Source organism: Nocardia amikacinitolerans NBRC 108937 (genome assembly GCF_001612615.1).
Taxonomy (GTDB): Bacteria; Actinomycetota; Actinomycetes; order Mycobacteriales; family Mycobacteriaceae; genus Nocardia; species Nocardia amikacinitolerans.
In genome coordinates, this window is sequence record NZ_BDAU01000033.1 from 1 (window position 1) to 57,671 (window position 57,671).

49 protein-coding genes and 3 pseudogenes (1 of these 52 running past the window's edge) are annotated in these 57,671 nt (G+C 64.8%); 32 read left to right on the forward strand and 20 right to left on the reverse strand.

Going from position 1 to position 57,671, the window contains the following annotated elements:
- Positions 1 to 312, reverse strand: a pseudogene (locus NAM01S_RS35255) (hypothetical protein); the annotation flags it as partial.
- A gap of 413 nt (positions 313 to 725) precedes the next feature.
- On the opposite strand from NAM01S_RS35255, the gene NAM01S_RS24020 reads away from it, so the two are divergent.
- Positions 726 to 1,220 carry a hypothetical protein gene (locus NAM01S_RS24020; protein ID WP_067788913.1) on the forward strand — a complete coding sequence of 165 codons (495 nt, stop codon included), beginning with the start codon at positions 726 to 728 and terminating at the stop codon, positions 1,218 to 1,220.
- Between the two features lie 124 nt (positions 1,221 to 1,344).
- Here the strand turns inward: NAM01S_RS24020 and NAM01S_RS24025 are convergent, their stop codons facing one another.
- A complete protein-coding gene (locus NAM01S_RS24025) occupies positions 1,345 to 1,677 on the reverse strand; it encodes a helix-turn-helix domain-containing protein (RefSeq protein WP_084483235.1) in 333 nt (110 codons plus the stop codon).
- Between NAM01S_RS24025 and NAM01S_RS24030 the strand changes: the two genes are divergently transcribed.
- From NAM01S_RS24030 to NAM01S_RS24045, 3 genes are all read left to right on the forward strand, one after another.
- Positions 1,676 to 3,016: a recombinase family protein gene (locus NAM01S_RS24030; RefSeq protein ID WP_084483236.1), complete on the forward strand. Its 1,341-nt coding sequence runs from the start codon at positions 1,676 to 1,678 to the stop codon at positions 3,014 to 3,016. The genes NAM01S_RS24025 and NAM01S_RS24030 overlap by 2 nt on opposite strands.
- Positions 3,013 to 3,411: a hypothetical protein gene (locus NAM01S_RS24035; RefSeq protein ID WP_067788921.1), complete on the forward strand. Its 399-nt coding sequence runs from the start codon at positions 3,013 to 3,015 to the stop codon at positions 3,409 to 3,411. Before NAM01S_RS24030 ends, NAM01S_RS24035 begins: the two co-directional genes overlap by 4 nt.
- A gap of 1,578 nt (positions 3,412 to 4,989) precedes the next feature.
- Complete coding sequence (locus tag NAM01S_RS24045; protein ID WP_067788927.1) at positions 4,990 to 5,325, forward strand: histone-like nucleoid-structuring protein Lsr2; 336 nt, start codon at positions 4,990 to 4,992, stop codon at positions 5,323 to 5,325.
- 797 nt (positions 5,326 to 6,122) lie between these two features.
- On the opposite strand, the gene NAM01S_RS24050 is transcribed toward NAM01S_RS24045, so the two are convergent.
- Positions 6,123 to 7,067, reverse strand: a complete 945-nt coding sequence (locus NAM01S_RS24050) for a helix-turn-helix domain-containing protein (protein WP_067788930.1) — start codon at positions 7,065 to 7,067, stop codon at positions 6,123 to 6,125.
- A 198-nt stretch (positions 7,068 to 7,265) separates the two neighbouring features.
- Here NAM01S_RS24050 and NAM01S_RS24055 point away from each other — a divergent pair, with 198 nt between their 5' ends.
- Both NAM01S_RS24055 and NAM01S_RS24060 read left to right on the forward strand, forming a co-directional pair.
- Complete coding sequence (locus NAM01S_RS24055) at positions 7,266 to 8,729, forward strand: benzaldehyde dehydrogenase (protein ID WP_067789250.1); 1,464 nt, start codon at positions 7,266 to 7,268, stop codon at positions 8,727 to 8,729.
- Positions 8,730 to 9,371: 642 nt separating this feature from the next.
- Positions 9,372 to 9,830 (forward strand): PaaI family thioesterase, encoded by a 459-nt coding sequence (locus tag NAM01S_RS24060; protein WP_253799281.1) that lies wholly within the window; start codon positions 9,372 to 9,374, stop codon positions 9,828 to 9,830.
- A 66-nt stretch (positions 9,831 to 9,896) separates the two neighbouring features.
- Here NAM01S_RS24060 and NAM01S_RS35260 read toward each other — a convergent pair whose 3' ends face one another.
- On the reverse strand, positions 9,897 to 10,076 hold the full coding sequence (locus NAM01S_RS35260) for an aldo/keto reductase (protein ID WP_157107878.1): 180 nt from the start codon (positions 10,074 to 10,076) through the stop codon (positions 9,897 to 9,899).
- Positions 10,077 to 10,457: 381 nt separating this feature from the next.
- Between NAM01S_RS35260 and NAM01S_RS24065 the strand changes: the two genes are divergently transcribed.
- Genes NAM01S_RS24065 through NAM01S_RS24075 form a run of 3 tightly spaced genes read left to right on the forward strand, consistent with a single transcriptional unit; the run spans position 10,458 to position 12,883 of the window.
- Positions 10,458 to 11,390: an oxidoreductase gene (locus tag NAM01S_RS24065; protein WP_067788932.1), complete on the forward strand. Its 933-nt coding sequence runs from the start codon at positions 10,458 to 10,460 to the stop codon at positions 11,388 to 11,390.
- 31 nt (positions 11,391 to 11,421) lie between these two features.
- A complete protein-coding gene (locus NAM01S_RS24070) occupies positions 11,422 to 12,000 on the forward strand; it encodes a PaaI family thioesterase (RefSeq protein ID WP_084483238.1) in 579 nt (192 codons plus the stop codon).
- Between the two features lie 34 nt (positions 12,001 to 12,034).
- Positions 12,035 to 12,883, forward strand: coding sequence for a DUF2236 domain-containing protein (locus NAM01S_RS24075; RefSeq protein WP_067788935.1), 849 nt, complete (start codon positions 12,035 to 12,037; stop codon positions 12,881 to 12,883).
- Here the strand turns inward: NAM01S_RS24075 and NAM01S_RS35265 are convergent.
- The gene (locus tag NAM01S_RS35265) at positions 12,880 to 13,530 is read right to left on the reverse strand and encodes a PadR family transcriptional regulator (RefSeq protein WP_067788938.1); all 651 of its coding nucleotides are present in this window, start codon (positions 13,528 to 13,530) and stop codon (positions 12,880 to 12,882) included. The genes NAM01S_RS24075 and NAM01S_RS35265 overlap by 4 nt on opposite strands.
- Positions 13,531 to 13,669: 139 nt before the next feature.
- On the opposite strand from NAM01S_RS35265, the gene NAM01S_RS24085 reads away from it, so the two are divergent.
- From NAM01S_RS24085 to NAM01S_RS35270, 5 genes and pseudogenes are all read left to right on the forward strand, one after another.
- Positions 13,670 to 15,145 carry a cytochrome P450 gene (locus tag NAM01S_RS24085; protein WP_067788940.1) on the forward strand — a complete coding sequence of 492 codons (1,476 nt, stop codon included), beginning with the start codon at positions 13,670 to 13,672 and terminating at the stop codon, positions 15,143 to 15,145.
- Positions 15,146 to 15,198: 53 nt separating this feature from the next.
- Positions 15,199 to 16,452, forward strand: a complete 1,254-nt coding sequence (locus NAM01S_RS24090; protein ID WP_084483240.1) for a PucR family transcriptional regulator — start codon at positions 15,199 to 15,201, stop codon at positions 16,450 to 16,452.
- Positions 16,453 to 16,481: 29 nt separating this feature from the next.
- Complete coding sequence (locus NAM01S_RS24095; protein ID WP_067788943.1) at positions 16,482 to 18,323, forward strand: acyl-CoA dehydrogenase; 1,842 nt, start codon at positions 16,482 to 16,484, stop codon at positions 18,321 to 18,323.
- A gap of 12 nt (positions 18,324 to 18,335) precedes the next feature.
- Entirely contained in the window at positions 18,336 to 20,033 is a 1,698-nt protein-coding gene (locus NAM01S_RS24100) for a 4Fe-4S binding protein (RefSeq protein ID WP_067788946.1), read from the forward strand.
- Positions 20,034 to 20,044: 11 nt separating this feature from the next.
- Positions 20,045 to 20,219, forward strand: a pseudogene (locus NAM01S_RS35270) (IS256 family transposase); the annotation flags it as partial.
- Positions 20,220 to 20,381: 162 nt separating this feature from the next.
- Here NAM01S_RS35270 and NAM01S_RS24105 read toward each other — a convergent pair.
- From NAM01S_RS24105 to NAM01S_RS24110, 3 genes are all read right to left on the reverse strand, one after another.
- On the reverse strand, positions 20,382 to 21,260 hold the full coding sequence (locus NAM01S_RS24105) for an SDR family oxidoreductase (protein ID WP_067788949.1): 879 nt from the start codon (positions 21,258 to 21,260) through the stop codon (positions 20,382 to 20,384).
- 236 nt (positions 21,261 to 21,496) lie between these two features.
- A complete protein-coding gene (locus NAM01S_RS37395) occupies positions 21,497 to 21,655 on the reverse strand; it encodes a wax ester/triacylglycerol synthase domain-containing protein (protein WP_157107880.1) in 159 nt (52 codons plus the stop codon).
- Positions 21,652 to 22,371, reverse strand: coding sequence for a PadR family transcriptional regulator (locus NAM01S_RS24110; protein WP_169810892.1), 720 nt, complete (start codon positions 22,369 to 22,371; stop codon positions 21,652 to 21,654). Before NAM01S_RS24110 ends, NAM01S_RS37395 begins: the two co-directional genes overlap by 4 nt.
- 64 nt (positions 22,372 to 22,435) lie before the next feature.
- Here NAM01S_RS24110 and NAM01S_RS24115 point away from each other — a divergent pair, with 64 nt between their 5' ends.
- The 15 genes from NAM01S_RS24115 to NAM01S_RS24185 all read left to right on the forward strand — a co-directional run bounded on the left by NAM01S_RS24115 (position 22,436) and on the right by NAM01S_RS24185 (position 36,379).
- Entirely contained in the window at positions 22,436 to 24,028 is a 1,593-nt protein-coding gene (locus NAM01S_RS24115) for a class I adenylate-forming enzyme family protein (protein ID WP_169810893.1), read from the forward strand.
- Positions 24,029 to 24,044: 16 nt separating this feature from the next.
- A complete protein-coding gene (locus tag NAM01S_RS24120) occupies positions 24,045 to 24,359 on the forward strand; it encodes a hypothetical protein (protein ID WP_067788955.1) in 315 nt (104 codons plus the stop codon).
- 43 nt (positions 24,360 to 24,402) lie between these two features.
- Positions 24,403 to 25,848, forward strand: a complete 1,446-nt coding sequence (locus tag NAM01S_RS24125; protein WP_067788957.1) for an aldehyde dehydrogenase family protein — start codon at positions 24,403 to 24,405, stop codon at positions 25,846 to 25,848.
- Between the two features lie 58 nt (positions 25,849 to 25,906).
- Entirely contained in the window at positions 25,907 to 26,776 is an 870-nt protein-coding gene (locus tag NAM01S_RS24130; RefSeq protein WP_067788960.1) for a hypothetical protein, read from the forward strand.
- Positions 26,773 to 27,765, forward strand: coding sequence for a CoA transferase subunit A (locus tag NAM01S_RS24135; protein WP_067788962.1), 993 nt, complete (start codon positions 26,773 to 26,775; stop codon positions 27,763 to 27,765). The genes NAM01S_RS24130 and NAM01S_RS24135 overlap by 4 nt, the downstream gene beginning before the upstream one ends.
- Positions 27,758 to 28,168, forward strand: a complete 411-nt coding sequence (locus NAM01S_RS24140) for a Zn-ribbon domain-containing OB-fold protein (RefSeq protein ID WP_169810894.1) — start codon at positions 27,758 to 27,760, stop codon at positions 28,166 to 28,168. The genes NAM01S_RS24135 and NAM01S_RS24140 overlap by 8 nt, the downstream gene beginning before the upstream one ends.
- Positions 28,165 to 29,289: a thiolase family protein gene (locus NAM01S_RS24145; protein ID WP_067788967.1), complete on the forward strand. Its 1,125-nt coding sequence runs from the start codon at positions 28,165 to 28,167 to the stop codon at positions 29,287 to 29,289. The genes NAM01S_RS24140 and NAM01S_RS24145 overlap by 4 nt, the downstream gene beginning before the upstream one ends.
- 29 nt (positions 29,290 to 29,318) lie before the next feature.
- Positions 29,319 to 30,506, forward strand: coding sequence for a thiolase family protein (locus NAM01S_RS24150; RefSeq protein ID WP_067788970.1), 1,188 nt, complete (start codon positions 29,319 to 29,321; stop codon positions 30,504 to 30,506).
- On the forward strand, positions 30,503 to 32,293 hold the full coding sequence (locus tag NAM01S_RS24155; RefSeq protein ID WP_067788973.1) for an AMP-binding protein: 1,791 nt from the start codon (positions 30,503 to 30,505) through the stop codon (positions 32,291 to 32,293). The genes NAM01S_RS24150 and NAM01S_RS24155 overlap by 4 nt, the downstream gene beginning before the upstream one ends.
- Before the next feature lie 55 nt (positions 32,294 to 32,348).
- Positions 32,349 to 32,783 carry an FAS1-like dehydratase domain-containing protein gene (locus NAM01S_RS24160; protein WP_067788976.1) on the forward strand — a complete coding sequence of 145 codons (435 nt, stop codon included), beginning with the start codon at positions 32,349 to 32,351 and terminating at the stop codon, positions 32,781 to 32,783.
- 38 nt (positions 32,784 to 32,821) lie between these two features.
- Entirely contained in the window at positions 32,822 to 33,193 is a 372-nt protein-coding gene (locus tag NAM01S_RS24165; protein ID WP_174554853.1) for a MaoC/PaaZ C-terminal domain-containing protein, read from the forward strand.
- A 13-nt stretch (positions 33,194 to 33,206) separates the two neighbouring features.
- The gene (locus tag NAM01S_RS24170; protein WP_067788981.1) at positions 33,207 to 34,037 is read left to right on the forward strand and encodes an SDR family NAD(P)-dependent oxidoreductase; all 831 of its coding nucleotides are present in this window, start codon (positions 33,207 to 33,209) and stop codon (positions 34,035 to 34,037) included.
- Between the two features lie 11 nt (positions 34,038 to 34,048).
- Entirely contained in the window at positions 34,049 to 34,912 is an 864-nt protein-coding gene (locus NAM01S_RS24175; RefSeq protein WP_067788985.1) for an amidohydrolase family protein, read from the forward strand.
- Between the two features lie 103 nt (positions 34,913 to 35,015).
- A complete protein-coding gene (locus NAM01S_RS24180; protein WP_157107882.1) occupies positions 35,016 to 35,774 on the forward strand; it encodes a hypothetical protein in 759 nt (252 codons plus the stop codon).
- Entirely contained in the window at positions 35,702 to 36,379 is a 678-nt protein-coding gene (locus tag NAM01S_RS24185; protein WP_084483242.1) for a cytochrome c oxidase subunit 3, read from the forward strand. The genes NAM01S_RS24180 and NAM01S_RS24185 overlap by 73 nt, the downstream gene beginning before the upstream one ends.
- An 80-nt stretch (positions 36,380 to 36,459) precedes the next feature.
- Here NAM01S_RS24185 and NAM01S_RS24190 read toward each other — a convergent pair whose 3' ends face one another.
- The 5 genes from NAM01S_RS24190 to NAM01S_RS34305 all read right to left on the reverse strand — a co-directional run bounded on the left by NAM01S_RS24190 (position 36,460) and on the right by NAM01S_RS34305 (position 42,322).
- Positions 36,460 to 37,848: an XdhC family protein gene (locus tag NAM01S_RS24190; protein WP_507762064.1), complete on the reverse strand. Its 1,389-nt coding sequence runs from the start codon at positions 37,846 to 37,848 to the stop codon at positions 36,460 to 36,462.
- Positions 37,781 to 39,973, reverse strand: a complete 2,193-nt coding sequence (locus NAM01S_RS24195) for a xanthine dehydrogenase family protein molybdopterin-binding subunit (RefSeq protein WP_067788997.1) — start codon at positions 39,971 to 39,973, stop codon at positions 37,781 to 37,783. Before NAM01S_RS24195 ends, NAM01S_RS24190 begins: the two co-directional genes overlap by 68 nt.
- Positions 39,970 to 40,950 (reverse strand): FAD binding domain-containing protein, encoded by a 981-nt coding sequence (locus NAM01S_RS24200; RefSeq protein WP_067789000.1) that lies wholly within the window; start codon positions 40,948 to 40,950, stop codon positions 39,970 to 39,972. The genes NAM01S_RS24195 and NAM01S_RS24200 overlap by 4 nt, the downstream gene beginning before the upstream one ends.
- Before the next feature lie 4 nt (positions 40,951 to 40,954).
- Entirely contained in the window at positions 40,955 to 41,410 is a 456-nt protein-coding gene (locus NAM01S_RS24205; protein WP_307188701.1) for a (2Fe-2S)-binding protein, read from the reverse strand.
- A 336-nt stretch (positions 41,411 to 41,746) separates the two neighbouring features.
- The gene (locus NAM01S_RS34305) at positions 41,747 to 42,322 is read right to left on the reverse strand and encodes a TetR/AcrR family transcriptional regulator (protein ID WP_169810895.1); all 576 of its coding nucleotides are present in this window, start codon (positions 42,320 to 42,322) and stop codon (positions 41,747 to 41,749) included.
- Positions 42,323 to 43,717: 1,395 nt separating this feature from the next.
- Here NAM01S_RS34305 and NAM01S_RS24220 point away from each other — a divergent pair.
- The 3 genes from NAM01S_RS24220 (at position 43,718) to NAM01S_RS24230 (ending at position 45,709) form a co-directional block, all read left to right on the forward strand.
- Positions 43,718 to 44,026: a hypothetical protein gene (locus NAM01S_RS24220; RefSeq protein ID WP_067789007.1), complete on the forward strand. Its 309-nt coding sequence runs from the start codon at positions 43,718 to 43,720 to the stop codon at positions 44,024 to 44,026.
- Positions 44,027 to 44,468: 442 nt separating this feature from the next.
- Complete coding sequence (locus tag NAM01S_RS24225) at positions 44,469 to 44,855, forward strand: hypothetical protein (RefSeq protein ID WP_067789010.1); 387 nt, start codon at positions 44,469 to 44,471, stop codon at positions 44,853 to 44,855.
- A 524-nt stretch (positions 44,856 to 45,379) separates the two neighbouring features.
- On the forward strand, positions 45,380 to 45,709 hold the full coding sequence (locus tag NAM01S_RS24230; RefSeq protein WP_067789013.1) for a hypothetical protein: 330 nt from the start codon (positions 45,380 to 45,382) through the stop codon (positions 45,707 to 45,709).
- Between the two features lie 1,201 nt (positions 45,710 to 46,910).
- Here NAM01S_RS24230 and NAM01S_RS24235 read toward each other — a convergent pair.
- The 7 genes and pseudogenes from NAM01S_RS24235 to NAM01S_RS24265 form a co-directional block, all read right to left on the reverse strand.
- Positions 46,911 to 48,143, reverse strand: a complete 1,233-nt coding sequence (locus tag NAM01S_RS24235) for a bifunctional glycosyltransferase family 2/GtrA family protein (protein WP_067789015.1) — start codon at positions 48,141 to 48,143, stop codon at positions 46,911 to 46,913.
- Between the two features lie 1,003 nt (positions 48,144 to 49,146).
- Positions 49,147 to 50,142, reverse strand: a complete 996-nt coding sequence (locus tag NAM01S_RS24240; RefSeq protein ID WP_067789018.1) for an SMP-30/gluconolactonase/LRE family protein — start codon at positions 50,140 to 50,142, stop codon at positions 49,147 to 49,149.
- 410 nt (positions 50,143 to 50,552) lie between these two features.
- Positions 50,553 to 52,394, reverse strand: a complete 1,842-nt coding sequence (locus NAM01S_RS24245; protein WP_067789266.1) for an ArnT family glycosyltransferase — start codon at positions 52,392 to 52,394, stop codon at positions 50,553 to 50,555.
- A gap of 197 nt (positions 52,395 to 52,591) precedes the next feature.
- Positions 52,592 to 53,220, reverse strand: a pseudogene (locus NAM01S_RS24250) (glycosyltransferase); the annotation flags it as partial.
- Between the two features lie 89 nt (positions 53,221 to 53,309).
- Complete coding sequence (locus NAM01S_RS24255; RefSeq protein WP_084483247.1) at positions 53,310 to 55,259, reverse strand: ArnT family glycosyltransferase; 1,950 nt, start codon at positions 55,257 to 55,259, stop codon at positions 53,310 to 53,312.
- Positions 55,260 to 55,625: 366 nt separating this feature from the next.
- Complete coding sequence (locus NAM01S_RS24260; protein WP_067789021.1) at positions 55,626 to 56,591, reverse strand: amidohydrolase family protein; 966 nt, start codon at positions 56,589 to 56,591, stop codon at positions 55,626 to 55,628.
- An 8-nt stretch (positions 56,592 to 56,599) separates the two neighbouring features.
- Positions 56,600 to 57,671 carry the 3' portion of a CocE/NonD family hydrolase gene (locus NAM01S_RS24265; RefSeq protein WP_067789024.1) on the reverse strand. The gene runs 683 nt beyond the window's last position, so 1,072 of the gene's 1,755 nt are visible here — the last part of the coding sequence; its start codon lies off the right edge, out of view — the gene reads right to left on this strand; it ends in the stop codon at positions 56,600 to 56,602.

Below are 57,671 nucleotides of genomic sequence, written 5' to 3' on the forward strand. Positions count from 1 at the left end.
ATTCACACCTCGTCCATCTCGTGTGTTGGCGCGAATAGTTGCCTGCTTCCGATACCTTTCGATTAGTGCCTCTATCTCAGCCGGGTTCGGCTCATCGATACGTCTTTCGCCCCAGTGCTTTTCGAGATATCGCCAGTATGTTCCGTAGTTGCGTAGGGTGCTGTCGTTGGCCCTTCCCGAAACGATGTGGATGTAGATCTGGAATGTCGGCACCGGAGCTGCGGCATGTGGGCTGGTTTGCAGGTCTTCGACGGTCAACCCGAGACGCGCCAGCAGGTGTAGCGCGGTGCTGATGTCCTCCTCGGTGGTCACGGCCTGTGCTCCCAGATTTGGTGTCCGTAGCCCCACAGCGCCTCGACGACCGCTGATGGTGGATACACAGCGATAACGTCTTGTGTGGGCGCTGCCGTAAGCAGGACTCGTTCGCCGGCGGTAAGCGCACAGCCGCGTCGGATCGCGGCGGGCAGGTAAAGGAAGCCGTTGGCATGGATCGAGAACGGTCCCGATCGCGATCGTCGAATTACCGGAATTTGTATCTCGATAGTGATCGAGAGGCAGTCACTGGGAGTCCACGGCATCACGCGGAATAGTGATTTGTTGGCGAGACGGCCGCGTTTGTCCAGAGTTGTTGTGGTGTAGAAGAAATCGCTTATCGGAGGCCGCGGCAGTGCTTCAGGGAATTGAAATGGGATGGTGTCGAGCGTCTTAGCTCTTCTTGTCCGGTGATGGAGCAGGCCGTCGAACTCGACGAGCGGCTCTGGATGACGGGGACCGCGCTGGTCGTCGTTGCCAGCAAGTTGGTCAGCCGCTGTCTGTCCCGGCTGCTTCGTGGTCGGGGGTGTCTCGGTGTTGTGTTCGGTGCTGGACCTGTTCGAATGGGCTGGTGGCGGCCGATGGTCGCGTGGGGCTGCATGCGGTTCGGGCCGTGGGACTGGAGGCACGGGACGTTCACTTTCTGTCCGTCGTGCCTGTCTGTCCCGGGTCCATCAAACCTGAACTTCAGCGTTAGCGCCACCCATTCCGAGACGCGGGCCGCCGAGCCGTGCGGACAGTGCGTCATCGAATTCTTCGTTGATCCGGAGATGAAGGCTGCGCGCGATCAGTCCGGCTCAGACCGGATCCCGCTTTTGGGTCTGGCCGCATTGTCTTGGCCGCGGTCGGATGGTCGGCTCGGCGCCGAGCAGCCCACCCTCGCAATGGCATCCGCGCAGTACGGCTAGCCACTCGCCGGTTCCGCGGTGAACCCGCCTGGCTCCGGTGGATGGAATCCGGCCTCATCAACCGAGTGGTGGCAGACTTTCACCACGGGCGCGCTGCCCGATGATCTCAGCTTCGCGCGGCACGCTACTCGCTCGGCCGACGAAGGATGAGATACGCCCGGTGGGGATAGATCGGCTCGTCGGCGGCTGCCTCCAGTCGAGCAAGGGTTGCCAGATCAGGGTAGAGCTCGCCGCGCACGATCCGGCCGACCGCGTTCGGCGCGATCCCGGCCGCCAGCGACAGGGCTCGATGGGAAAGGCCCCGCCTAGCGCACAGGTCGTCGAGCGTGCGGGCCAGAGCGAGGCTGTAGTGCACGGGCAACGGAGCATCCGGCTGAGGCACGGCGTCGTGTGGCCACTCACCCTTGGTGTAGGTCTGCGGAGCCTTGTCGCCGCGCACGCTGCCCTTCCGCCGCATGTCGCCATTCTCGTCAGCCCACATGATTCCGGGTCCTCCTCGAATCCGTTCAAGCGCCACCACTGTGATACATATATGTACTGCGGAAGATCTTGTGTCAGCCAGCAGATCAGGAAGGCCTATGACCTTTCAGTTTGGACCGCCCATCGATCTCACCGACCTGCCGAACTTCAGAAGGATGGATGTGCGTCCCCGTTGCTCGGTGTTCGTCGGGCGCGTATCGACCAAGGACAATCAGAATCCGTCCTCCTCGCTGCCGCGGCAGGTGGTCCCCGCCTCCGCGCGACTGGAGGCGGGGGAGGAGTTCGCCGGGTATTACTGGGATGTCGAGTCCGGGATGCTTCCGCCGGAGTTACGCAGCCTCGAACCGCAGGAGATGTATGAGGCGCTCGGTGTGCCGCTTCCTCGCGACGGCGGACTCCAGGATCTGGTGGACCGTGCTGAGCAGCTGGGCGTCACCCATGTGCTGGCCGAGCGCTCGGACCGTGTGGCACGCGCGATGCTGACCAGTCTCACCGTCGAGCACGAGCTCGGGAAGGTCGGGGTGGAGGTGGTGTACGCCAATGAACCAGTCGGTGGCACCGAATCGGGGCGGCTGCGCACCCGCCGCTACAGCCAGGTCGATGCGGAGATCTACCGGACCGTGCTGATGGAAATGTCGATGGGCGGGCAGATCCAGCATGCCATCAACGGCTGGAACCACGGACGCCCGCCCTACCCCTACACCACTGTGATCGATGAGACCGCGCCCACGCCTGCGGGGGGACGGTTCGGCGCGACGCGGCCGAAGCGCAAACTCGTTCCCCATCCCGACTCGTGCCGATTCGACGCAGCCCGCGAGCTGTGCCGCCTGCGACGCGAGGAGCACCTGAAGTCGGCGGAGATCATCACCGTTCTGGCCGCCGACCCGGACCGGTACCCGATCGAAGGCCGATGGACGCACAACCTGGTAGAGGGCCTGGCCGCGAACCCGAAACTCACCGGCCACCAGGTGTACAACCGGCGGGCAAGCCGCACCGGCCGTCCCGGGTTTTCCCGGCAGAATCCGGTTTCGGAGTGGGTGTGGTCGCCGGAAATCGTGCACGAGCCGGTGGTCAGCCTGCAGGAGTGGAAACAGGCCCAAGAAGTCACCGCGGCGCTGCGCGCGGGACGGCAGGAGGGCGGCTCGCTGTTGCGTATCCGCGTCGTGGCTCGTCAGCGGGGGCTTACCGTCACCGAGGTCAGCAGCAGTGATACGCATACGCTGTACCGGATCGGGGGACGGAAGGTGGTCTTGCCCTCCCCGATTCCGGACATGGTCGCCCAAGAGGTAATCGCCGACATGAAGAATGCGACATGAGCGAACGCATCGAGTGCCGGGCCTACCGGCGCGACGGGGCCTGGGTGGCGCGCGTTCCCGAGCACGGGGTCTACGGGTACGGGCGGACGTTGAAGGCGGTGGGGGACAGCATCTCCGACGGGCTCGCCCACATCGGCGTGACCGCACAGGTCACCGTCATCGCGGTGACACCGGAGCTGGAGAATCTGCGGGCCGTCCAGGACACCTACACGACGGCCCTGCGGGCGGCGGTGACCGCCCTGGCACTGCGCTCGACCACACTGGGGGACATCGCCCAGGCGACAGGAGCGCCGACCACACGAGTCAAAGCGCTCCTTGCCGATCGGTCGGCACCTCCCGCAAACCTCGACTCGCCGCTCCCTACAGGACACACCGCGGAAAGTCCGACACGCTGAGCGGCGTCGGTCAAGGGCGGCGAACCGTCGCCTCGCGTGGCCGACGTCCAATGAGTCGTGTGTGGCTGCGCTCGAAAGCGCGCCGTGACCGTAGATCGCGGCTGTACGCTCAACCGGCCGGATCGGGTGCTCGGCGGGTGACCTTCACGCCGACCTCCAGTGGTGTCTGGTCGAGATGGAGGCGGGGCCATGTGAGCCGCACTGTGGTGATCTGGGCATTGGATGCGTTGTTGACGAGCAGAACGTGCGCTCGGCGTGCCTGTCGCTCGATGGCCTCCTGTATCAGCCGCGGTGACTTGCCACCCGGATCGTGCGCGCGTACACCGCTTCTGCGGTGCCGGAATCCGTCGCGGCCTGCTCGAGCCAGGTCCATCCCCGTGACTCAACGATTGGCCTGATCCGCTCGAGCCGTGCAGCCGAATCGGCATGGTGATCGAGCACCGCACTCGGCACAGAAGCCGATCCACCGCACTACCGCACGCGCGCCTGCACCGGAATCCCGGGATCGGCGAATTCCCCCCATCATGTCACCGAGCGTACGCAGCTCGGCTGAGCGCGACCAATCATCGACCAACGGCGCGGCCAGCGGCGCGGCGCCGAACACGAGCACCGCGTACGCAATGTCGTTCGGTGATTGTGCGGTCGGCGCCGTAGTTCGCACAGATCAGACTCGCTGTGGGGCCTTGAGATCCAGGTCTCGTTGTGCGACATCACTTGTCGGTGACGACCGCCAGAATCCCGCATGCACCAATACCGACCGCGGCGGATCGCCCCTCAGGAAGCATACGAGCGAGGGATTGCGCCCCGATTCGCCGTCTCGACGAACAACCCCGAGGACTACACCCGGATCACCGAACTAACGAAGCTGGCGGGCATCCCGGACGGAGAGCAAATAGGCGGCGGCGGGACGGATGGAGTTGCGACACGAGTTGGTGTGCTGCATGGACATGTCGGTCACCAGATATTGACTCCAGCAGTCGCCGGCCGACGGGCAGCTGTGGTGCAGCGGGCCATGTAGTTGGAAGGGCGGCCTCGCTGGTCTGACGCCGCAGCGAAAGCGCAGTTGGATACTGCGAGTCGATTGCAGGCTACAAGTGACGAACACGGACGCCTCATCGTCGGTCGTGTTGGGGCGGGATGGGGCGTCGACGGCGGGCTGGGCGGCGACGACGCGTGGGGCGAGAGGGGCCGGTGGTGTTCGACGCAGGCCTCTTGTTAAGCTTCGTGGGGCGACTGGTCGCCTCCAATGCGGCGGCGATGTCGTTGGCGGTGAGGAACCACGATCTGCCTGTTTTGTGTCCGGGGAGTCGCCCTGCCCTGAGTTGCTGCTCGTACCAGCGGCGCGACTTGCGCAGTGCGCGGGCGCCCACCGATACCGAGTAGGTCGGTTCATGCGGTGGACGCACAGATCCCACCCGCTGCGGTCGGATCGGCTCCTGGTCGTCGTCGACGGCGCTAAAGCGGGGTTGCTGGCGATGGCCGTTATTCGGGAGTGGGTTTGGGCCTGCTGATCGGGTTCTGGTCATCGGCCGTTATGGGGCGGTCGGTGCTTCATCGAGTTGGGAGCGGGGTGTCGGCGTGGCGCGCAAGGTTGTGGTGACGGTTGTCGATGATTTCGACGGTCGTTCGCAGGCGGCGGAGACGGTGTTGTTTGCGGTGGATGGTGTCGGTTACGAGATCGACCTGTCGCGGGAGAACGCGGCTAGGTTGCGGGATGTGTTCGCGCTTTGGGTGGTTCGTGGCCGCCGTGTCGGTAGAGCGGGTCGGCGCAGCAAGAACATCGAGTCGGTTGGGAAGGCCGCGCCGCAGCCTGGTGTGGTCCGCGAGTGGGCGCGGGCCAACGGGTACAGCGTGCCCACGCGCGGCAGGGTACCGGCGAACGTCGTCGCCGCTTACGAGAAGGCCGCGTCCTGACACGAACGGTGATGGGGAGTACGGGACCCGTCCTCCACAGGTCGAGGCGGAGGACGGGCCGCTTCCCCGTGGACCCGAAAATGCCGCCACAGCTCCGGGCCGACCCGACACTAACCGGCAGGTGCGCACGGGTAGTCCGTTTCGACACGAGTCGCATCACGCTCCGATGTTGGTCCGGATCAGCGGGGGCTGTGTTTCGGTTACCGGTCGGGTGCCAGCGGGTGGGTTCTGCGGTGAGCGCGGCCAAGGCTCGTGCGACCTCCTCGATTCCGGCTCGGGTGTAGAGGATGGTGCTGCCCTCGCCGTTGGCGTCGGTGTGTCCTGCGTAGGCGCGGGCGACGGCGTGGCCGAAGTTGCGTTCGACCCAGGTCAAGGTGGTGTGGCGTAGCCAGTGGGTGGTGATGCCTTGGATCGCGACCTCGGGGACGTGGCGTGCGATGCGTTGCCAGAGTTGGTCGTAGCGGCCGCGGGAGATCGGTCGGCCGCGACGGTTGCGCAGCAGCGGTGCCGCCGGGGCTGCGCCCCGGCTGTCGGCATAGATCTCGGCAGACCGCACGGCGCATCAGCAAACGGCGTCTGCGCTCTGCCCGCCGGCCGGGCTCGTGCCGATCTACGTTGACCGACACGAGCCAAGCGGAGCGAGGCGTCGTACAGGGGATCAGACCTGTGTCGACGCGGACTTTCCAAATTCGCTGACCTCGAGACTGCCGCACGGCCAATCGCCGATGAAGTGCGAATTGCCTACGCTGGGTGTGCGATTCAGTGCACCTTCCACTTGATGGAACCGCGCCGTGACGCTATGGCTGCGCTGGACCAGGGCGTGTCCGCAACTCCGACGGCGCAACACCAAAGGCGGCACGAAACGCGCGACTGAAGTGGGGCGCATCGAAGAAGCACCATCGCGCGGCGATCGCGGCGATGCTGACGTGGCGTGAACCAGGAGCCAACAGATCCCGCCGAGCACCACAGAGGCGTTCGTTTCTGATGAATTCGGAGACGGTCTCGCCAGCGGCGGCGAATGCACGTTGCAGGGTACGGGGGGAGACGTGATGTGCGGCTGCGACGGTGTCCGCGGTGACGCTCGGGTCCGAAATATGCACGCGGATAAAGTGTTCCGCCTGTCGGCGCAGAATGTCGGTGGGGGAGGCGCGATCGTCGGTGAGGGATGCCCACACGATCGACGTCACCAGGTTGACTGCGGCGGAGCCGAGGAAATGGGTCGGTGGGGGAGCTGTGAGCTCGTCCGCGGTGTAGTCGGCGACCAGATCGGTGAGCACCGGGCCCGGTCCTGTGATCGCGGTGTGTGCATGGCGCATGGCGGCATCGATATCGTGAGGCGCAAGCTGCAGTGCCGATCGAGGGAAGGCGAGCACCGTGCCGCGCCAACCTCGTTGGAATGTGAGCCGATACGGTTGGCTCAGGTCGTAGAGCGCGAGCTGCCCGGCGGCGAGGGCCACCTCGCGTCCGTGCTGTTCGACGACACCGTGGCCACGCGTCAGCAGACACACCTTCAAGGACTCCGTCGGCTGCTCACGGGCGGCCGCGGGTGATCTGAGCAGCACCTGCGCGGTGCCCATGACGTCGTAGGCGTCGACCTCCCCGAAATGTGCCGTCCGCAGTGTGCCCTGCACCGACTGGTCTCTGAACGACTGCGCGCGCAAACCGTTGAACTCCGCGGCGAGCGCTTGGTGCCACGGTTCGCTAGGGGACAGTCCATTGTTCGGCAACACGAGCAACCTCACGGCGTCATCCGGTCGTTCGTATTGTGCAAGCCTCCCGAGATCGACCGGGGAATTTCCGGCGAAAAGGACTGAACGGATATGTCGTCGGACGACAAGTGACCTGTCGGCTGTCGGCAAGGCGGCCTGTCACCACGCGCCCACCATGACACCACCGGCGTGGAACCCCACGTGCGACCGGGATGTGAAGGAGTGATGGTGATGGCCGGATTACTGGGCGGAGACCACTGGCACAACAAGATCTACAGCAACGGTTGGATCGATTCCGCTGGCGGCGTTTTGAAGGTGACCGAACCCGCGACCGGCGAAGTCCTGGCCGGAGTTGGGCTGGCGAACGCGTCCGATATCGACCGGGCGGCCGAACGCGCGGCGGCGGCGCAGCCTGGGTGGGCGGCCGTGGTCGGGCCGGAGCGCGCGGCCGTATTCCGCAAAGCGGCAATGCTGCTCGATGAGAACCGCGACGAGATCGTGCGATGGTTGGTCCGGGAAACCGGATCCACGCAGTTGAAAGCCGGATTCGAGGTCGAGCTTTCGCTGGCCGAACTCTGGGAAGCGGCGGCGCTGCCCACCCAGCCGTCCGGGCAGGTGTTGCCCAGCGCCTCGGAGGGGCGGCACAGCATCGCCTACCGGGTCCCGCTCGGTGTGGTCGGAGTGATCACGCCGTGGAACTTCCCGCTCTACTTGGCCCTGCGGGCGGTGGCGCCGGCACTGGCGCTCGGAAATGCCGTGGTGCTCAAGCCCGATGAGCAGACCGCGGTCGTCGGTGGCGTCGCTCTGGCAGAGTTGTTCGAGCGTGCCGGGCTGCCCGACGGCGTACTGCAGGTCATGGCCGGTGATGCCGAGCCAGGTCAAGCACTGTGCGAGAACCCGCGCGTCGCCATGGTGTCGTTCACGGGTTCCTCGGAGGTCGGCCGGATGGTCGGAGCGTCGGCGGGACGCACCCTGAAGCGGCTGTCGCTGGAGCTGGGCGGCAACAATGCCCTGATCATCTTGGACGACGCCGATCTCGACGTGGCGAGTTCGGCCGGGGCGTGGGGGGCCTTCGCGCACCAGGGACAGATCTGCATGGCCGCGGGACGGCACATCGTGCTCGAATCGGTCGCCGACGAGTACATCGACCGAATCGCCAAGCGGGCAGCGGCTTTGACCGTGGGCGACCCGAACAAGTCCGACGTCGCACTGGGCCCGCTGATCAACGAGCGCCAGGCGGCGAACGCCGAACGGATCGTGACCCAAACCATCGCCGCGGGCGCGGCGCTGCGCGCGGGCGGGACCCGCGACGGACTGTTCTTCCAGCCCACCGTGCTGGCCGGCGTCACCGCGGCGATGCCCGCATTCCGGGAGGAGATTTTCGGCCCGGTCGCGCCGGTGATCGTCGTAGGCGACGAGGACGAGGCGATCGCAGCGGCCAACGACACCGAATACGGTCTGGTCGCTGCCGTCCAAACCGGATCGCCCGAGCGCGGGCACGCGCTGGCGCAGCGATTGCGCACCGGCGTCGTGCACGTCAACGATCAGACAGTCAATGTCGACAACTTCTCGCCGTTCGGCGGAATCGGTGCCTCGGGCAACGGTTCTCGGTTCGGGGCTCCGACGAGTTGGGACGAATTCACCCAGTGGCGCTGGGTCACCAGCCGGGCGAAGGCCCAGGGATATCCATTCTGATCGGTATGGAATGAACTGAGCTACAGGGGAATTTGGTTGTGCAGATCGCCCATCCACGAGGCGTACACGTGGGTGGGCGGCACTTCCTTGTGCCCCGGCGCACGACGTATCGGGCCCGGGGTGGTTACGACAGTACGGGGAACAGGAATGAGCCGATACGATCCGCGCGGCACGGTCGCCGTGGTCACCGGGCGGTACGCGAAGGATCGGACTGGCCACCACACGGACGTTGCTGAGGCGCGGGGCCGAGGTGGCGATTGTCAGTGGGCCGGTCGCACGGCGCCACGGCCGGTGTCGTCTGCTACGGCTTCGTGGACACCCGGCATGGTCGGGTTCGAGTTCGATACCGCCCCTCGGGGGTGCCTCCCTGCTGCCATCTGCGACGCTAGCCGCAGGACGGTGGGTGGCGTGCTCGCAATGATCACAACTGCCGCCAGAAAGAGTGCAGAACGCACAGTCGGAAGCCGACTGCTCCATGAATGAACCCTGGTGGCGCTGCAGATGTGGTCGAAATGAACAGAGTTGACGAAAATCATGTGCATGGTGAACATCAATTGGGAGTTTCTCCTCGGCTAACGTGAAATTTGTGTATAGCGACAAGCGAAATCGCCTGGCGCGCAATGACCCACGCTGGGAGGCATCGTGACGAGCTCGGTGATAGTCGATTCCGTCGCCGGTTTGTGGCAGCGGATCGGTGCGGAAGACGCCGGTGCGCTCTCGGAGACGATGGGCATCGAGGTTCTGGAAGCGGAGCCGCTGCGAGCGGTGGCGCGGATGCCTGTCGAGGGGAATACGCAGCCCTATCGACTGCTCCACGGAGGTGCGTCCTGTGTTCTGGCCGAGACTGTCGGTTCCATTGCCGCGGCGTTGCACGCGGGACCGAATCGGATCGCACTCGGCACCGAACTCAACGCCAGCCACCATCTTTCGGCCGTGGGCGGGTATATCACCGCGGTGGCGACGCAGGTGCACGGCGGCCGGAGCGCCGCCTCTTATGAGGTCGTGATCAGTGACGATGCCGGTCGCAGGGTGTGCACGGCGCGGTTGACGTGTGCGATCCGGCCTCGATCGGAGCACGCCGCACTACGCCAAGCCCAGTGATTCGGGCCGCTGTGCGCATCGCCCACACTGTCGCTGGCTCCCCGCTGACCTGCCCCGAGGCCTCGATCAGCACATCCGGATCGAACGGGTTCCGGTGAGGGTGAACCCGAACTTCGCGGCCAGGACGACCTGGTCACGAAACCCACGTACTGCCTCGCCCAGCAACTGCTCGGTGGGTCCTGTGCCCTGGCCATAGACCTCGGCCGTGGCGAACAGCGTCACGCCGAGCTCGAATGGCCGCCAGATGGTCGTGCTCCCCTCGCGATCACTCGGACCGTAGGCGTAGAAGTTGTGCCCATGGCCCTCTCAGGCCGTGCGCGGACACTTTCATTACCTTGACATTTCCATCGACAACTAGATTGCGCGCGACGGCCAGGTTAGTGCGCCCACGGCCGTACGGCAGGCGCACAATGGGTGCGCAGCGACGCTCTTCGGCCATTGGGCAGAATGCACAGTCCTGCGCCTATCACTAGGCGGAATGTCCTTTCGGTCGCAGCTCGGTGGAGCCGATAGTGGTGACAACACCTCGCGCGCAATCACGTCCGGAATGTTCTCTGCGCCGAGTATCCGCAATCAGGAGTGGTGAATGCCTCGCATTCGCCACCGCGAGACTCGAAGGAGTTGACCATGAGCAAGTGGACGAGTGCGCAAATCCCCGATCAGACGGGTCGCACGATCATCGTGACCGGAGCGAACAGTGGGCTCGGCTTCGAGACCGCGAAAGAGCTGGCACGCCACGGTGCCCATGTCATTCTGACCGCCCGCGACAATGCCAAGGGCGCATCGGCCATCGACCGGCTGCACGCCCAGGTGCCCAAGGCCGATGTCGAGTTGAAGCTACTGGACCTCGCCGACCTCGATTCGGTGCGTGAATTCGCCGCCGACATCAACCAGGTCGGCCAGCCGCTCGACGCGATCATCAACAACGCCGGTGTCATGTGGCCGCCACGCACGCTGACGAAGCAGGGCTTCGAATTGCAGTTCGCCACCAACCATCTCGGGCATTTCGCGCTGACCGGATTGCTACTGGATCGGCTGTCCCAGTCCGCGCATTCCGGTGGCGATACCCGGATTGTGGCCGTCAGCTCGGTCGAACATCGAGGCGGTGCAATCCTTTTCGACGATCTGACCGGTGAGCGCGGCTACGATCCCCGCAAGTACTACTCGCAGTCCAAGCTGGCGAATGTGTTGTTCGGTCTCGAACTGGATCGGCGTCTGCGTGCTGTGGGCTCACCGATCCGCAGCGTGATCGCCCATCCCGGCTATTCGGCCACCAACCTGCAGACCAGTGGTCCGACCGGTTTCCTCAAGTTCTTCTTCGGCTCGATCGGCAACAGGCTGATGGCGCAGCCGGCGGCCCACGGCGCGTGGAACGAGGAGTACGCCGCCACCGCCCCAGAGGTTCAGGGCGGGCAGTTCATCGGCCCGGACGGATTCAACGAGTACCGCGGCCACCCGCATGTCGTACAGCCGGACAAGCCCGCGTTGGACAGCGATGTCGCGCGACGACTGTGGGAGCTGTCCGAGCAGCTGACCGGCGTGACCTACAACTTCCGTTGATCGCCGTCCGAGCAGAGAAAGGGTCCCCGCGATGACCTGTCTTCCCAGCGACCCGGCTACCTCGGCTGCAGAGGCCGACGCGGTGCTGCTCGACACCGAACGGGTGCGCACCTACAGCTGGACGGATCCCGAGGCGGTGTCGAAGCAGGCAGTGCATCTGTCGGGTATCGAATTCCTGCGTGCGACACGGAATTCAGGTACCGCGGCCCCGATGAACCACACGGCCGGAGTCGACCTCGTCGCGGTGGACGACGGTGAGGTCGTGCTGGAATTCGTGCCCCGAGAATGGCAGTACAACCTGAACGGAAACGTGCACGGCGGCATGATCTGCACGATTGCCGACAGCGCCATGGCGATGAGCGCGTTGAGTACGCTGCCAGCCGGATTCATGCCGACCACAACGGATCTGCAGATCCGGTTCTTCCGCCCCGTTACCACGGATATGGGTGTGGTCCGCTGCATCGGGACCGTGGTGCATCGCGGGCGCCGGACCTGTGCCGCGCGCGCCGAATTGCGTGACGGCCGCGGCCGGATACTGGCCCAGGCCACCACGACCTGCCTCATCATTCCCCGTCCAGCCGACGACGACAGCCGAGTTCTCGGAGGCTGAGCAATTCGGCAGTGGAAGATCGAAGGAGAAGACCGTGCAACGAAGCACAGCTACCACCGCTCACAGTCCCGACATCCCGGCAGGCGGCGATGCGGCCGAGCCCGATTACGCGCCGATCATGCGCGATATCCAGCAGCGGTTGAACTTTCCGATCGGCGCGCGCCTCGCGGAGAACCTCATCTACGCTGTCGGGTTCATCCGAACCTGCGGCGGCGTCGAGGATGCCGAGGCGGTCGACCGAGCCGGCAGCGGGAAGATCCACAAACAGGGCGACCGTCGAGCCGACGCGACGGCCGACTACTTCCAAAACTGGATGACCTACGGAGCCACTGGTGCGCAGACCCGTGAGTCCGTCGCGAAGGTCGCGGCGATGCACGAGCACTACAAAAAGAGCTACACGATGTCCAATGCGGCCTTCGTGCACGGTGTCGCCCTGTTCACCATCCTGTTCGACGAGATTTTCCAGACCGTCGGCCTGGATGTGTTCACCGAGGAGGAGAAGGCCGCGCAGGCGGCGCACTGGCGCGCGATCGGCGAGCAGCTGCACGTCCACGATATGCCCGATACCTGGGCGGGCTTGCAGCGGTTCAACACCGAGTACGAGCACAATCCCGCGTACTTCCGTCCCACGCCCGAGGCGCACCGTTGCGCGGAAGCCCTGATCGACCAGTTCAACAACCGGTGGTTGCCGCGCGCGCTGCATCCGCTGGGACGAGCGCTGTTGCTGTCGCTTGTCCCCGACCACGTCCTGGTAGCGGTGGGGGAGCGCAAACCACCCGTCGTGGTCGTTCACCTGCTGCGTATCGCTGTGCGACTAGGTCTTCTCGCGCAGTGGCGGGTGGGTGCAATCCTGCGACGTTCGCGTGCTGGGCAGGGTCGCTAGTCGGACCTGTCGCGGACGGCGTCGAGAAGCGGGCTGGCGACATCGCCTGGCCTGCTGTCTGCCCGGGGTGCGTGCTCGATGGCTTCGAGCACCTTCTCGGTCCCCGAGACCTCCAGATCGGCGATGGCGATCAAATGGTCGAGGCTGAGCAGCTCGAAGAACACGCTGCGCTGATGCGGTCCGGAGAGCGAAGCGGAGAACTTCGCGCGAGCTTCACGCAGTGACTCGGCACGCTCGGCCATATGAGCTCGATAGTCCTCGAGCAGTCGACGCATGGTCTCACCAGGCAGCAGGTCACCGAGAAACAGCCGCATCATCATGTGATGCTTCATGTCGGCGCCGCGGATCGGCTCCGACAGATGTTCGGTGAGAGTCGAGGTGCCCGCCACGGCGATCGAATACACCTGCTTGTTCGGTTTGCCGTCCTGGACGACGGTCTCCTTTGCGATCAGCCCGCGCCGCTCGAGTTCACGCAGTTTCGGATATATCTGTGTGCGCGGCGTTTCCCACCAGGGCGACAGTGCCCTGGCGTAGTGCTTGCCGATCTCGTAGCCCGTCATCGGCCGCACGCTCAACAACCCCAGCAGCGCGACCTCCAGGTCGGATAGCTGCGGCAACGTCTCGCGTGGTTCGCCTCCATTGGTCACGAGTGCATTCTGCCGCCAGTGGTGGCGTTCGAGACAGTCGACATGTGCACATCGCCCATTCATGTCGGCCACGACTAGGCACCGGGCACTTCCGACAGGCTGGTTCCGCGGGCCACCGTGGAGATGTGAGGAGTGGACAATGAATGTCGACTGGAAGACACTGAGCGACCGCGCCTTCGGCGTTGCCGAATGGATGTCGATGCCGCTGCCGAGGAAAAATCCGGCGCTGCCACGCGGTCCCAAAATGCCGTCGTCCCTGCAGACCATGTGGTGGCTGATCTGGCCGAATCCTTTCCTCGAGTCGTGCCGCAAACGTTATGGGGTGCGCTTCACGCTGGACCTGCTGACCCAGCCTCCGATGGTGTTTCTCAGTAGTCCAGGCGAGGTCAAGGAATTGATGAAGGCGGCACCGGATGTCGTTCTGCCCGGTGCCGGTGGTTCGGTGCTGCGGACGGCGTTGGGAGACAGTTCGATCATCACACTGGACGGGGACGGTCACCTCGAGCATCGGCGTCTCATGGCACCGGCCTTTCACGGCGCGAAGATCGAACGACTGGCTCCGCTGATGGAGTCGGTGACCGATCGCTACTTGGCGCGGATGCCTCGAGACGAGCAGTTCCCGATCCATCACGATCTGCAAGCTCTGACACTGGAGATCATTATGCGGGCCACCTTCGGCCTGCCCGAGGGTACGCGGTTGAATCGAATTTCTGAGCTGATTCGATCGGCAATCACGTTCGCCGAGAGCCCTCTGTTCGCCCTGCCCGCTACCCGAACCATGCCGGTGATTCGGCGGGCCTGGTCGTCGTTCAACGACACACTCCAGCGCATAGATCACGAGATCTACGCGCTGATAGCCGAGCGACGGGAAGCCCGCGTAACCGGCGCGGACGACTCCGACGGTGTGGACTTGCTCAGTGTGCTGCTCGACGCCCACCACGACGACGGGGCGCCGATGAACGATATCGAGATCCGAGACGAACTGCTGACCATGGTGGTGGCCGGTCACGAGACGACCGCATCCCAGATCGGCTGGGCCTTATTGCTTCTCGCTAGAAACCCGGCGGTACAACGGCGGCTGTACGAGGAGCTGACCGAAGGGGAGGACGGTGGCCACGACTATCTTCAGGCCACAATCCAAGAGGTCCTCCGCTCGGACATGGCCACCCCACATCCAGAGCCGCGGGTGGTCGCCCGCCCGATCGTCATCGGCGGAGTCGAGTACCCCTCGGGAGTGACGCTGCAGGCGCACGGGCATCTGATTCATCACGACCCGGACGTCTATCCGGATCCGGAAGTCTTTCGGCCGGAACGGTTCCTGGGTTCGCGTCCGGTTCCCTACTCCTGGATTCCCTTCGGCGGCGGCCGTCGCCGCTGCATCGGCTCCAATCTGGCCATGCTCGAGATGAGGCTCGTCCTTCGGAAGATTCTGCTTCACTGCGAAGTCCGCCAGGTCGGCGCGGGGTTCGAACGTGGCCAGCGGCGTGCCATCACCTCCAGCCCGGCCAGAGGCGCGGTGGTGGTGCTGCACGATCGGCCGCATTCGATCGAATTGCGAACCCCAACCAGCGCGCAGCGCTCGGATGCGCTGCGTTGTCCCGTCGCCCATCCCTGAACGGAGCACCCACCTCGTGATCACCTACCACCTCGAGGGCAAAGCCTGATCCCGTGGCCAGATACTGGGATCCGCCTTCCGACCGCGTCGCCGAGCTCATCCGAGTCGGTGCCGGCTCGATGCTGGACAAACCGAAGACCGCCTACGAGGCCCTGGATACGGCTGTCTTCGCCTCGTCGAATACCTGGTTGTCGACGCAACCGCGCTTGATGGAGGCCCTGCGCGCGGCCGTGCGGGCAAACTTCGCGCACTGGGCGACGGCGAATATCAAGGCGCCTGGCATGCCAGTCACCGCGAATCTAGGACCGGAGAACGTCGATCTGGCACGCGACGTCGTGCGGCACGGCTTCGATAGCGCGATCTTCGCCAGCTTCCACGCCGCCCAGAATGCCGCGGTCCAGCTGTGGACGGTGAAGGCGTTCGAGGTGACCCGCGATCCGGACGAACTGCAGGAGCTTCTGGACGCAGTGGTGCGGTCGATCTTCGCCTACATCGACGACACGCATGCCGCACTGCACGCGATGGTCGACGACGAGCGCGGCCAATTCGCCGATGTCGATCACGCGGCACGGATGGAGGCCGTCGGGCTGATCCTCGAGGGCGCCCCGATCGGCGTCCGCCGCGCGAGCCAGCGCCTGCGCTACGAGCTGGACCGGCACCACCTCGCCGCAATCGTCTGGAGCGAGGGGAATTCCCGAGATCCGGGACAGTTGGAGCGCGCGGTGACGGCGTTGGTACAGGCCACCGGAGCGACGCGGCCGCTGACCATTCTCACCGGCCCGACGACCATGTGGGTGTGGATTTCGATGGCCACCGAATTGCAGGTCGGCGAGATCCGCGAAGTACTGGCGGTCGAGCACTGGACTCGAATGGCGATCGGTACGCCGGGGTCCGGGCTCGCGGGGTTCCGGCGCAGCCATCTCGATGCCCTTGTCACCCAGCGGATCATGCGCAGTTTTCCACCCGAAACTCGCATCGCGACCTACGACGAGATCGAAGTGGTTGCATTGGCGACCGCCGACATGGACCGCGCCATCGAATTCGTCAGCCGCACCCTGGGTCCTCTGGTGACCGCGGACCGGGACCTGCGCGAAACCTTGCGGATCTATCTGCGCGAGGGCCTGAGCACCACCCAGACCGCGAAAGCGCTTTATGCGCACCGCAACACGATCATCAATCGCCTCGACCGGGCACGCGCGCTGCTGCCGCACGGGCTGGAACAACGCACTCTGCAGATTGCCTTGGCTCTCGAGATGGCACAGGTGATCGGCCCGCCGGTCCGCGATCCGGCACTCACAATTCAATAACCGCCTATTACTATCCGAAAGAATCAGCAGTGAGCCACTACAAGAGCAATATTCGCGATATCGAATTCAACCTGTTCGAAGTCCTCGGTGTCGGCGATCTTCTCGACAACGGGTTGTACGGTGACCTGGATTCCGCGACCGTCCGCCACATTCTTGACGAAGTCGCCCGGTTGGCGGAGGGGCCGATCGCGGAATCCTACGCGTCGGCCGACCGTGAACCGGTGGTCTTCGACTCGGCGAAGCACGAGGTGGTGCTTCCGGAGGGTCTGCGCAAGTCGGTGCTAGCGCTCAAAGAATCCGGGTGGTCTCGCTTGGGTCTCCCGGAAGAAATGGGAGGTGTGCCGGCTCCCATGCCGATGGTCTGGGCTGTGCGTGAGATGCTGCACGTTGCCAACTCCGCCGCGAGTTTCTTCGACTTGGGCCCGCAGATGTCGCAGGTGCTGTTCGAAGTAGGCACTCCGCAGCAAAGACACTGGGCTGCAGCGGGTCTCGAACGCGGCTGGGCGGGGACGATGGTGCTCACCGAACCCGATGCCGGTTCTGACGTCGGCGCAGGCCGCACGAAGGCCATCGCGCAGCCCGACGGGATCTGGCATATCCAGGGTGTCAAACGGTTCATCTCCGGTGGTGACGTCGGCGATATGGCGGAAAACATCTTCCATCTGGTCCTGGCCCGGCCAGAAGGTGCGAGCCAGGGTACCAAGGGTCTGAGCCTGTTCTATGTGCCGAAGTACCTTTTCGATCCACAGACCCTAGAATTGGGCGCTCGCAACGGCGTGTTCGTCACAGGTGTCGAGCACAAGATGGGCATCAAGTCCTCACCGACCTGCGAAGTGACTTTCGGCGGCACCGATATACCTGCCGTGGGCTGGCTGGTCGGCGGGATTCATGACGGCATCGCCCAAATGTTCCGCGTCATCGAGAACGCGCGAATGCTCGTGGGCACCAAATCCGCCGGCACGCTTTCGACCGGGTATCTGAATGCGCTCGACTACGCCAAACAGCGAATCCAGGGTGCGGATCTCACCCGGCAGGCAGACAAGTCGGCACCGCGGGTCACCGTGATCCGCCATCCCGAGGTTCGGCGCTCGCTGCTGCTCCAGAAGGCCTACGCGGAGGGTCTGCGATCGCTGTACATGTTCACCGCGGCTCATCAGGATTCGGTGCCCCAGCTGTCCGAAATGGTGTCGAACGCCGACCCTGACATGGCGGCGCGGGTAAACGATCTGTTGCTCCCCGTGGTCAAGGGATTCGGCTCCGAACGGGCCTACGACACCCTCAAGCTCAGTCTGCAGACCTTCGGAGGATCCGGATTCCTACAGGACTACCCGCTCGAGCAGTACATCCGCGACACCATGATCGACACCCTCTACGAGGGCACGACAGCAATCCAGTCCCAAGACCTCTTCTTCCGCAAGATCATTCGGGATCGCGGCAAGGCATTGGGCCATGTATTCGGACTCATCACCGCGCTGATCGAGAAGCGCGATCGTGACGGGCGACTGACGGCCGAACTCGCCCTGCTGGCAACCGCTCTCGATGATGTGCGCGCCATGGTCGAATCGCTCACCCGATACGTGGTGGCCGCGCAGGATGAGCCGACCGAGGTCTACAAAGTCGGTCTGGGAGCCGTCCGATTGTTGTTCGCGATCGGCGACCTCCTCGTCGGCTGGCGTCTGCTCGAACAGGCCCACGTCGCCCTCACCGCGTCAGCGAAGCACTCGACCGTGGAGGACAAGCACTTCTACGAAGGCAAGATCGCTGTCGCCTCGTACTTCTGCAAAAACGTGCTGCCCGAACTGTCCGCCACCCGCGCAGTTCTCGCGTCGATCGACAACGACGTGATGGCGCTGGACGACTGCGCTTTCTGATCAGGAGATTTCATGGCCTACGTCATCACCCAACGGTGTGTGAACGACACCAGCTGTATCGCCGAATGCCCCGTCGACTGTATCCGCCCGACACCCGACCAGCGTGAGTTCGCCAACGCGGAAATGCTCTACATCGACCCGGATGTCTGCATCAACTGCGGGGCGTGCGCCGATGCCTGTCCGGTCGACGCGATTCACTCCGAGGACGAGTTGGTGACTTCGCTGGCGCGCTTCAGGGAAGTCAATTCCGCCTTCTTCCAGCAGCATCCGTTGCGGCCACGGCCAGCCGCCGACCAGCGAGCCGCCGCGGCGATTCGAGTGGTGGAACACCCACCGCTGCGGGTGGTGATCGTAGGCTCGGGCCCCTCGGCGAGTTACGCCGCCGAGGCCCTGCTGGCGAGCGGGCGCACCGAGATCGACATGCTCGAACAACTGCCGACTCCGGGCGGTTTGATCCGAGCGGGGGTGGCGCCCGACCACCAGGAAACCAAGAGGATCGCTGACCTGTTCGAGAACAACCTCGACACCGACGCCTTCCGATACCACCTGAATGTCGAAGTGGGCAGGCATGTCAGCCACGATGAGCTCTTGCAGCACTACCACGCCGTCATCTACGCGACCGGAGCCTCCTCGGATCGCCGCCTGGCAATCCCGGGCGAGGACCTCCCAGGTAGTTACCCCGCGACCCATTTCGTCGGCTGGTACAACGGCCATCCCGATCATGCCGACCACACCTTCGACCTCTCGTGTGAGCGCGCCGTCATCGTCGGCAACGGCAACGTCGCCTTGGACATTGCCCGCATCCTCACCGTCGACCCGAACGAACTGGCGCGCACGGATATCGCAGACCACGCCTTGAAGGCACTGCGGGACAGCGCGGTCAGAGAAGTCATCCTCTTGGGCCGCCGTGGCGTCGCAGAAGCGGCCTACACCACACCGGAATTCATGGCTCTGCGCCACCTCCACGGTGTCGACGTCCTCGTCGACCACCGAGATCTGGCCTACAAGCGAGCCGCCCACGCGGCTTCCGAAGACCCGCAAGCGGAACACTGGCTCCGCCTGAAAATCCAACTGGCCGAGGAGTACGCCCGCCGCCCACCAACCTCGGGAAACAAGCGAATCACCCTCCGCTACCTCACATCTCCGGTAGAAGTCATTGGCTCCGACCACGCAACCGCCCTCCGCGTCGTGCGAAACGAACTGATCGACACCAATGGCATCCCCACCGCACACCCCACCAACGAGTTCGACTCCATCCCCACCAGGCTGATCCTGCGTTCCATCGGCTACCGCGGCCGCCCCATCCCCGATCTCCCCTTCGACGTCACCCGAGGCATCGTCCCCAACGACCGCGGCCGCGTCCTCCAGCCTGAGCGATCCCACCCGCGCACCTATGTCACCGGCTGGATCAAACGAGGTCCCCAAGGCGTCATCGGCACGAACAAGATCTGTGCACGCGAAACCGCAGCCACCCTCCTCAGCGACTTCCTCGCCGGCGCCCTCGCCGAACCTCCCCGCAACCGAGACGATTTCGCTGACCTCCTATCCCAGCGCCAACCAGATCTGATCGACCGTGAAGGGTGGCGTTTCATCGACGCCGCCGAACGTGACTCCGGCATACCCGCCAGGCGGCCGCGAGTGAAGTTCACCGCCATCCAAGACATGGTCGCAGCCGCGAAATCAGGACTGTCTGAAAGACGGCGGATCTGACCTTGGTCTGACTGGCCGAGCAGCTGCTGGCCCAGGCCAAACAGCAGGGGAGTGGAGTTGCTCGGCCCGGGCGGGTTGCTGAAACAACTCACCAAGAACGTGCTCGAAGTCGCTGTCGAGGCGGTGATGACCGAGCATGTGGGCTATGAGAAACACGACCCCGCCGGTCGTGGAACGGGTGACTCCTGCCACGATGGGCGATGAGATCCAGTCGGCCAGCCGCAGTAGGCCCGCAGGGTTCCGGGCCTGCGTCCGAACTCTCGGGGGGCGAAATCCGAGACGTGATCCGATGATTCGCTCGGCGCGGCGGCCTTATCGGGTGAGGTGTATCCCACCGAAGCCGTTAGTTCACCGTTTGGTTGGGTTGACAATGCGGAGGCTGGTGGCGCGCCCGAGGTGAGACACTTCGTCGTCCATGCGAGTCAGCAAGCCTGGGATATGGCGGCGAAGCGCCATGGCCGTGATGTCCGAATTGACAAGGGATCGCAAGCGGCCTACCCAGGCCACCCAACTCGGCACGTAGACATGACGTTTCCGCTGTTCCATGCCCCTCACGAATGCAGTCGCGCACTCCTCGGCCGACAGCGTGTTCCGCATAGGGCCCGGAAGCATCTCCAATATCTGCCGAAACGTGGAAAGGTCGGCCTTGGCGTCGCGAACCATAGGTGTATCGATCCACGACATGTGCGCTGAGCCGACGCCGACCCCGAATTGCTCCACTTCGAGCCGAAGGCAGTTGACGAAGTGCTCGGCGCCGGCCTTGCTCGCGTTGTAGGCCGCGAGTCCGGGCATGGCTGCGAACGCGCCGATCGATGACACCACGAGGATGTAGCCGCGGCGTTCGATCACCGCGGGCAACGCTGCCCGCACCGTATGGAACACGCCGAGCAGGTTGATGTCGAGCACCCTGGCGAAGGCATCCGGGTCGGTATGCAGGACTGAGCCGTAGCTCGCGATTCCCGCGTTGGCGATCACGAAATCGATACCGCCGAAACGCTCTACCGCGAGGTCGACGGCCTGTTGCATCGCATCGAGAAGGGTGACATCCCCGGCCACGGCCAACGCGACCTCGGCCCCGAGTTCGTCGGCCAGGGCGTAGAGCGCCGCGGTGTCGATGTCGATGAGCACAACCTTCGCGCCCTTGGCGACGAGTAGTCGCGCGGTAGCGGCGCCGATTCCATTGGCAGCGCCGGTGATTGCGACGACGGTGTCACGAACACTGGACATGGACTGTGACGCTAGCCATGGCGGGGCCTCGAGCACATGGCCTGAATGCACATCAGTGGTGGCAACGATGTGCATGCTGCCCAGTGGAGCGCGTCCGGGGCGACTTGATGGCCCCCCGAGGACGCTCCGTCGGCCTGTCGATCCCGCGCGCAGAGGGGCCCTTTTCGCCTGATCGTGGCCGGACGCGCCGCACATGATCCCCATGCGGGCGGGGTCGGATCATCGCCTGGCGTTCGCTACATCAGCTGGATGGCGGAGACGCCGTCCAGCAGCGCGTGATGCGTTTCGGTGTAGATCGCCAGGCGGCCGTCGGGCAGGCCGGAGAAGCCGCCGAGCAGCCGGCTGCGATGGCGGCGGAACCGGGGTTGAACGTCCGTGGCGGAAGTCGCTGTCATTCTTCCAGCTCGCCCGGGGCCGTCTGCACACGTTTCAGCGGCCGTTGACCGGTGTCGTCGCGCCGTCGCAGAGCATCCAGGAGCGGGCTTTCGGAGCTGGCCGACTTGTACCTGGTACGGAGCGGAGCTTGGGCGAGCGCCTCGAGCACCCTGGTCGTTCCAGTGACTTCCAACTCGGTCAGCGCGATCAGATGATCCAGGCTCAGCAGTTCGAAGAACACGCTGCTGCGATGCGGCCCGTCGAGCGAGGGTGTGAACTTCTGCCTCGCCTCCCGGAGGTGCCGGGCTCTGTCGAGCATGCGACTTCGATAGTCCGCGAGGAGTTTTCGCACCGACTGTGGCGGAAGGAGATTTCCCAGGAACAATCGCATCATCATGTGGTGCCGCATGTCCGTGCCGGGGATGGGAGCGCCGAGCCGGAGCAGGAGCGCGTTGGAGCCGGTGGGCGCGATCGAATAGACCTGCTTGTTGGGCCGCCCGTCCTGGATGACTGTCTCCTTTTGCACGAAGCCGCGGCGTTCGAGCTCCCGAAGCTTCGGGTAGACCTGCGTGCGCGGCGTCTCCCACCATGGTGAGAGTGCCCGGGCGTAGTGCGTTCCGATCTCGTAGCCGGTCATCGGCCGAATGCTGAGCAGTCCCAGAAGCGCGAGTTCCAAGTCGGACAACGTCGCTGCCGGTTGTGAATGGTCCTGTGAATGAGCGCCATTCGTGATCATGTCGGTCTCCTTGGTTCGTTCCGGCGGCGGTGAGGGTCTGGTACACCTGAGGTCTTGACATAGTGTGGAATCACAATATGCTGAGTTCATACTAAACCGCGTCGACGAGGAGGCGGTCGTGACGACGCTCATGCGGGAACTCGATCAGCGGGCCGAGGAGAATCCCTCGGTCATCGCATGCCGGATCGGGAACCGATCACAGACTTTTGGCGAACTGGCCCAGCAGGTGCGGCTGTTCGCGGCGGCATTGCTCGAACTCGGATTGGAGCCGGGGGACAGGGTCAGCCTGTACCTTCCGAACTCGGTCGAGTACGTCACCTGCTGGTACGGAGCGATGCGTGCGGGCATGGTCGCGAACCCGATCAATGCCGCGCTCTCACCGCGTGAAGTGGAGTTTCTGCTCGACGACAGCGGTGCCCAGGTGCTCGTGACCACTGCGAATCTCGCCGGGAAGCTCGGCGAAATCCTCTCGGAGAGAACAGAACTGCGTCTGATCGTCGCTGACGCGGATATCTCGGCGTCCGGTCTGACGCTGGCGGATCTGCTCACCGGCGGTGAACGGGATGTGCCATATCCCCCCGGGGATGCCGCCGCCTGCCTGCCCTACAGCTCGGGTACGACCGGCAGGCCGAAAGGTGTAGTGCATTCCCATGATTCGCTGTCCGCGCAAGCGGTTCTTTCGGCGAACGCGCTGCAGCTGCGCACTGGCGACATCCTTGTGCACGCGTTGCCATTGGTGCACTTGTTCGCCGGAAACATCGTGATGGGCGGACTGTTGGTGGCCGGAGCCACGATGGTCGTGCAACCTAGCTTCGATCCATCGGGTTTCGTCGACCTGCTCGCGGAAACTCGAGCGACCGCGTGTGCGGGTGTTCCGGCCAACTACGCCATGCTTACGCGGCTGCCGGACGACAACGTTCGACTCGGCCCGACTGATGCGCTTCAGGTCGCGTTCAGCGCGGGAGCCCCGCTGCCGACGGCGATCCGGGAAGGTTTCCGAGCGCGATTCGGCGCACCCGTTCTGAACTGCTACGGCATTACCGAAGCGGGTGGGAACCTGGCCGCGTCGCTGCGGTATGGGGAGACCCCCGACCTCTCGTGCGGGATCGTCTACCCTCGCACCGAACTGCGGATCGTGGACTCGGACGACAATCCGGTCCCGGCCGGCGAGGTGGGCGAGCTCGTCGCCCGCGGCCCGCAGATCATGACCGGCTACTGGCGGCGCCCCTCTGCCACGGCCCAGGCACTGCGCGGCGGCTGGTTCCACACTGGCGACTTGGCGCGCTTCGACGCCGACGGCTACCTCTACATCGTCGACCGGCGCAACGACCTGATCGTGAGCGGCGGATACAACGTCTATCCCGCCGAGGTCGAGGATGTGCTCCAGGAGCATCCCGGCGTGGAGTCCTGTGCCGTCTTCGGTATCGAGGACTCGGTGAAGGGTGAAAAACCCTGGGCTGCCGTTGTTCCCGCGAACGCGGCGGTCGACGTGGAGTCGCTCGAGAGCTTCTGTCGAGAGCGCCTGGCGGCATACAAGGTCCCGCGCCGATTCGTCGTGGTCGACGAGATTCCCCGCAACTCTCTGGGCAAGCTGCAGCGCGGCGTTCTGCGCAAGCGCTATTCCCCCGAATCGTCGTCGTCTACTTCCACTTCATGAGCCGAAAGGACCGCTGATGCCCAAATACGTCTTCCACCTGCAGGTCAAGGAACACCAGCTCGACCGCCTCCAGCGGCTGAACGAGGAATACCGTGACGACTTCGAGCGCGTCGTCCCGGTCATCCCCGGTCTGCGCGGCATCGAGAAGTACTTGGTCGGCACCGACTACGTCGAATTGATCGACTACGACGGCAGTTTTGCCGACTTCGGTGCGGCGATGGCGGCCGACCCGGCCCTGCGCAAGTTCATGCGCAGCGTCAACGACTGCTTCACCACCCCGCTACGCGAAATGACCACCCGGCAGATGGCCACCATACAGACCCTGCCCTGACGGTCTCCATCCGATCGAGAAACGAAGGGAAGTAACGATTCTCATGGCATACGACTACGGCCTCATCATCGGAGGCCAGGAGCGCGCCGCCTCCGACGGCGGCACCATCGAGGTCACCGGCCCCGCCACTGGCGAGGTGATCGGCAGTATCGCCTCGGCCACCGCCGCCGACGTGGACGCCGCGGTGGCCGCCGCGAAGGAAGCCGCACCGAGCTGGGCGGCGACCACCCAGTTCCGGCGGGCCGGATACCTCCATGCCCTGGCCAAGGCGGTCACCGCGCACGCCGACGAACTCGCCACCATCGAAACCCGGGACATGGGCAAGCCATACACGATCAGCCGCAAGGTCGATCTTCGCACCGCTCCTGAGGCGATCGAATACTTCGCCGGGATGGCGGGCAAGACCGAAGGCCGCACAGTGCCGGTGCCCGGACGGTTCGTCAACTACACCGTGCGCGAACCCTTCGGCATCGTCGCCGGCGTAATTCCCTGGAATTACCCGCTGCTACAAGCGATCTGGAAGATCGCACCGGCGATCATGGCGGGCAACACAGTCGTGCTCAAGCCTGCCGAACGGGCACCGCTGTCCCCCATGGCGCTGGTGCGGTTGTGTCAGGAAGCCGGAATTCCGCCGGGCGTGGTCAACGCCGTCCCCGGCTACGGCAAGACGACCGGCACGGCGCTCTGCGCACACCCGGACGTCTCGTTCATCGCCTTCACCGGATCGGTGGAAACCGGTCGCGCCATCCAGCGCGCCGCAGCCGAACGCGTCATCCCCGTCACCCTCGAGCTCGGCGGCAAGAGCCCGAACATCGTCTTCGACGACGTAGAACCCAAAGCCGCTGCGCAACTGGCCTACTCGGCGATCTTCAGCAATATGGGCGAGGTCTGCACCGCCGGGTCCCGGCTGCTGGTGCACGAGTCCATCCACGGCCAAGTCGTCGACGCGCTACTCGGACTGATCGAGTCACAGACGGTGATCGGCGACCCGATGGACCCGTCCACCACCCTCGGCCCGCTGATCGACCACGAGCACCTCGCCCGCGTCCAGGGCTACGTGGACCGCGCCCGCAACAGTGGCGCCAAACTCCTCACCGGCGGCGGCACCCGCAAGATCGACGGCCTGAGCGAACTGTTCTTCGAACCAACGGTTTTCGACCACGTCGACAACAACAGCGAACTGGCCCAAGACGAGGTCTTCGGCCCGGTGCTGTCGGTGATGAGCTTCGGATCCGAAGACGAGGCCGTCGAACTGGCCAATGCTGTCGACTACGGCCTCGCCGCGGTCGTGCAGACCCGGGACGTGGGCCGCGCCCACCGGGTCGCCGGACGCCTGCAGGCCGGCAACGTCTGGATCAACTCCTGGGGCAATGTGCATTCGGCCTCCCCGTATGGCGGCTACAAGCGCAGCGGCCACGGCCGCGAGATGGGCTTCTCGATCATGGACGCCTTCACCCAGGAGAAGAACGTCTGGGTCAGCACCCGATGACCTTCCCGAACTTCGTGCCATCCGGCCGAAAGCCCCTCACCTGTAAGGAGACAACGCAGTGACCGCGACGACAGCGCAGCCGATCACCGAAGCGGACGGCAGTCCGCCCGTGAGCTGGAAGGAGATGATGGCGGTCTTCCTGGCCCGCCAGATCCGCGACACCGACCGCATCTGCTCGGGCGCCCACACCGAGATCTCCTTCGCCGCGACGATGCTGGCGCAGAAGACGCACGCACCCAATCTGAAGCTGCAGCTCGGCGGCGGCGCGTTCCTGTGTAACGTGGCCGACCGCGAAATCGACGAGCTGCCGCGCACCTCGGTGGACTTCCGCATCATGAACTGGGCGGAGGCGTACTTCGAGCACCACGACACCTTCAACCACTACGGCGCACCCGGCGGCCGCGACTACTACGAGAACATCGACAACTGGCGCAGCACCAACAAGTACTTCTTCGCCGACAAGTTCTTCGTCGGCGGCATCCAGGTCGACAAGCACGGCAACGTCAACCTCATCGGCGTCGGCGACAAGAACGGCTACCGCTTCCGCGGACCCGGCAGCGTCGGCATCAACGACGTCACCTCGGTGCGCGACGCGTTCGTGTTCATGACCGCCCACGACCGCCAACGGTGCGTCGAGCAGGTCGACTTCGTCTCCATGCCGGGACCGAAGACATACCGCGAGAAGGACTTGTCGGGCAACGGACCGCAGTTCATCGTCACCCCGCTCGGCGTCTTCGACTTCACCGGACCGGACCAGACCGCGGCGCTCGTCGGCGTCTTCCCCGGCCACACCGAGGAGGAGATCGCCCAGCACACCGGCTGGGAGATCGTGAAATCCCCGCACTTCACCATCCATGAACCCCCCAGCCCGGCCGAATTGTCGGTGCTGCGCAACGAGATCGACCGCAAAGGAGTGTTGCAGCGATGACCAGAGGAGCTCAACTGCTGCAGACCGGGCCCATCGACCTGCCCGACGGCCCACCGGCGCGTCGGGAGGTCGTCGCCTCCGCCGCGGACGTGGTGTCCCGTGTCCACGACGGTGACACCGTCGCCATCGGCGGATTCGTCACCGCCAATCACCCCATGCCGCTGGTGCGCGAACTGGTTCGGCAGGGCAAGAAGGATCTGACCATCATCGGTTCGGCCACAGCGGGTTTGGAGATCGACCTGCTGATCGGCGCCGGCGTGGTGCGCAAGCTGATCGCACCGTACTGCGGTGCCGAGCTGTACTCGGCGGTCGGCAGCTGTTTCCGGGCCGCGGTCGAGTCGGGGCAGATCGAACTGTGGGAGAACTCCGAGTACATCCTCTACGCGGGGCTGCAGGCCCGCGCAATGGGGCAGGAGTTCATGGCCTGGCGTGGCGGTATCGGGAGCAGCATTCCCGAACTGAACGACGACCTGGTGGTGTTCGACAATCCGCTCGGTGACGGCAAGCAGTACATCGCCGTCCCGGCGATTCCGGTGGACTGGACCTTCCTGCACGTCGGTGAGGCCGACAAGTACGGGAATGGACGGCATCCTGGTGCACGCTTCGGCGATCGCCTGATGGCCCGCGCGGCGGACCGGGTAGCGCTGACCACCGAGCGGCTGGTCGACAACGAGGACATCCGATCGAATCCGATCATGACCTCGGTGCCCTACGCCGACGCGGTGGTGGTGGCGCCCTACGGTTCACACCCCTACGCGTCGCACGGCTACTACGCCGAAGATGCCGCGCACATCGAGGAGTACGTGCGCGCGACCGCGGGTGTCCGCAAGGGCGACCGCAGCGGCCTGGACGCCTACCTCGCCAAGTGGGTGACCGGTCCGGCGGACCAGGATGCCTACATCGGCAATGTCGATCCGGCCACGCTGCGCGCGCTGGAAGCCGAGTACGCGCAATTGACCGGGGCTCGTGGAGCGCTTTCCGGTGACTGATACGACGCTGTTGCGTCCCGACGCGTGGCAGCAGGACGGACCCGACCGGGTCCGCCTGCTCGCCACGCGGTGCGGACACTGCAAACACCTGATTTTCCCGCCGGCGCCGTCCTGTCCGGCGTGCTGGGAACGCGACCATTTGCGTATCGAATCGCTGCCGAAAAACGGTGTGCTGCATTCGTTCACGGTCGTGCACACCCCCGGTGACGGAATCGCCGCACCGTATGCGGTCGGACTCATCGACTACGACGGCGGAGTGCGGATCTGCGGACGCATCTGCGGTGAGGCTCCTCTGACCGCCGGCATGCCGATGGAAGCGATCCCCGGCAGCATCCGCGAGGGCGAGCACGCACTGGCGGGCTGGATGTTTCGACCGGTCACGAATTCGCTGGAGTCCTCATGAGCTCGACAGCCCACATTATCGGGGTCGGTATGACCCCGTTCGAGCGCGGCGAGCGAACCATCGAATCGATGGGCGCTGCCGCAGCGCTGGATGCCCTGGCTGAGGCAGGGGCGCGCCCGACCGTGATCGATGCCGTGTACTGCGGCAACGTCTACGGCGGGATGCTTCCGGCCCACCGGATCGCCGCCGCGCTCGGCCTGACCGGGCGCCCGTGCTACAACCTGGAAGCTGCCTGCTCGAGTTCCGCTGTGGCGCTGAACCTCGCGGTTCAGGCCGTGCGAAATCGGCAATACGACACCGTGCTCGTGATCGGGGTGGAGCGCCTGTCCGTCTTTCCCGGCGGAACGCTTCGTCTCAATCCAGACGACTTGGATGTCATTCAAGGTGTCACGATGCCCGCCCACTACGCCATGCGGGCGCAGGCGTATCTCGCCGAAACCGGTGCCACCACCGCGGATCTCGCGGCGGTGGCCGTCAAGAACCGCGGCAACGGTGCCAAGAACCCGCGCGCTCGTTTCCGGGCGGAGACGACCGTGGCGGAGGTCTTGGACTCCCGGCCGGTGGCTGATCCGCTCACCCTGCTGCAATGCTGCGGTTCCTCCGATGGCGCGGCGGCGGTGGTCGTGTCGCGCTATCGCGGCCCGCAGACACCGACCGTCTCGGTCCTTGCCAGCCAACTCAGTTCCGGCACCACCGGATCGCACGACATGGCCCGCGAATCGCTCACCACCCGCGTCGCGACAGCTGCCTACCGCGAGGCGGGGATCCGGCCCGACGATCTGGATGTTGTGGAAGTGCACGATGCCTTCAGCATCGCCGAGTTGCTGTATTACGAAGCGCTGGGTCTCTGTGGTTTCGGGGAAGCACCGGCCTTGCTGGCTTCCGGATACACCTCGCGCGGCGGCGCCTGTCCGGTCAACCCCGGCGGCGGACTGCTCTCACGCGGGCACCCTATCGGCGCGACCGGACTCGCCCAAGTGGTGGAGGTCGTCGAATGGCTGCGCCTGCCGCGGACCGACGGAACCCGCGACCCCGAAGTCGGATTGACCCATTGCACCGGCGGCGGCATTACCGGTTACGACCATGCTGCCTGCGCCATCCACGTATTCGCTCGAACCTGATACCGGCCCGGCGGCTCACTGGAGTACCCATGAAATACGAAGATGTAGCGATTCCGCTCGGCGACGCCTGGTCCTCTCCTTTCGCCAAATGGCAAGGTTCGCTGGCGGAAGTGTCCAGTCTGGATCTGGCCGTCGCGGTGACCGGGCGGGCGTTGGCCGAGCGAGACTTGGACCCCGCCTGGTTCGACGGCATCGTGTTGGGCACGACTGTGCCGCAGCCAAATCTGTTCTACGGTGCGCCCACACTTGCCGCTCGGCTCGGTGCGACGGGTCTGACCGGGCCGATGGTGAGCCAGGCGTGCGCGACGAGCGTTGCCGCGTTGCATGCGGCGGCGGGCGCGGTAGCGGCGGGCGCGACCCGGCAGCTCGTGGTGGTGGCCGACCGCACCTCCAATGGGCCGGCGCTGATTTATCCATCCAGCCGTGGGCAGGGCGGTGCTCCGGTGATCACCCACTGGGTGCTCGACGCGTTCGCCCGCGATCCCTGGGCCGGTCAGGCGATGCTCGCCACCGCTGAAGCGGTCGCGGCCGAGAACGGTATCACCCGTGACGAACTCGATGACCTGACCGCGTTGCGGTGGGAACAGTACAAGGCCGCCCTGGCCGACGATCGCGCATTCCAGCGCCGCTATCAGGTGCCGGTGGAGATCAAGGGGCGCAGGGAAAGCGTCCTCCTCGACGCCGACGAGGGCGTACGCGCCAAGGAACGCACAGTGATCGGCGCCCTGCCGCCCGCGGCTTCCGACGGGATCCACACCTTCGCCGCACAGACCCATCCATCGGACGGGTGCGCGGGCGCTGTCGTCACCAGCCGCGAGGAAGCCCGACGGCGATCCCAGGCGGGGATCGTCAGAATTCTGAGCAGCGCTGTCGCCCGGGTGCGGAAAGCCCGCATGCCCGAAGCGCCGGTCCCCGCCGCCCGAGGCGCACTCGACGCCGCCGGACTGAAGTTCACCGACCTGCACGCGATCACCACGCACAACCCCTTCGCGGTGAACGACGTGTACTTCTGCCGGGAAACCGGGGTCGATCCGACCGATATGAACGCCTTCGGATGCAGCTTGATCTTCGGACATCCCCAGGGCCCCACGGGGTTACGGTCGATCACCGAGCTGATCGAAACGTTGCGGCTGCGGGGCGGGGGAGTGGGCTTGTTCACCGGTTGCGCGGCGGGAGACACAGGCGCCGCCCTCGTGCTGGAAGTGACAGACCGATGAGCACAACGCTGCATCCGACGTTCAGCCAGCCGCGGATCGCCGTGGCGCGAGAACCGGACGGGCGCGTCCGGCTGTGGTCCACAGAAGCTCTCGAACCGCACTCCGTCAGCGTTGTGCACGACTTTCGTGCCGGATCGACGCGACATCCGGACCGCTTGCTGATCGCGGAGAAGGCCGGAGGGGAATGGAGAACCTTGTCGTGGGGTGAGGCCCGAACCTGGGTCGATCGCATCGCCCAGGGGCTGCTCGACCGTGGGCTCACGGAGCGCCCACTGATGATCCTGGCCGGAAACAGCACAGCCAATCTGGTCATCACGCTTGCCGCGATGACCCTCGGTGTGCCCGTCGTCCCCACCAGCGTCGCCTACTCCTTACACAGCGGCGATCATCACCAGTTGCGAGCGATGGCCGACCTGGTCGACCCCGGCGTAATCCTCACCGGTGGACCGGAATTCGAGGCGGCGACAGCAGCAATCGCGGACCGGCGCACCGTGGTCGGTCTAGATCGGCGGATGCCCGGAACCCTCACGCTGGACGAGCTCGCCGCCGCACCCACCGTCCACATCGATCGCCGATGCGCAGCACTTCGCTCCGACGACGTAGCCAAGATCCTGTTCACTTCCGGCTCGACCGGAACGCCCAAAGGCGTGATCACGACGCACGGCATGATGTCGGCCAACCAGCAACAGCTGCGGCAGATCTGGCCCTTCCTGACGGCTGAGCCACCGGTGCTGCTGGATTGGCTTCCCTGGAGCCACACCTTCGGCGGCAGTCACAACCTCAACCTGGTACTCACCAACGGCGGATCCTTGTGGATCGACGACGGTGGCATCGGGCCGGGACTGATCGAACGGACCGTCACCAACCTGCGCTCGGCTCGGCCCAATCTGTACTTCAACGTGCCCGCCGGGTACGCCGCGCTGCTGCCGATACTGGAGCGCGAACCCGACACCGCGCGCGCCATTCTGGCCCGATTACGCTTCGCGTTCTTCGCGGGCGCTGGATTGCCGCAGCAACTGTGGGAAAGACTGGGCGCGTTGGCCCGAGCCCACGGGTCGACCATGCAGCTCACCTCCTCCTGGGGATCCACCGAATCCTGCCCGGTCGCGACTTCGGTGCATTTCGCCACCGATCGCAGCGCCTGCATCGGCTTGCCGGTGCCCGGTGTGGAACTGGCGCTGGTCCCGACCGGGAACACCACCGAAGCACGGCTGCGCGGCCCGAACCTCACCCCGGGCTACCACCGGCGGCCCGACCTCGCCGCGAGCGCCTTCGACGAGCAAGGGTTCTTCCGCACCGGTGATGCGGTCACCTTGGCCGATCCCGAAGACCCATTGGCGGGCTTGATATTCCGCGGGCGCATCGCCGAGGATTTCAAGCTGGCCACCGGCACCTTTGTCACGGTCGGGACCTTGCGGCTGCGCTTGCTCTCCGCCGCGCGAGGACTGCTGAACGACGCCGTGATCTGCGGCGAAAATGCCGAATACGTGAGCGCTCTCGTGTGGCTGCATCCCGATCACCGCGGGCGGCTCGCCGCCGACGCCGTCCCCGACCCGGCGCTGCGCCAGGAGCTGTCCGCCGCATTGCAACGGCTGGCCGACGAAGGCGGCGGCACCTCGCAACGGGTCGAACGCCTCGCAATCCTGACCGAGCCGCCCTCCGTCGATGCTCGCGAGATCACCGACAAGGGCTACATCAACCAGCGCGCGGTGCGCGGCGGCCGGGACCAGGACGTGCGTCTGTTGTACACCGACCCGTGTCCCGCGTGCGTGGTCGTCCGGCAATGATCAGCCGGATCGCCACTCGCACAGCAGATTTCCGCTCGGAGGGAGTGCCCCGCTCATGCCTGTCAGCGCCGATGTGATCGGCACCGAATTGCCGCCACTGACCATGACCATAGACCCCGGACGGGTCCGATTCTTCGCCAAAGCCATTGGTGAGTGCCTGCCCGACGGCCTCGACGCGGCCGATATCGCGGTGCCGCCGACCTTTCTCTTCGCGCTCGAACTCGAACAAACCGACCCATTCGCGTGGTTGACAGCGCTCGGCGTGGACCTCTCGCTGGTCTTGCACGGCAGCCAGCAGTTCATCTACCACACGACCGCCAAGGCGGGCGAAACGCTCATCGCCCGGCCCCGCATCGTGGACGTGTACTCGAAGAAGAGCGGAGCCCTCGAGTTCATCGTCAAACAGACGGCGGTGACCCGCAAGGACGGAACACCGGTCGCCGATCTTGTCTCCACCCTGGTGATCCGGCACCCGGAGGCCGCACGATGACCGCCGACCTGCCCCCGGCCGGAATCTCCGATCGCGTTATGGGAGAGCAACTCCCGCGGCTGCGACTGCCGTCGATCAGCCGCGCCACCCTCGCGCTGTTCGCCGGTGCGTCCGGTGATCACAACCCCATCCACATCGATCTCGACGCTGCCCACGCCGCCGGACTGGACGACGTCTTCGCGCACGGGATGCTCTCCATGGCCTATATCGGTCGGCTGTTAACGAATTGGGTTGCACAGGAACGCATCCGAACCTTCACGGCACGATTCGTCACCATTACTCCCGTCGGAGCCGAGCCGACGTGCACCGGTCGCGTCACGCGCATCGCCGACGGTGTCGCCACCGTCGAATTCGCGGTCACCCTCGCCGACGGCACCACCACGGTCACCGGCGAAGCCACCCTATGCTGACAAGGACCCTCGAATGTCAACTCTCACAGAAAAATCCGCTATCGTCTCCGGTGCGGGCCGGGGGATCGGGCGCGAGATCGCACTCAAGCTGGCGCGCGCGGGCGCGAGCGTCGTTGTGAACGACCTCGACGCGGAACCCGCCAAGGAAACAGTCGCCGCCATCGAAGCCCTGGGCGGCCGGGCCGTCGCGGTTCCCGGCAGTGTCACCGCTCCAGGCTTCGCGGATGCGTTCGTCGGCGCGGCCGTCGACAGCTTCGGTGCGCTCGACATCATTGTCAACAACGCCGGATACACCTGGGACGGTGTGATCCAGAAGGTGACCGACGAACAGTGGGACGCCATCCTCGACGTCCACCTCACCGCCCCCTTCCGGATCCTGCGTGCGGCTCAGCCGGTCATCTCGGCGGCGGTGAAGCAGGCGAGATCCGCGGGCGCGGCGGTGCCCTGCCGCAAGGTGGTGAACGTGTCGTCGATCGCGGGGCTGGGCGGCAACGCCGGGCAGGTCAACTACGCTGCGGCGAAAGCCGGAATTCTCGGAGTGACAAAGACTCTCGCCAGGGAATGGGGCCGCTACAACGTGACCGTCAACGCGGTCGCGTTCGGTCTGATCAAGACCCGGCTGACGGAGGCGCCCACCGGCGGGGACAGCACCATCGACGTGTCCGGCCGCGAGATCCGCGTCGGCGTCAATCCCGATCTGCTCGCCGAGATGGAACGGTCCATCCCGCTCGGCCGAGGCGGCACACCCGAGGACGCCGCCAATGCCGTGTACCTGCTGTGCATTCCCGAATCCGACTATGTGAGCGGCCAAACCCTGGTATGCGGCGGCGGTTTCACACTCTGAGAGGGCCGCCCGTGATCGACGGATACGAGGTCATCGATGCCCATATGCATACGGCACGGTTGAGCTCACTGCCACGCGCATGGCTCGACTGGGCCGACGAATACTCTCGCGATCAGGACTGGCGGGGCGTGTACGACAGCGATCGCGTCGACCCGGGCGCACTCGACGCCCTGCTGGCGGAGCAGGGCGTCGACCACGGCCTGCTCTTCTGTGAATACAGCCCCGCGGTGACCGGTGCGCAGCGCATCGAAGATCTGCTGGCGATACGTGCGGGCAACCCCCGGCGGTTCAGTCTGGTCGCGAACATCAACCCGCACATCCACTTTCCTCCCGTCACGGAATTGCGCCGGCAGCTCGATCTCGGTGCGGTGACCTTGAAACTGCACCCTGTGCACGGCCGGTTCGACCCCGGTGACCGGGAGCTCTATCCTGTGTACGTCCACTGCGCCGACCACGGTATCCCGATCATCGTCCACTCGGGTGTCTCGAGCTTTCCCGGTGCGCGAACCAGCTGCGGCAATCCCGAACTCCTGCTCGATGTCGCCGACTACTTCCGGGATCTGAACATCGTCATCGCCCACGGCGGCCGAGGCTGGTGGTACGACGTCGCCGCATTCATGGCGCTGACCAAAGCCAATGTGTGGCTCGACCTTTCGGGCCTGCCGCCGAAGCTGCTGCCCGAGTACTACGCCCGCCAGGATATGAATCGGCTGGCCCGAAAGATGATCTTCGGGACCGATTGGCCCGGCGTTCCGAGTATACGGCGCAATGTCGAATCGCTGATCGGACTCGGCTGGCCGTCGGAGGTCGTCACCGCCGTGCTGTCGGGCAACGCGCGATCGGTGTTCACCCGCATCGGCTCGACCCTCGAATAGGCAAACCGACCACACATCGACGGCATCGCTGGGCAACCCGCACTTCCCCGCGACAACACCCCGACCTGACGATTACCTCGTCAGCGCCGACGAAGGAGTAGATATGGCAGCCGCGAGCACGGTACCGAGCGCAGGTCGGGAAACATTCTGGCGCAGTGATTTACGGCTGTGGCGGCTGTCCGCCTGGAGTGCATACGTCTACGTCTTCGGCGTTGTCCTGGGTGGAATCGTGCTCGCACGGTTCGTTCCACCACCGCGCGAGAACTGGACGGCCGAGCACACCGCGGAGTTCTTCCGCGACCACGAGATCGGCGTTCGCGCGGGCATGGAGGTCGTTCTGGCCGTCTACATGCTGTACGCGATCTTCAGCCTCGGTGTCGCTCAGCTGATGAAACACATCGAGCCGGACGGCGGCTTCCTGCACCGGATACAACTCCTCGGCGGTGTCCTGACCGCCATCATCACCATGCTGTGCGCGACCTTCTGGCTGCTGGCCAGCTTCCGCGCCGACTCCCGTTCGCCGGAGGACATCCAGCTGCTCAACGACACCGGCTGGATGATATTCGACATCACCATCATGGCGACCATCGTGCAGTTCGTCGCCTTCGGCGCCGCCTGCCTGATCGACGACGGCCGCCGCGCACCGCTGGTCCCGCGCTGGCTCGGCTACCTGTCGTTCTTCTTCGCCTTCACCTATCTGTCCGAATTCTTCATGCCCTCGCTGCAGACCGGACCGTTCTCCTGGCAGGGGCTGCTGTCGCTGTACGTGGCAATGGCGACCTTCGGCGTATGGATCAGTCTTGTCGCGCTCTACATGCTGCGCGCGGTCAAGACCGTCGAGAACGAACAGGCTGCTCCGTGACGGACAGCCCCACGCGAACGCATACGCCGACCGACGATCCGAATGCCCCGCGTCGCGTCCCCGGCGAAGAAGGCCTGTGGGTATTCATCCTCGGGGACATGACGATCTTCGCCCTGCTGTTCGGGGCCTTCCTCCTCGCGCGGCGGGATCATCCCGCCGAATTCGCCAGTGGTGGAACAGAACTGAATATCGCCTTCGGCACGGCCAACACCATTGTGCTGCTGACGAGCTCGGTACTCGTCGCATCGGCCGCACAGGCGCACCGTGCCCACCGCGCCGCGGCGGCCACCGCTCTTCTCCTCGGCGCTATCGGTTGTGGACTGGTCTTCGTCGTCTTGAAGGTCTTCGAATGGAGCGAGGTGCTCGGCGAGCATCCTCATCCGGCCGACAACCCGTTCTACACCTACTATTTTGGCTTGACCGGCCTGCACCTGCTGCACCTGGTCCTCGGCACCGGCGCGCTCCTGCTGGTGCGGAGAGCGATGGGCCGCGATGCGCCACACCGGCGCGATCGGTTGCTCATCGAGGCGGGCAGCACCTACTGGCACATGGTCGACCTGCTCTGGATCATTATCTTCCCCCTCGTCTACCTGGTTCCCGCATGATCACGCGCACAAGCACATTCAGACTCTTCCTCGTGTGGGCGGTGTTGGTGCTCGCCACCGTCCTGTCGGTCGACCTGGGGTCACACCACCTGGTCTCCGGCATAGGCAGCCGATCGGGCACTGCTGTTGCGCTCGGTATCGCCTTTGTGAAAGTTCTTCTCATCGGGTACGAGTTCATGGAACTCCGTCACGCGCCACGGGCACTGCAGGCGGTATTCACAGTCTGGGTCCTGGCTGTCGGAACCACCTTGGTCGCCTTGTTCCTCGCGTAGGGGATCGTTGTGGATCGGACCGGATGTGTGCGAAAGACGGTGCCCTGAACGGTCATTGGTGTGAGCGATCACTTCGGCGACGATCGAGACCGCGGTCTCCGCAGGGGTTCGGGCACCGAGGTCCAAACCGATCGGCGAATGCAGTCGGTCCAGCTGACCAAGGGGAACACCCGCGTCGCGCAGCAGATCCAAGCGGTGCTGGTGGCTGCGACGCGAACCCATTGCGCCGACGTAGCCCACCCTCCGGCCGAGCGCGAGCCGCAGCAAGGGGACATCGAACTTCGGGTCGTGCGTGAGAACGCAGATGGCGGTTCTCTCGTCGGTATCCACGGTGCTCAGGTAGCGGTGCGGCCAGTCGACCACCACCTCCGCGTCTGGAAACCTTTCCGGCGTCGCGAAGGTGGCGCGCGCGTCGCACACGGTGACGCGGTACCCGAGAAAGCTGCCGACGGTGCTGAGGGCCGCGGCGAAATCGATCGCACCGAAGATGAGCATTCGCGGACGCTGTGTCCGGACGTGGATGAAGACCGCCAATCGCCACGATGAGTTGTGGCCGAGTTCAACGCATTCGGCGGCGCCGACTTCGAGCTGTGTACGGGCTGCTGCGACCACCGCCCGGTCGATCTCCGGATCGCCCAGCGTCCCGCTGAGCGATTCTCCCGACGGCACGTGGATCAATAGTCCCCGTAGTTCGGCGGGGCCGTCCACCACCTGGGCCACAGCGAAGGATCGTTCGCACGCGATGTCGGCCAGCGCCGTCGCGAGCTGCGGTGTGGTCGCGGGATCGACCCGCTGTACGACGACGTCGAGCTCACCGCCGCAGGTCAATCCCACCGCGAAGGCATCGGCATCGGAGTATCCGAACCGGGTTCGGACCACCGTATCGTGGCGTTCGAGTACATCGCGGCATGTCTCGTACACGGCGGCTTCGACGCACCCCCCGGAAATGCTGCCCACCACCGTTCCGTCCGCGGCGACGGCGAGCGATGTGCCCGGGGGCAATGGGGCACTACCGCTCACGCCCACCACGGTGGCAAGGGCGAAGGGGCTGCCCTGTCGCCACCAATCGGCAAGTGCGCCAGCAATATTCATCATTAGCGTTCTCCCATGCAGCTGCTGCCCGCGGTGCTCAAAGCAGCTGCTCGACGGTGATCGGCAGCTCGCGGATACGACGACCCGTAGCGTTGAAGACCGCATTGGCGATTGCGGGTGCGACACCGACGACAACCACCTCGCCGAGACCCTTCGCACCGATCGGATCGGCGGCCAGGTCCTCACCGTCCAGGAACACCGTGCGTAGATCGGGCACGTCGGCATTGACCGGGACGAGGTAATCGGCCAGATTGGCGTTCACGATACGACCGTCACGGTGATCGGTGACGGTGTGCTCCAGCAGCGCGGCGCCGATGCCGTTGGTCATGCCTCCGAGTGCCTGACTGTCGGCAAGTTTCGGATTGATGATTCTGCCGGCGTCATAGACTCCGAGCATCCGCCGGACGCGCACGATGCCTAAGGCGGCGTCGACCGCGACCTCGGCGAAGGTCGCGCAGTACGCGGACTTGGACAGCGGAGTCACCATGTCCGGGACGAAGATCCCTGTCGCATCGAGGGTCGAGCGGCCTTGTCGAGCGAGCAGGTCCTGGTACGACTCGCCGCGGCCGGGGTCGTTGTGTACTTGCAGGCGACCGTCGGACACTGTGATCGTCGTGGGGTCTACCGCGAAGAGGGGCGAGTTCACGTCGGTCACGGCGAGCGCGATCGCCTGCAATCGAAGCTTGTCGCAGCCATCGTGCACGGCGGATCCCACGCTGGCCATGGTCTGGGATCCGCTCACCGGCGGTGCCACCGGCATGAGCGAGTCGCCCAATTGGAATCGCACCTGGTCGACAGGCAGGCCGAGCCTGTCGGCCGCGACCTGCGCCATGGACGTGTAACTGCCAGGACCAATTTCACTCGTGGACGACGCCACTACGGCAGTTCCGTCGGCGTTGAGCCGGACGCTGCACTGCGCGGGCATCGTCAAGGTCTCATACGCGCCTGCCGCCATTCCTATGCCGATCAGCCAATTCCCGTCGCGGGTCGCACCAGGCTCAGGATTGCGCTGATCCCAACCGAATTCGCGGGCTCCGACCTCCACGCATTCGCGCAACTGGCGTGTGGAGAACCGGCGGCCGTTCGACGGGTCCTCGGAGGGTTCGTTCCGGTAGCGCAGCTCGATGGGGTCGATGGCCAGCTCGTGCGCGAGCTCGTCCATCGCGGACTCGATCGCGAAGGCGGCAGAGGAGTATCCGGGACCGCGCATCCACGTCGCCGCGTTCACATGCAACGGCACGGTCGAATACGCCTGGCGGACATGAGGTGTGGCGTACAGCATCTGCCCGGGGTTGAGGATGTTCTCTGTGTATTGCTCATAGGTCGCGGTTTCCGCCTTGATCTCGTGTACCGCGGCGGACACGGTGCCGTCGCGCCGAGCGCCGAGCCGCAGGCGGTATTCGTAGGCAGGCCGGTAGCCGGTGCCGTAATAGAGCTGCTGTCGAGTCAGCACCAATTTCGTGGGCCGGCGTGTAACCCGCGCGGCCAGCGCGGCGATCACGACGTGCGGCCATGTCCGCAGCCCACTACCGAACGCGCCGCCGACGAACGGTGTGATGACCCGCACGGCTTCCATGCCGATGCCGAACGCTCCGGCCAGTTCCATCTGGACACCGACCACGAATTGGGTTTTGTCCCATACTGTTACGCGGTCTCCGTCCCAGCGCGCGATGGTGGCGTGCGGTTCCATCGGATTGTGATGGTTGCGCGCTGTCCGGTAGGTGGCATCGAGCTGGACATCCGAGTCCCGGAAGGCTCGGTCGGCTTCACCGCGGCTATAGGCTGTGGGTTCGTCCGGGCTGCCGGCGTTGAGATCGGTGGTCGGTGTCTGCTCGTCATAGCTGACTTTGACCAGATGTGCGGCGTACCTGGCTGCTTCGGGAGTCTCCGCGACCAGAACCGCGACCGGCTGCCCGTGGAAGACGATCGAGTCGTCCTGGAAGACGCGCAGCCGCTTGCCATTTGGATTGAGCAGCGAACCAAACCCCGAATAGGGGAGTGTGGGCGCGTTGAGGTGGCTGATCACCGTCAAGACGCCCGGCTCGGAGAGAGCTTGTGCTGTGTCGATGCCTGCGATCCGACCGCGGCCGACCGTCGCGCCGATCACGACTGCGTGCGCGATTCCCTCGATGGCATGTTCCGCCGCGTAGGTGGCCTTCCCAGTCACCTTCAACAGCCCATCCGCGCGGTTCACGGGCTTTCCTACTGCTCGCTGTGGCTGGATGCTCACTCTCCACCTCCCACGGCCCGGAGTTGACGCTCGACCGATCGGATCAGCAACTGGACCTTGAAACCGTTGTGGGACAACGGGCGTGCGCCGTCGGTGGCGCGGGCGGCGGCGTCGGCCCACAGCGCCGCGCCCGGCTGGCGGCCCACGAGCTGCTGCTCTACGCCGGACAGTCGCCACGGCACCGTGCCCACACCTCCCGCAGCGACCTTCGCGGCGCGGATCGTCCCGTCCGGGATGTGCAAGGCCACCGCTACAGAGGTCAAGGCGAACTCGTAGGATTGCCGATCTCGTACCTTGAGATATCCGGACCGAAGATCCGTCGGATACGCGGGAATCTCGACCGCCGTGATCAGCTCGCCCGGACGTAGATCGTGTTCACGGTGCGGCGAATCGCCTGGCCGCAAAAGGAATTCCGTGAATCCGACAGAGCGTTCGCCATCAGGGCCGTGCAGTCGAACGGTGGCGTCCAGCGCAGCGAACGCTACGGCGACATCGGAGGCGTGGGTAGCGACACAGTGGTCGGAGGTGCCGAGAATGGCATGGCCTCGGTTGATGCCCCCTACTGCCGCGCACCCTGATCCGGGCTCGCGCTTGTTGCAGTCGGCTGTCGGGTCGCGGAAGTACATGCAGCGGGTCCGTTGCAGGGTATTTCCGCCGATGGTCGCCATGTTGCGCAGCTGTGCGGAGGCGCTCAGCTCCAGGGCCTGTGCCACCACGGGAAATCGATCCCGCACGTCCGGATGCCGGGCCGTGTCCGCCATGGTGGCCAGAGCTCCGATGCGAAGAGAGCCGTCAGTGTTGACCCCGATCTCGCGCAGTGGCAAGCGAGTGATGTCAACAAGTGCGTCGGGCTGCTCGACCTGGTGACGCATCAGATCGACGAGCGTTGTTCCGCCGGCGATGAAGCGGCCGCCACGACGCCCGGCGTCAAGGGCGGTGGGGATGTCGGCGACGGTGGACAATGTGAACGATCGCATCGAATCACCTCAGGGCCGAGGCGGTTTGTTCGAGCGCGTCGACGATTCGGGGATAGCACCCGCACCGGCAGATGTTGCCGCTCATCCACTCGCTGATCTCTTCGCGAGATCCGGTGTGCGCTTCCGCTATGCAACCGATGCCGGACATGATCTGCCCTGGAGTGCAGTAACCGCACTGGAAGGCGTCGTGTTCGATGAACGCTTGCTGCAGAGGATGCAGGTCTGCATCGGTCGCCAGGCCCTCGATCGTTGTCACCGATGTCCCGTCGAGACGTGCTGCCAAGGTGAGGCACGAGTTGACTCTCCGGTCGTCGACCAGAACAGTGCACGCGCCGCAAGCGCCTGCGTCACAACCCTTCTTGGTGCCGGTCAAACCCAGCTCTTCTCGGAGTAGGTCGAGCAGTGACGTGCGGTTGTCGACGGTGAGTCGCTGCTGTGTGCCATTGATGGTGACGGACACCGTGCTGTCGGACTCCGTCGGACCGGGCTCACCAGAAGATCTGCCCGCAGTCAGTCCGGTAGCGACGGCTGCACCGCCCGCCGCGGCTGAAACTGCGACGAAGGTCCGCCTGGAAATCGGCAACAGCGTGGGCCTACCTGGGGTTGTTTGGGTGGGGGGAGTGGTGGGAGCTGGGAGGTCAGTTGGCATATCTGCGCTCTCGGTTCGAGGAAACATCAATGTCTGCCGCGGAGGGCCCACTGTGGCAGCGCAAGTCAGGCGACGAATGAACGTTCATTCAGCCTCATCGACAGTAGCACGTATGCTGGATTTGCTGTTGGGTCGGCTGGGCCTGGGCTAGTCGACCGGGCGACGGATGGCGCGCCAGCAGGCTGCGGCCGCATCGTCGAGCTGTTCGGCAGTCAGCCGGATTCCCGCCGCGGTCAGCCGGACGGTCACTCCGAGTCCGAGTTCGTAGAGGACTTCAAGCGGTAGCGGGAGCAGTTGGCTCGCAATTGCCGGTGAGGCAACCAGATCCAGCAGCGGATCCCCTGCCGCGACTGTGGCCTGGTGCGCGGCGTCGCGGTAGGGCGAGTTGTCGACCTGCAGCAGAAACTGCGCGTGCTCGGGATTTGCCTCGAGGTGGCGATAGCTCTGCGCCCACAACCGATGGAAGTCCTTCGCCCCGGACGCGGTGCGGGGGAGACCTGCGGTGGCCGCCGCTGAGAGCTCAGCTTTCGTCTCCTGGTAGGAGGCGAGCACGAGCTCGTCCTTGGATGAGTAGTGCGTGTACGCGGTGCCCGTCGCCACCCCGGCCTCTTTGGCAACTGCGTTCATCGACGTGCCGTGAAACCCATTGCGTGCCACCAGTCTTCGCAGGGCATGGCGGACTGCGGCGGCGCGGTCCACCGGCGCTGCATTCGGCGCGGTCACGGCAATCACCTTTCTTGGGGTCGAGCAGGTCTCCCTGCTCCTCAGTTGCTGATGATACGCAGATGGCGGCCCCGGCCTGCCCGGCATAGATCCGGGTTCGGCCGCCTCGCAGCTGCCGGTCGTCACAACGGCCATGTGCGACATGATGGCGGGCTCACCGTTTCCCATGTGCAGGCCCCGGTCGTGACGAACATGATCCTCTAGGGGGCTGCCCGCAAGACCATGCCGGTCATCTGGCCGAGACCGCCGACCCCCGCACTATCGACCCGACCGTGCACGCCCCCGGCCCGGGCCGTCATCGGGAGATCCGGCGCACGGCCAACGAGGAAGTAGGGCCATCGGAATCACGTCGCTGGCGTGGAGCGGCAAGTGTGCCTTCTGGGCGGTGGCGCCCGCGTGCCCGTGCCGGTCGGTTGCGCGACCATCTTAGGTAACAGGCCGGACATCCGTCGACAGCCGCATTCTCAGCCGTCCGTGCGGTTTGGCGCTCACCGTCGTCGGCGTGTGCGACCGGATTTGCCAGCGACATGTCCCGTCGGTGGGCAGCGACCCGCAGGTCGTCGGCAGCAGCCCTACGACTGGGGTGTTGCACCACCGGTCCACCGAGGGCGCCCAGCAGGGGGCACACGCATCTGCCCGCTGAGGGCGCGAGGGCCGTGCGGCACACGGAGTCGGACCCGCACTAGTCTCGGCGGAATGGGATGAGACAAGAAGGCAGCTGGCTCAGATGACAAATCTACTCGACTGAGTGTCGAATGCTTGGCTGGCTCGGGGTCGGCATGGGGCACCTTCCTCTGCTACGGGGGAATCACATCGATCACCGGCCCTTCGTGGTCGAACAGCGAATCCGCATCGGCGACTGGGACGGCGATCTGATCTGGAATCGCGAACCGCTCCGCGATCGGGCACGCTCGTCGACCGCACGAGCCGCTACTCTGCTACTGGTGGGTCTCCAGCGCGAACGCAGCGCGGAGAATGTGCGCGACACTGTCGCAGACCTGGCCGCAGTCCAGTACCGGCTGAACCATCCACTTGGGTCGGCGCACACGGCATGAGGTATTCCAAACGGCCAGTTAACCTTTCGAATCGGCATCGTTGCGACGAGTTCAAGAATCCGCCAGCGCCTGCTCTCGCATCTGCTCGATCAGATTGCGGAGTTCGAGTACCGTCGGTTCGTCGAGGCGGAGCTCGGATGTGGGTGCTGGCCGTCTCCGGTGCACGCTCCCCACGTGTCCGTGCACACCCAGCAATCCAGCGCCGGGTTGACACCGACCGAGCTGTCACCCAGAATCTCGCTGGCGGCGGCCGTATCCGAGAACTGGGCATCACCATCGTCCACCGGACCCGACAACCCAGTGGTACTGGGGAACCCAAGCAAACGAGGGGGATCAGACAATGCTGTGGAAGAAGCCTTCTGAAGTACCCGACGACAGCGGGATCGCGCGACAAATCATGCTGATGGAGACCTACGCCGACGGTGAGATGACCCGTGCGGATTTCGTGCGAGAGTGGCTGGACGCGCGCCTGATGTCTACAGGCAACGGTGAACGAGTTCACGAGCGGTTCGAAAGACTGCTCGACACTGTTTCGTCCGAAGTGGAGGATTACACGGTCGAGCCCGCGCCGCCCGAGCCCGATGACCCCTCTGAAGATCCGTTGCGAGCCGAAGTCGATCAGGCACGTATCGCACTCGGCGGGTTGTAGGCATCCGCCCGAGGCCACACCGGCCAGGTACCGGTCGAGGTGATGCGGGAGACGCGAGTCGAACGGCAGCATGAAGCGACCGAGGGATCTGGAGTGTCGAATGCCGTGGCCGATGAGTTCGCTGAGATATGGGGAACCCCGGATCACAAGGTGTCGGTTTGTGGTATCGCCCAGCTTGAGCGACGTTCGCGCCCGCGCACTGCGATCCGGTCCTGGCGTCCAGCGCGATCGACGTCGTGGCGGACAGTGCACCTGGATGTCGTGGATCTCGTCGGTGGCATTGGGCAGCTGCTGACGACCGCGTGACCATTCTCGACGACTCGCCCGGTCCGACCGTGACGCTGCGCGTTCTGGCCCGGCCATGCCTCGCCGCCGATATTCGTGCGGTTCGACCAACTCACCATTCCTGACCAGCAACTGAATATGGAGTGAGGAGACCGAAATGAGCATGAGCTTGATTCAGATCGGCGTCGTCGTACTGGCCGTGCTGGTGCGGTGGCGTTCGACCGGCTGGTACTCGATCATCGCTGTCATCGGCACCTTGGGGCTGTTGCCGGTGATAGTGTTGAGCCCCTTGGTGGTTGCCGGTTTCCTTGCGCCCCAGGCGGCATGGCCACTGATGGTGCTGGCCGACGTTCTGCTGATCACCAGCGCGCTGACTCTGGCCGATGGTGGTGACGCCGGAGCCATGATCCCCATCTTGGACGACAAGACGGCCGATTCCACTGTGGGACAAGCAGTGGACAAAGTCGGACGAATTGCCGGCATCGCATATTTGATGTCCATTGTGCCGCTGTTGATTTGGACCTGGATATCGGTTGTCGGCTGAGATGACGCAGGCCACGGCCGGGGCGTTCGTGGGGTCCAGCGAACGCGTCGACCCACAGACTTCGATGAGCGCATCGTGCGTATCGAGAGGTGTCCTCGTGGAGAACTGGGAAACCTCATGACGGCATCGTCGGACTACCCAACGTTGACGGCGAGCGTGTACTCGCCGCCGCGATGTCGGCGGAGCTGGGCGGCATCGCTACGCAAAGCTGCGCAGCTTTTCGGATAGGCGGGGTGTCGATCACCTTCGGGTGGCCGGTGCTGCACCTACGTCTGTTCAGGGCGGCTCTCGGCGACCAGTCGAAGCACTGCTACCGGCCCCAAACCAGAGGCGGTTCAACCTCCGGACAGCTAGAGGCAGATCACTCCCGGTTGAGTGATTCTGTCGCGGATAGGTTCTGGCTGCAGAGGGATTGGCAGAGCCCTGGTTCACACGCTGCGGCGGTATGAAGATCGTCACCGAACTGCACAGTGCGTGGCAGCTGCGAGCGGCCGGTCGTACACCGCTTGGATCCGGAGGTTCGAGTGAGCGAGACCGGTGTGACGAACCCTTGGGAAGCGCTGCGTGATCAGGCGCAGGGTGGTGCGTTGGAATTCCATCCGCGAGCGGCGCTCGAGGTTGTGGAGGTGGTGGTCGAGCTCCTCGGCGGTGTACTGGCCATTCGTGAGAACGCGACGCAAGTGGAGCACTTCGAATCGCTGTCGAACTTGTCGTCGGGCGAAGCGCTTGCGGCGAAATTCGCGAACAAGGGCGTCGAACTCGGGCGGGTCCTCGACGGGCATGTCCTCACCGTCGGCTCCGTCCTGCTCGGGCTCGAGACTGTGCCCGTCGTGATGCTGGCGGCACGGATGTAGTGCAGGTCCTCGATCGCGGTCTGGCTGATGCCGCCGCTCATGGCTGCCGCGACGGCACCGTGCGCGACGGGGCAAGCCTTCCTGATCTCCGCTGCCGCCCCCGCATACCTGGGCACGGCATCCGGGGGGTGCTGGAAGCAGATCGGCAGGCCGCCGAGATGGCGCAGGCTGAGTTCGGCTCGCCTGACGAAGATTTTTCGGGGCGGCCGTGTGTTCGCCACTGGCCGGGGCCAGCCGGGACAAGCCCGCTTTCGTGGCGATCAGCAGATCGTCGGGATGGGGGTGCCGGCCCGGCGAATCAGTGCTTCGCTGACGAAGGGGCCTTCGATGCCGGAGGGAAGACCTTGCCCGGACCGACCGGCAATCGGTGGTCCGTGGCGGCCGTCAGTGCAAGCACCGCACTTGTCTGGCGTTGAACTGAGGTGCTCCCGTCATGGCCATTGGTGGGTTCATGTGTGCCGACAATCGGTCGCAACCGATCACATCTCGATCAGCGCGGAAGGTCACCGCAACGTTCCAGGGGGAAGCTGACCGTTAGCTGCGATCGGTCTCGGAACACGTTGTGAGCGAGAACATTTCGATATCGCGCACCTTAACGTTCATCCCGGCTGGACATCCCGTTCCGCCGCCCTGAGACAGAAAGAACAATATAGTGTCACCAAGTGCCGTAGTAACTCGACTGTGTATTGGGACGATCCTCGGCGGTGCCGTGGTGCTGACCGCAGCGTGCGGCAGTGATAAGTCATCCGCTCCGGCCGGCGACGCAGCAGTCACGGAGAAGCGCAGTCCCGCGTGAGCGTGCGGTAGACGCGGATCTCGTGTTCGTCCCCGCGCCTGTTGTTGCCCGAGAGGACCGCGATGCCTGCACTGCGTGAACGGACTGTCGCGATCGACTCGGCGTGGTCTGAAGGTATCCGGGTCACGTGTGAAACTCGTGATGCCGCAATATGATTCATGTTGCTCGCCATGGCGGTACTCTAGTCGTTGTGGGCGGTTTGGTCGCTCATCGAACTGCATCGCAACGCGGCCGAAATGCTGGGCTTCGGACTCTTGCTCTTACTGTCTCTCCTCGCGTCTGGTCTCGGTATGCCGGCCAACGGTGCCATGGTCGTGCGTCGTGAAGGGTTGAGGGTCCCGACCGTCGTCACGGCGCTAGCTCCGCGTTCATGGCGCGGCCTCGCGGACATGTCGTCTTGCCTGGCTATCCGACGGTCTCGGTGGTTGGTCGGAATACCCAGCGCAGCCCGACAAAGCGTGTGAGTGTGGCGAGCAGGTTGGCCATCACCAGCACGAACAGTTCCACCGTGATAGAAACCGTAGGTACCCAATGGTGCAGGGCGAATAGTGATCCACTGGTCAGCAGCAGCCCGATGCCGAAGATGAGCAAGCCCTGGACGTGGTGGGTAACCGCGCCGGAGGCGCCGCGGACGCCGAAGGTGAATGCGCGGTTGGCCGCGGTGTTTCCGACCGCGGTGATCAGCAGAGCAAGTAAGTTGGCGATCTGAGCCCCGGCGAGCGGTTGCAGGATGACATACAGCAGCAGATAGGCGAGGGTGCTGAGGACACCGACGATGCCGAAACGCACGGACTGCCCGACCATCCCGTGCGGTACGCCCTCGATGAGCGGTTCACGGCCGATCGCGGTCCGCAGGTCGTTGATCGGCAGCTCGCCGGTGGTCAGGGCACGAACCAGCCGCCAGACTCCGAGTAGGTCCTTGCGTGCGGTGTCGATGATGTCGACCCGGGAGTCCGGATCGTCGATCCAGTCCACCGGCACCTCGTGGATGCGCAGGCCGGCCCGTTCGGCGATGACGAGCAGCTCGGTGTCGAAGAACCATTCACCGTCCTTGATGAGGGGCAGTATCTTGCGGGCAACGTCGGTGCGCATGGCCTTGAACCCGCACTGAGCGTCGGAGAAGCGGGCACGGAATGCAGCTTTGAGGATGAGATTGTAACTGCGCGAGATGAATTCGCGCTTTGCGCCGCGCACGACGCGAGAGGTGGGGCTCAGCCGGGTGCCGATGGCCAGATCGGAATGCCCAGATACCAGCGGAGCGACCAGGGGTAGCAACCCGTTGAGGTCGGTGGACAAGTCGACGTCCATGTACGCGACGATCTGGGCATCGGAGTCTTCCCAGACTGTCTTGAGCGCTCGACCGCGGCCTTTTCGCTCGAGGTGCGCCACGCGGACATCGTCGAATTCGTCGGCGAGCCGTCGTGCGATGAGCAGAGTGGAGTCGGTGCTGGCGTTGTCGGCGATGGTGACGCGCGCCGAGAACGGGAAACCGTTGCGAAGGTATGTGCGCAGTCGGCGGATGCAATCGGCGAGATCGCGCTCTTCGTTGTATACCGGAATGACGACGTCCAGCACGGGCGTGGACCGCGGGTCCGGGGCTGGTTCGGCTGTGGGACTGGCGAGCACGCTTTCTGTCATGGATCCAGCCTGGAAGCTCAAGCTCGCGCCGGGCTCGATCACAGCTGGGAGCTGGCTGTGATTATCCGTTGGCAGGCCGATGCCAGGGCTAGAGGCTGAACGCTTTCCGCTCGGCAGTGCGAAAATGATGGTACGTATCGGTCTGCTGCCTGCAGCAGTAGGACGGGCAGGGTGATCCGAGAACTCGCGTCGACAATCCAAACCCACGGTGAGGCCGGCGGTTTGTCGGAAGCGATGACTTCCCCAAGTTCCACCGAGGCGAACAACAGAGCGGTCCCTGCGAACGGCCCCAAGGCAGTGTTCACGATGACCGGCAGCCCGAGCGCGGATGCGGAAACGCAACTTGAGAAGCCTTGCAGTATCCCTGACGGGCCGGAGCTTTACTGTGGGCATTCGTGATCTGGCGGCGCATCCGATCGCGGTCGTCAATGGCGTGCCGACGGATCCGGAGGTTCTGCTTGATACTACCCGTTTACGGTCGAGTCGGGTGGTTCCGGAATAGGGGTGCTGAAGGCCCGGCTATCCGCTGGCCTGCATAGTGGATGTGGAACAGAAGCTCAAGACTGGTGCCGAAGGCAAGCTCGAAGGTGATGCGGACTTAGGCGTGCGGCACCAACAAGATCTGCGCCGAGGAAACGGTATCTACCCTTCTCGCAGACTTCCTCTCCGGCAGGCTTCCCGAACGTGACTTAACCCGAGACGATTTCATGTCCGTGCTGTCCCAACGCCAGCCGAACCTCAAGACCCGCGATGGCTGGCACTCCATCGACTGTGCGGAATGCGCAGCCAGCGCGTCGGACTCCCGCCCACGAGTAAAACTAACCTCCATTGAAGACATGGTCGGCGCCGCGAATCACCACGGCGACCGTGAAAGTGGTGGCCCTGTTATCCCTGCAGATCATCCGGCAGGGGCACCACGACCGTTATGCGTCGGCGGATACGGCGTTATTGCGGTGAGGCGCGCCGCCGTCGCCCAGCAATGGCACCGCATCCTGCGGCAGATTCAGGCTTTGCGGATTGCGCTGACCCAGCACCGGGAACCAGGCGCGGATTGCTGGAAGGTAGTCAGATTCATCTGGGTATTGGCCAGATACAGCCGGTCTCGATCGGCAGCGAGAGTGGTCGGAGCATCGAGGCTGGCGTCGGAGATGGTATTCACCAGCCTCCCCGAGCGGCCGTCCTGGGTCATTCGGAAGACCGCCACCTGATTCTTCTGGGACAAGACCACATACAACGTGGAGCCCTCGAGATAGAGGCCGTCGGCCCAGGGGAGTGAAATCCCACCGAGATCGACCTGAACACTGAGGCCGGTAGCGGGATCGACCCGGAATAGCTTCTCAGTGCTTGTCTGTACGACAAGTAGTGCCCCACCGTCGGGTGTCGAGCACAGACCGTTGGCGTTCTGGCCCTCGGTGTACACGAGGTCACCGGTGATGGGGAGGGTCATGACAGCTTCCGGGGGCGGGAGCGAATCGCCCGACAGCGGAAGCCTGTACAGCACCGGGAGGCGGGAGTCGGTGAACCAGGCGGAATCTCGTAGCAGCACCGTGTCATTGACGAGAATGGTCTGCGGCTGCCCGAACACGTAATGCGCCAGTACCGCATTCGTGCGGGTGTCGAGGACGCGTGCATCGCCCCCGAGACCGTGACAGACGAACAGCCGACCTGATTCATCGACCTTCATGCCGGTCGATTCGGTACCCCATCCGTCTGTGATCAACTCGCCGTTGCCGGTGCTCGAATCGATTCGATAGATTCCGCCACCGAAGGAGCTGACATACAGCGTATTTCCTGGTCCGCTCGCGATGCCCTCCGGCACGAAATCAGCTGGTAATTCGAACCTCTGCGTGGCGGTATCAACTGGCAAGTCGGATCTCTGCGTGGCGGCGGGGGAAGCGGGAGTCGCGTCGCGGCCGGCTTGCTTCCCGCATCCGGTGACCATTCCGGTGGCAGCCAGCAGTGATCCGATAATGAGCGACCGTCGGGAAATATGAGACATGTGTCCTCTCGTTCGTTAGCGGCGAGCGGTCTGCGGTGTGCCGACGCCGACGCCGACGCCGACAACGATCGAACCCGAACCTTCGGTCGGCCTCGTGTAGAGTTGAGAAGTCGCTGTGAGATAAGCGCCGGGGCTACGTGCGAGCGGAAACGCTTGTGTCGCTGACGAGACGGTGGGAACCACTGCCACTGGCGGCGGTCGTCGATCCAGGCACGGTCGTCCAACGATCGTAGCGGTAGTCGTTGAGTCTGTAGTGGCGACTGCGCCAATAGATTCGGCGGCAAAATCTGCAGGATGAACGGCAGATCGGTTTCGAAGATCACCTCCTCCCCAGCTTGTGACGCGAGGAGGGCCATTTCCAAATCACCCGCGGCGCTTGGGGACGCGGAAGCAGCGCTACCTGATGACGATCACTGCCGCGCGGCGGTGAGGTCGTAGACCGTGACTCCATCGACCTCTTGGGCGGCGAATGTGTTCCTGACCCATCGCGTGATCCGATGGGCTTCGGAATCGGATGTGCTGCTGCGGAACCCGTCCTGGTGGTCGATGAAGTAGTGAACCTTGCCGCTGGCCACGGTTGTCTGGAACTGGGCGAGCGTCGGCGCAGGATCGGTGCCGTTGAAGCCGCCGATGGCCATGATTGGCAGTCCAGTGGTGAGCTGGAAGCCAGCAGCGCTGTTGGACGTGACGGCGGCCGCGGCCCACGTGAAATTGCCGCCATACTGCTCGAGCAGCGTGACCAGGCGATCACTGGGAGTGCTGACCACCATCATCCCGCCGGCCGGGCTCGTCCAGAGCTTCGCGAAGTCGGAGGCCCCGGCGTTCGGCCCGGCAACCGGGACGGCATTGGAGTGCGGTGTGGCGATGGTGTCGATGGTGTAGGCGGTCGGTCCCGCCAAGGCCGCCAAGGCAGCCGCCGAGGCCACTACGGCAGCGGGTCTGCCGTGCACGCGGATCAGCATCGCGAATGCGGCGACAGCTCCGACGGCAAGCACGACCCATCGCAACCACGGGACGAATTCGGGACTGCGCGACAACAGAATCCATGCGGTGACTGCGGTGATCGCAACTGTCGATGCCAGTGCGAGGCGCACGGTGAACTGGTCGCGTCGCCGCCACAGCATGACACTTCCCGCACCGCCGAGCGCGGCGATAGCCGGGGCGAGGGCGACCGTATAGTACTGGTGGAATATGCCCGCCATATAGCTGAAGACGAGGCCGGTGACCAGCAGCCAGCCGCCCCACAGCAGCAGTGATGCGCGCGGAGCGTCGGTACGGACCGCCCTGCCGCGCAACAGGGACGCCGCAACCAGCAGAAGGAGCGCGGCGGGAATCAACCATCCGATCTGCCCGCCCTGGACGCTGTCGAGCATGCGGGTGATCCCGGGACCCGACCCGAACGCCGCGCCGCCAGGTCCCGGCGCGGCACCCCAGTTGCTGCCGGGTTCATCACCGGTCAATCGGCCCAGACCGTTGTAGCCGAGGGTCAGCTCGAGGATCGAATTGTGCTGGGAGCCACCGATCCACGGACGTGACGACGTCGGCCACAGCTCGACCGCAAGCAGCCACCACCCCGCGGCCACCACCATGGCGGCGGCCGCCGCCAGCAGCTGCACAATGCGAGTACCCACTCGTGGTGGGCCCGCCATCAGATAGGTGCCAGCGAGCGCGGGGACGACCAAGAGGACTTGGAGTTGCTTGGCGAGGAAGCCGAATCCAATGCAGGCCCCGGCCAGAATCAGCCAGCGGGTGCGGCCGTCGTCGACGGCGCGCAGCAGCGCCCATGCGGCGGCGACCATGAGGAACACCAGCAGGGCGTCGGGATTGTTGTACCGGAACATGAGGGCCGCGACCGGGGTCAGGGCAAGTATCAGCCCGGCCAGCAGTCCCGCCGCCGCACCGAAAACTCGCCGGACGGCCGCCCGGAGCAGGGCGACGGAGGCGACTCCGAACAATACCTGCGGTGCCTGGATACTCCAGGAGTGGAGGCCGAAGAGCCGTACGGAGAGCTCCATCGGCCACAGCGACGCCGGTGGTTTGTCCACGGTGATGAAACCGGCCGCGTCCGAGGACCCGAAGAAGAAGGCCGCCCACGATTGCGAACCTGCCTGGGCGGCAGCGGAATAGAAGGCGTTGGCCCAGCCGTTGGCGCTGAGGTTGCACAGATACGCGGCGGCGGTCCCGACCAGCAGAGCCACCACCGCGGCGGACTCCCACCGGAAACGATTCGCGAGCGCATTGTCCGTCGTCATGGTCGTCTGGAGCGGTGTGGTCGTCGCGGTCACCCGACCCAGTCTCGCCGTGGGTGCTCGTCCCAAGATCAGGTCCGGCTGTGAGCTCGGTGGGAGTCGGCGGAGGCGGCGTTGCGGCCGTTCACAGGCAACACCCAGCTTGCGACGACCTGAGGCGTGGTTGTCGTCCCGACGATCGAGCCGTGAAGGCACGGGTGGGCGATCACGAGCAATTCGGTGTCGAAGAACCACTCGCCATCTTCGACGAGGGCAGCAGTCGGCGGGCGACGTCCGTGCGAATTGCCTTCAATCCGCACTGCGCAGCGGAGAACCGGGCGCGCAGGGATGTCCTGAGGATGAGATTGTCACCGCGGGAGATGAATGCGCGCTTCGGCCCGCGCACGACCCGGGAATCGGAACTCGGTCTAATACCGATGGCCAGATCGGAATGCCCTGATACCAGCGGGGCGACCATCGGCAGTCGACCATTGAGATCGGTGGACAGTTCAACGTCCATGTAGGCGACAACCTCGGCATCGGAGGTTTCCTACACCACCTTGCGCGCTCGGCCACGGCCCTTGCGGTCGAGGTGGACCACACGCACGTGGTCGCAGTCCTCGGCGAGGGCCCGCGCGATCCGTAGCGTGCCATCGGTGTTCGCGTTGTCGGCGAGGGTGATTCGGATCGAGAAGGGAAAACCGTTGTGCAGGTGGGTGCGCAGCCGGTCGACGCAGTCGGCGAGATCGCGCTCCTCGTTGTACACCGGGATAACGATGTCCAGCACCGGCGTGGGGCGCGGATCGCGGATCTTTTCCCCTGCGCGAGTGATGATCACGGTCACTCTCATATGTCCCAGCATCGAAGTCCCAGCTCACGCCCGGCTCGGCCGGAGCTGGGACCTTGCTGTGATCTTTGGAGTGGACGCCCGCGGTGCTCTCAGTGGCGTTGCTGAAGGTCGTAGACCCTGGCATTGCCGACAGTGGTCGGTGTGAAGTTGGCCTTGACCCACGCGGTGATCTGTTCGGATACGGTGGAGCCGCTGCCCATGCCGGGCACGCCGCCTCCGGAATCGGTGTCAACGAAGTACCGCACCTCAGCGTCGGCCACGTAGCGCTGGAACTGCTCCATGGTGGGGGCTGGGTCCTGGCGGGCGAAGCCGCCTATTCCGATGACCGACGTGCCGGAACTCAGCTCCATCTGTGCGGCGCTGCTGGCGCCGGTAGCGGCTGCCGACCAGCGCGTCCCCGCGCGTTGGAGCAGTGCGGCGAGTTCGGGATTGGCGGTGAGATCGACCCCATGGCGGGTATCGCCGGGCTTGGGGCCGGAGGCCACCATGCCGCCACTGTGCGTGATGGTGATGGTTTCCAGAGTGTACGCCGCCGGGCCCAGAACACCGAGTAGCACTGCGGCGGAGACTATTGCGATGGTCGGTCGACGGGTGTGCCTTATGACCGGGACGGCCACGGCGATGGCGACTGCGCCCACCACCAGTGCGATACGCAGCCAGGGCAGCCAGTGCGGAGTCCGGTTGAGCAGATAGAAGCTCCAACCATAGGTGACCACCGCCATCACGACGAGCGTTCCGCGTGCGGCCAATTGGGTTCTGCGATTCCACAATTCACCCAGCGCGATCGCCAAGACCGCGGCGATCGCGGGAGCGAGGGCGACCGTGTAGTACTCGTGGAAGATTCCGCTCATGTAGCTGAAAACCAAGCCGGTCACCAGCAGCCACCCGCCCCACACGATCAGTGCGGTGCGCTGGGGGTCGGTGCGCGGGTGACGGCGGATGTACCACAGAACGGCAACGAGCCCGATGAGGGCGGCGGGCAGCAGCCAGCTGATTTCGGTCGCGGCAGCATCGGTGAACAGCCGCGTGATGCCCTTGTTGGCGCCGTTCGGGGGCAGTTCGAATTCGGCAGAATCCATACCGCCGGGCAGGTCCATACCGCTGGGGATATCGATACCGCTGGGGATGTCCATGCCGCCACCGGAGCCGCCGGCGAACGGCGTCCCCTGGCGCGAGCCGAGTAGCCGACCGAAGCCGTTGTACCCCACGGTCAGCTGCCACAGGCTGTTGTTGGTCGACCCGCCGACATAGGGTCGGGAGTCGGCTGGCCAGAGTTCGACGAGCAGGACCAGCCAGCCGCCGGAGATCACCAGTGCCAGACCGGCGACGAGCAGTTTACGAATGCGGGCCCACAGACCGACCGGCGCGGCGATCAGGAATGCCAGCGCCAATCCCGGCAAGACGAGTAGAGCCTGCAGCATCTTGGTGAGAAAGGCGAACCCGATGGCGGTTCCGGCCAGCGCCAGCCACGCCGTGCTCGCCGTCTCGATGGCGCGGACCGTGCAGTACGCCGCGACGACGAGCAGCAGCACCAGCAGTGCGTCAGGGTTGTCGTAGCGAAACATCAACGCCGCCACCGGAGTCACCGCCAGGAAGGTTCCCGCGAGCAGGCCCGCACCGGGGCGGCTGGTGCGGCGGACGGTCGCATACAGCAGCCAGACCGAGCCGATGCCCATCAGCGCCTGCGGCAGCAAGAGCGACCAGGTGTTGAACCCGAACAGCCGCGCCGACAGGCCCATCGCCCACAGCGAGGCGGGTGGTTTGTCGACGCTGATGACATTGCCGGGATCGACCGAACCGAAGAGCAAGGCAGTCCAATTCCTTGAACCGGCCTGCGCTGCGGCCGCGTAGTATTCGTTGCCCCAGCCCTGAGATCCCAGTGCCCAGAGATATACCGCCGCAGTCGCCGTCAGCAGTGCGATCAAACTAGGGCGTTCCCAGCGATTTTCGGGATCGGTGGCGAAGAGTAGCCGATCGGCCCACGGCCAAGGCAGGCCACGTGCGGCTAAGCGGGGAGACATGGGGGAGGCCACGGTCATGTTCGTGATCGTGGTGTCGGTGGCTCGTGCGGACCTCGCGCCAGCCTGTGAGATTGCTGCGAATTGAGCCCGGGATCTGCCGGAAAAAAGAGTTGTGCCCGTACTGCCTCGGCCTCGTAGGAGCCGCGTTGCCGCCGCCTCGCCAGTCTTCGGTGCCGTCTTCAGATCACCGGCGATGCCGGAAGTGGTTTCGCAGATGGGTCTGGAGAAACGGAGGGCCTTGTTCACCATGCCTTGACGGCATGCCACATTGGCGGCAGGAATTACCCAGATGCATCTCGGTGAGCAACTGAACCCTGCTCCAAGGCTAGTTCACGTGAGCACGACCGCCTCGACGGCGGTCGCGCACCGATGATGCCGGATTCCTCAACGATTGCGTGACAGAAGGGCTTCCGAATTGGCTAGCAGCAACTTTCGTATATCGCCGTCACCGGGGACCGAGGCCGACCCCAGACGCTCCGCCCACGCCTCGACCTCGGGTAGCGGCGTGAAGGGGAGGTCACTGCCGTAGTGCAGGTGGCTGGGGTCGGCAACGCTCAGCAGTGCGGGCAAGAGCTCCGGCATGGGCATGCCTGCGAGGTCGAAGTGCAGTTGACGCAAGGCGTTTCGCATCGGATCCTGCCCTTCCTTGCCTGCCATCCGCGCTCCGATGACGTCGACACGGGAGGCCAGGATCGGTAGCGCGGCTCCCGCGTGGGGGACGATGACCTTGATGTGCGGGTACCTTTCGAGCACGCCGCTCAGCACGAGATCAGTGACAGTGCGGGTGGTGTCGAAGAAGAACTCGAGCATCGGGCGGGGGTAGGGCAGTTCCGGGGCGTGTCCTGTGCACGGCGCGGCGGGGCTCGTCGGGTGCAGGAACAGCACAGCGTTGCGGCGGTCGAGTTCGGCGTAGACGGGTTCGAGGTGTTCGTTGCCGAGGTACATGCCGTCGAGGTTGGTTTCGAACACGACTCCCGAAGCGCCGAGGACATCGAAGGCGTAGGCGATTTCGGCCAGTGTCCCTTCGATGTCGGGCAAAGGAGTGGAGGCGAAGAACCCGAAGCGGTCCCGGTGTGTCCGAGCCAGGCGGGCGCCTTCCTCGTTCACTTGACGGGCCAGGTCGCGGGCCGCGGTGTCATTCCCGAAATGCACGCCCGGGGAGGAGATCGACAAGTAGGCCTTGGCGACACCGATCTTGTCCATGGCCGCCAGTGCGCCCTCCTCGCTCCACTCCGGGATGCCCCAGATACCATCGGGACGGGAGTGGCCGTTGGCGATCAGGGCGTCGCGGTAGAAGTCGGGGATGTAGTGGCAGTGCACATCGATCTTCGACAGATCGGTCTTCGACATGATTCTCCTCAGCGGTAGGTGTATCCGGCATCCGCATATTTGGGTGGGATGACCGGAATTTGCAGGTAGGACTGGTAGCGGCCACCTGTGTGCAGAATGTGCCGACCGGAGTTGTCGGTCTCCCACACGAGTGGTTCGAACCAGTTCTCTCGGATGTAATGACCGGCGATCTGGACTCTGATGCCTTGGCCGGCGTGCCATATACGGCTGGTGGGCCAGATGGCGATGTCCACGGGCACGATCTCGCCGGGGGCGAGCTTCTGTTCGCGGCGGTGCGCTAGGACCGGCTCGAAGTCGGTCGACCTGTCCGCGTCCAGCTCTCGACGTGAGACCCGCAATTTGCCCCAAGCGCCGGGGTGTGGTTGCCCGACGACGCTGGTAGGCAGCCATTCACCGGTGCTGCTCAGCTTCTGGATGTTGACGAACAGGTCGAGATCGTCGTTGCCGTCTGCCTCGACGTACAGGCGCAGCTTCATGTAGCCGGTGATTTCGGTGTCCTCCGGAAAAGTCATGTCGAAGGTGACTACACCCTTGGCTGCGTCATAGGAGGTACTGGACTCCGCCTGGACCGGGTCGGGTGCGAGGGAATGATCTGTGGCGTCGAGGTAGAGCTTTTCGTATAGTGTGCGCGCGAGCGGGAATTCGTTTTCTGGGCGGTTGACCTGATAGTCGCAGTCGTAGGCGTCCATGACCTCGAGTCGCACCTTGGGGGTGAGTTCCCAGCCGTTGTGGATGTCCTTGAGGTAGCGGTCGAAGAAGCGTTTGAGGTCTTCGAGGTTGTGCGGTGAGTACATGTCGGGCCATTCGAAATCCCGGTGTGCGCGGAGCCATTTGGAGTTGCTCGCCGCAAAGCGGTAGCCGTGGATGGCGCCGTGCAGGTGAAAGTGGCTCCATCCGGCGGTGATGTAGCAGGGGATGGTGATCTTGGCCGGGTCGGCGACCTTGTCGCGCCAATAGTTGTTCAGGAAGGGATATTTGCGCGCCATGGCCCCGATGTCCTCGACACGGTTGGGTCCGGTGAGGATGCCGACCAGCGCACCGTGGAAGGCCAGTCCCGGTATGCCGCCCTCGTAGAGAGCC

What these genes read in the sequence shown, in the direction of transcription:
- NAM01S_RS24255 (WP_084483247.1), bottom strand. Translation starts at nt 55,259, where the DNA reads ATGACCGTGGCCTCCCCCATGTCTCCCCGCTTAGCCGCACGTGGCCTG.
- NAM01S_RS24030 (WP_084483236.1), top strand. Translation starts at nt 1,676, where the DNA reads ATGTCGCCATTCTCGTCAGCCCACATGATTCCGGGTCCTCCTCGAATC.
- NAM01S_RS24135 (WP_067788962.1), top strand. Translation starts at nt 26,773, where the DNA reads ATGACCAGAGGAGCTCAACTGCTGCAGACCGGGCCCATCGACCTGCCC.
- NAM01S_RS37395 (WP_157107880.1), bottom strand. Translation starts at nt 21,655, where the DNA reads ATGACAGCGACTTCCGCCACGGACGTTCAACCCCGGTTCCGCCGCCAT.
- NAM01S_RS24145 (WP_067788967.1), top strand. Translation starts at nt 28,165, where the DNA reads ATGAGCTCGACAGCCCACATTATCGGGGTCGGTATGACCCCGTTCGAG.
- NAM01S_RS24155 (WP_067788973.1), top strand. Translation starts at nt 30,503, where the DNA reads ATGAGCACAACGCTGCATCCGACGTTCAGCCAGCCGCGGATCGCCGTG.
- NAM01S_RS24200 (WP_067789000.1), bottom strand. Translation starts at nt 40,950, where the DNA reads ATGCGATCGTTCACATTGTCCACCGTCGCCGACATCCCCACCGCCCTT.
- NAM01S_RS24180 (WP_157107882.1), top strand. Translation starts at nt 35,016, where the DNA reads ATGGCAGCCGCGAGCACGGTACCGAGCGCAGGTCGGGAAACATTCTGG.
- NAM01S_RS24020 (WP_067788913.1), top strand. Translation starts at nt 726, where the DNA reads ATGGAGCAGGCCGTCGAACTCGACGAGCGGCTCTGGATGACGGGGACC.
- NAM01S_RS24260 (WP_067789021.1), bottom strand. Translation starts at nt 56,591, where the DNA reads ATGTCGAAGACCGATCTGTCGAAGATCGATGTGCACTGCCACTACATC.
- NAM01S_RS24160 (WP_067788976.1), top strand. Translation starts at nt 32,349, where the DNA reads ATGCCTGTCAGCGCCGATGTGATCGGCACCGAATTGCCGCCACTGACC.
- NAM01S_RS24240 (WP_067789018.1), bottom strand. Translation starts at nt 50,142, where the DNA reads ATGTCTCATATTTCCCGACGGTCGCTCATTATCGGATCACTGCTGGCT.
- NAM01S_RS24055 (WP_067789250.1), top strand. Translation starts at nt 7,266, where the DNA reads ATGGCCGGATTACTGGGCGGAGACCACTGGCACAACAAGATCTACAGC.
- NAM01S_RS24150 (WP_067788970.1), top strand. Translation starts at nt 29,319, where the DNA reads ATGAAATACGAAGATGTAGCGATTCCGCTCGGCGACGCCTGGTCCTCT.
- NAM01S_RS24120 (WP_067788955.1), top strand. Translation starts at nt 24,045, where the DNA reads ATGCCCAAATACGTCTTCCACCTGCAGGTCAAGGAACACCAGCTCGAC.
- NAM01S_RS24235 (WP_067789015.1), bottom strand. Translation starts at nt 48,143, where the DNA reads ATGACAGAAAGCGTGCTCGCCAGTCCCACAGCCGAACCAGCCCCGGAC.
- NAM01S_RS24025 (WP_084483235.1), bottom strand. Translation starts at nt 1,677, where the DNA reads ATGCGGCGGAAGGGCAGCGTGCGCGGCGACAAGGCTCCGCAGACCTAC.
- NAM01S_RS24220 (WP_067789007.1), top strand. Translation starts at nt 43,718, where the DNA reads ATGCTGTGGAAGAAGCCTTCTGAAGTACCCGACGACAGCGGGATCGCG.
- NAM01S_RS24225 (WP_067789010.1), top strand. Translation starts at nt 44,469, where the DNA reads ATGAGCATGAGCTTGATTCAGATCGGCGTCGTCGTACTGGCCGTGCTG.
- NAM01S_RS24170 (WP_067788981.1), top strand. Translation starts at nt 33,207, where the DNA reads ATGTCAACTCTCACAGAAAAATCCGCTATCGTCTCCGGTGCGGGCCGG.
- NAM01S_RS24185 (WP_084483242.1), top strand. Translation starts at nt 35,702, where the DNA reads ATGGATCAGTCTTGTCGCGCTCTACATGCTGCGCGCGGTCAAGACCGT.
- NAM01S_RS24035 (WP_067788921.1), top strand. Translation starts at nt 3,013, where the DNA reads ATGAGCGAACGCATCGAGTGCCGGGCCTACCGGCGCGACGGGGCCTGG.
- NAM01S_RS24110 (WP_169810892.1), bottom strand. Translation starts at nt 22,371, where the DNA reads ATGATCACGAATGGCGCTCATTCACAGGACCATTCACAACCGGCAGCG.
- NAM01S_RS24070 (WP_084483238.1), top strand. Translation starts at nt 11,422, where the DNA reads ATGACCTGTCTTCCCAGCGACCCGGCTACCTCGGCTGCAGAGGCCGAC.
- NAM01S_RS24085 (WP_067788940.1), top strand. Translation starts at nt 13,670, where the DNA reads ATGAATGTCGACTGGAAGACACTGAGCGACCGCGCCTTCGGCGTTGCC.
- NAM01S_RS24065 (WP_067788932.1), top strand. Translation starts at nt 10,458, where the DNA reads ATGAGCAAGTGGACGAGTGCGCAAATCCCCGATCAGACGGGTCGCACG.
- NAM01S_RS24100 (WP_067788946.1), top strand. Translation starts at nt 18,336, where the DNA reads ATGGCCTACGTCATCACCCAACGGTGTGTGAACGACACCAGCTGTATC.
- NAM01S_RS24190 (WP_507762064.1), bottom strand. Translation starts at nt 37,848, where the DNA reads ATGCGGTCTTCAACGCTACGGGTCGTCGTATCCGCGAGCTGCCGATCA.
- NAM01S_RS24165 (WP_174554853.1), top strand. Translation starts at nt 32,822, where the DNA reads ATGGGAGAGCAACTCCCGCGGCTGCGACTGCCGTCGATCAGCCGCGCC.
- NAM01S_RS24245 (WP_067789266.1), bottom strand. Translation starts at nt 52,394, where the DNA reads ATGACGACGGACAATGCGCTCGCGAATCGTTTCCGGTGGGAGTCCGCC.
- NAM01S_RS24105 (WP_067788949.1), bottom strand. Translation starts at nt 21,260, where the DNA reads ATGTCCAGTGTTCGTGACACCGTCGTCGCAATCACCGGCGCTGCCAAT.
- NAM01S_RS24125 (WP_067788957.1), top strand. Translation starts at nt 24,403, where the DNA reads ATGGCATACGACTACGGCCTCATCATCGGAGGCCAGGAGCGCGCCGCC.